Origin of the sequence: Mucilaginibacter oryzae, assembly GCF_003148845.1 — a bacterium.
Lineage (GTDB): Bacteria > Bacteroidota > Bacteroidia > Sphingobacteriales > Sphingobacteriaceae > Mucilaginibacter > Mucilaginibacter oryzae.
In genome coordinates this window covers 237,775-295,445 of sequence record NZ_QGHA01000005.1, presented here as the reverse complement: position 1 = coordinate 295,445, position 57,671 = coordinate 237,775, and the positions used below count along the sequence as shown (strand labels likewise).

Annotated in this window: 50 protein-coding genes (2 of these 50 only partly in view); 31 read left to right on the top strand and 19 right to left on the bottom strand. The window is 44.8% G+C overall.

Annotation, left to right across the window (positions count from 1 at the left end; all coding sequences use genetic code 11):
* The 6 genes from gwsS to LX99_RS15290 form a co-directional block, all read right to left on the bottom strand.
* Positions 1–880: the 5' portion of a grasp-with-spasm system SPASM domain peptide maturase gene (gene gwsS, locus LX99_RS15315; RefSeq protein ID WP_170122719.1), read on the bottom strand. It extends 131 nt beyond the left edge of the window; only the first 880 of its 1,011 coding nucleotides appear in the window; the start codon lies at positions 878–880; its stop codon lies beyond the left edge, outside the window.
* A 128-nt stretch (positions 881–1,008) separates the two neighbouring features.
* Positions 1,009–1,998 carry a grasp-with-spasm system ATP-grasp peptide maturase gene (gene gwsG, locus LX99_RS15310; protein WP_109608673.1) on the bottom strand — a complete coding sequence of 330 codons (990 nt, stop codon included), beginning with the start codon at positions 1,996–1,998 and terminating at the stop codon, positions 1,009–1,011.
* A 59-nt stretch (positions 1,999–2,057) separates the two neighbouring features.
* Positions 2,058–2,237: a bacteriocin gene (locus LX99_RS15305; protein WP_109608672.1), complete on the bottom strand. Its 180-nt coding sequence runs from the start codon at positions 2,235–2,237 to the stop codon at positions 2,058–2,060.
* A 56-nt stretch (positions 2,238–2,293) separates the two neighbouring features.
* Positions 2,294–2,713, bottom strand: a complete 420-nt coding sequence (locus LX99_RS15300) for a hypothetical protein (RefSeq protein WP_146203143.1) — start codon at positions 2,711–2,713, stop codon at positions 2,294–2,296.
* Between the two features lie 11 nt (positions 2,714–2,724).
* Entirely contained in the window at positions 2,725–3,657 is a 933-nt protein-coding gene (locus LX99_RS15295) for a DUF6624 domain-containing protein (protein ID WP_109608670.1), read from the bottom strand.
* Positions 3,658–4,359: 702 nt separating this feature from the next.
* On the bottom strand, positions 4,360–4,641 hold the full coding sequence (locus tag LX99_RS15290; RefSeq protein WP_245927936.1) for a winged helix-turn-helix transcriptional regulator: 282 nt from the start codon (positions 4,639–4,641) through the stop codon (positions 4,360–4,362).
* 187 nt (positions 4,642–4,828) lie between these two features.
* Here LX99_RS15290 and LX99_RS15285 point away from each other — a divergent pair, with 187 nt between their 5' ends.
* Both LX99_RS15285 and LX99_RS15280 read left to right on the top strand, forming a co-directional pair.
* On the top strand, positions 4,829–5,509 hold the full coding sequence (locus LX99_RS15285; protein ID WP_109608669.1) for a Gfo/Idh/MocA family oxidoreductase: 681 nt from the start codon (positions 4,829–4,831) through the stop codon (positions 5,507–5,509).
* 33 nt (positions 5,510–5,542) lie between these two features.
* On the top strand, positions 5,543–8,050 hold the full coding sequence (locus LX99_RS15280; RefSeq protein ID WP_146203142.1) for a tetratricopeptide repeat protein: 2,508 nt from the start codon (positions 5,543–5,545) through the stop codon (positions 8,048–8,050).
* 214 nt (positions 8,051–8,264) lie between these two features.
* Here the strand turns inward: LX99_RS15280 and LX99_RS15275 are convergent, their stop codons facing one another.
* A complete protein-coding gene (locus tag LX99_RS15275) occupies positions 8,265–11,129 on the bottom strand; it encodes an AAA domain-containing protein (protein WP_109608667.1) in 2,865 nt (954 codons plus the stop codon).
* A gap of 201 nt (positions 11,130–11,330) precedes the next feature.
* Positions 11,331–12,572 (bottom strand): tyrosine-type recombinase/integrase, encoded by a 1,242-nt coding sequence (locus LX99_RS15270; protein ID WP_109608666.1) that lies wholly within the window; start codon positions 12,570–12,572, stop codon positions 11,331–11,333.
* Between the two features lie 272 nt (positions 12,573–12,844).
* Here LX99_RS15270 and LX99_RS26100 point away from each other — a divergent pair, with 272 nt between their 5' ends.
* From LX99_RS26100 to mobC, 13 genes are all read left to right on the top strand, one after another.
* The gene (locus LX99_RS26100; protein WP_245927935.1) at positions 12,845–13,180 is read left to right on the top strand and encodes an AAA family ATPase; all 336 of its coding nucleotides are present in this window, start codon (positions 12,845–12,847) and stop codon (positions 13,178–13,180) included.
* A gap of 17 nt (positions 13,181–13,197) precedes the next feature.
* Positions 13,198–14,007: an ATP-binding protein gene (locus tag LX99_RS15265; RefSeq protein WP_245927934.1), complete on the top strand. Its 810-nt coding sequence runs from the start codon at positions 13,198–13,200 to the stop codon at positions 14,005–14,007.
* 823 nt (positions 14,008–14,830) lie between these two features.
* Entirely contained in the window at positions 14,831–16,120 is a 1,290-nt protein-coding gene (locus tag LX99_RS15260; RefSeq protein WP_109608665.1) for a site-specific integrase, read from the top strand.
* Positions 16,117–17,157: a PDDEXK nuclease domain-containing protein gene (locus LX99_RS15255; RefSeq protein ID WP_109608664.1), complete on the top strand. Its 1,041-nt coding sequence runs from the start codon at positions 16,117–16,119 to the stop codon at positions 17,155–17,157. The genes LX99_RS15260 and LX99_RS15255 overlap by 4 nt, the downstream gene beginning before the upstream one ends.
* A 503-nt stretch (positions 17,158–17,660) precedes the next feature.
* Positions 17,661–20,948: an ABC transporter permease gene (locus LX99_RS15250; RefSeq protein ID WP_170122717.1), complete on the top strand. Its 3,288-nt coding sequence runs from the start codon at positions 17,661–17,663 to the stop codon at positions 20,946–20,948.
* A gap of 13 nt (positions 20,949–20,961) precedes the next feature.
* Positions 20,962–21,180 (top strand): helix-turn-helix domain-containing protein, encoded by a 219-nt coding sequence (locus LX99_RS15245; RefSeq protein WP_109608662.1) that lies wholly within the window; start codon positions 20,962–20,964, stop codon positions 21,178–21,180.
* A gap of 155 nt (positions 21,181–21,335) precedes the next feature.
* On the top strand, positions 21,336–21,653 hold the full coding sequence (locus LX99_RS15240; protein ID WP_245927933.1) for a helix-turn-helix domain-containing protein: 318 nt from the start codon (positions 21,336–21,338) through the stop codon (positions 21,651–21,653).
* Positions 21,654–21,704: 51 nt separating this feature from the next.
* Complete coding sequence (locus LX99_RS15235; RefSeq protein ID WP_109608661.1) at positions 21,705–22,037, top strand: hypothetical protein; 333 nt, start codon at positions 21,705–21,707, stop codon at positions 22,035–22,037.
* Positions 22,038–22,101: 64 nt separating this feature from the next.
* On the top strand, positions 22,102–22,650 hold the full coding sequence (locus LX99_RS15230; protein ID WP_109608660.1) for an AAA family ATPase: 549 nt from the start codon (positions 22,102–22,104) through the stop codon (positions 22,648–22,650).
* 173 nt (positions 22,651–22,823) lie between these two features.
* On the top strand, positions 22,824–23,102 hold the full coding sequence (locus LX99_RS15225; RefSeq protein ID WP_109608659.1) for a hypothetical protein: 279 nt from the start codon (positions 22,824–22,826) through the stop codon (positions 23,100–23,102).
* Positions 23,103–23,248: 146 nt separating this feature from the next.
* Positions 23,249–23,659, top strand: coding sequence for a plasmid mobilization protein (locus LX99_RS15220; RefSeq protein ID WP_109608658.1), 411 nt, complete (start codon positions 23,249–23,251; stop codon positions 23,657–23,659).
* Positions 23,626–24,846, top strand: a complete 1,221-nt coding sequence (locus LX99_RS15215; RefSeq protein ID WP_109608657.1) for a relaxase/mobilization nuclease domain-containing protein — start codon at positions 23,626–23,628, stop codon at positions 24,844–24,846. Before LX99_RS15220 ends, LX99_RS15215 begins: the two co-directional genes overlap by 34 nt.
* Positions 24,847–24,850: 4 nt before the next feature.
* The gene (mobC, locus tag LX99_RS15210; RefSeq protein ID WP_109608656.1) at positions 24,851–26,758 is read left to right on the top strand and encodes a conjugal transfer protein MobC; all 1,908 of its coding nucleotides are present in this window, start codon (positions 24,851–24,853) and stop codon (positions 26,756–26,758) included.
* Between the two features lie 599 nt (positions 26,759–27,357).
* Here mobC and LX99_RS15205 read toward each other — a convergent pair.
* From LX99_RS15205 to LX99_RS15175, 7 genes are all read right to left on the bottom strand, one after another.
* Positions 27,358–29,037, bottom strand: coding sequence for a carboxypeptidase-like regulatory domain-containing protein (locus LX99_RS15205; protein WP_109608655.1), 1,680 nt, complete (start codon positions 29,035–29,037; stop codon positions 27,358–27,360).
* Positions 29,038–29,404: 367 nt separating this feature from the next.
* A complete protein-coding gene (locus LX99_RS15200; protein WP_109608654.1) occupies positions 29,405–30,910 on the bottom strand; it encodes a M1 family aminopeptidase in 1,506 nt (501 codons plus the stop codon).
* Between the two features lie 181 nt (positions 30,911–31,091).
* Positions 31,092–31,952 carry an SDR family oxidoreductase gene (locus tag LX99_RS15195; RefSeq protein WP_109608653.1) on the bottom strand — a complete coding sequence of 287 codons (861 nt, stop codon included), beginning with the start codon at positions 31,950–31,952 and terminating at the stop codon, positions 31,092–31,094.
* A 31-nt stretch (positions 31,953–31,983) separates the two neighbouring features.
* On the bottom strand, positions 31,984–32,562 hold the full coding sequence (locus LX99_RS15190) for a pentapeptide repeat-containing protein (protein ID WP_109608652.1): 579 nt from the start codon (positions 32,560–32,562) through the stop codon (positions 31,984–31,986).
* Positions 32,563–32,572: 10 nt separating this feature from the next.
* Entirely contained in the window at positions 32,573–33,220 is a 648-nt protein-coding gene (locus LX99_RS15185) for an NAD(P)-dependent oxidoreductase (protein ID WP_109608651.1), read from the bottom strand.
* A gap of 23 nt (positions 33,221–33,243) precedes the next feature.
* Positions 33,244–34,170: a pirin family protein gene (locus LX99_RS15180; protein ID WP_170122716.1), complete on the bottom strand. Its 927-nt coding sequence runs from the start codon at positions 34,168–34,170 to the stop codon at positions 33,244–33,246.
* Positions 34,171–34,251: 81 nt separating this feature from the next.
* Positions 34,252–34,614, bottom strand: a complete 363-nt coding sequence (locus tag LX99_RS15175) for a DoxX family protein (protein WP_109608649.1) — start codon at positions 34,612–34,614, stop codon at positions 34,252–34,254.
* Between the two features lie 78 nt (positions 34,615–34,692).
* On the opposite strand from LX99_RS15175, the gene LX99_RS15170 reads away from it, so the two are divergent.
* Positions 34,693–35,061 (top strand): winged helix-turn-helix transcriptional regulator, encoded by a 369-nt coding sequence (locus tag LX99_RS15170; protein WP_245927932.1) that lies wholly within the window; start codon positions 34,693–34,695, stop codon positions 35,059–35,061.
* A gap of 146 nt (positions 35,062–35,207) precedes the next feature.
* Here the strand turns inward: LX99_RS15170 and LX99_RS15165 are convergent, their stop codons facing one another.
* Positions 35,208–36,404 (bottom strand): GTP-binding protein, encoded by a 1,197-nt coding sequence (locus LX99_RS15165; protein ID WP_109608648.1) that lies wholly within the window; start codon positions 36,402–36,404, stop codon positions 35,208–35,210.
* Between the two features lie 323 nt (positions 36,405–36,727).
* On the opposite strand from LX99_RS15165, the gene LX99_RS15160 reads away from it, so the two are divergent.
* The 11 genes from LX99_RS15160 to LX99_RS15110 all read left to right on the top strand — a co-directional run bounded on the left by LX99_RS15160 (position 36,728) and on the right by LX99_RS15110 (position 49,740).
* Entirely contained in the window at positions 36,728–37,195 is a 468-nt protein-coding gene (locus LX99_RS15160; protein ID WP_109608647.1) for a glycine-rich domain-containing protein, read from the top strand.
* Positions 37,196–37,198: 3 nt separating this feature from the next.
* The gene (locus LX99_RS15155; protein WP_109608646.1) at positions 37,199–38,098 is read left to right on the top strand and encodes a hypothetical protein; all 900 of its coding nucleotides are present in this window, start codon (positions 37,199–37,201) and stop codon (positions 38,096–38,098) included.
* Positions 38,099–38,535: 437 nt separating this feature from the next.
* Entirely contained in the window at positions 38,536–40,845 is a 2,310-nt protein-coding gene (locus tag LX99_RS15150) for a TonB-dependent receptor (RefSeq protein WP_109608645.1), read from the top strand.
* 47 nt (positions 40,846–40,892) lie between these two features.
* On the top strand, positions 40,893–42,050 hold the full coding sequence (locus LX99_RS15145; protein WP_146203140.1) for a hypothetical protein: 1,158 nt from the start codon (positions 40,893–40,895) through the stop codon (positions 42,048–42,050).
* Between the two features lie 19 nt (positions 42,051–42,069).
* On the top strand, positions 42,070–42,747 hold the full coding sequence (locus LX99_RS15140) for an ABC transporter ATP-binding protein (RefSeq protein ID WP_211319032.1): 678 nt from the start codon (positions 42,070–42,072) through the stop codon (positions 42,745–42,747).
* Positions 42,744–42,995 (top strand): hypothetical protein, encoded by a 252-nt coding sequence (locus tag LX99_RS25725; protein ID WP_109608642.1) that lies wholly within the window; start codon positions 42,744–42,746, stop codon positions 42,993–42,995. The genes LX99_RS15140 and LX99_RS25725 overlap by 4 nt, the downstream gene beginning before the upstream one ends.
* Positions 42,946–43,203 carry a DUF6176 family protein gene (locus LX99_RS15130; RefSeq protein ID WP_146203139.1) on the top strand — a complete coding sequence of 86 codons (258 nt, stop codon included), beginning with the start codon at positions 42,946–42,948 and terminating at the stop codon, positions 43,201–43,203. The genes LX99_RS25725 and LX99_RS15130 overlap by 50 nt, the downstream gene beginning before the upstream one ends.
* A complete protein-coding gene (locus tag LX99_RS15125; protein ID WP_109608640.1) occupies positions 43,200–45,575 on the top strand; it encodes a TonB-dependent receptor domain-containing protein in 2,376 nt (791 codons plus the stop codon). The genes LX99_RS15130 and LX99_RS15125 overlap by 4 nt, the downstream gene beginning before the upstream one ends.
* Before the next feature lies 1 nt (position 45,576).
* Positions 45,577–46,986, top strand: a complete 1,410-nt coding sequence (locus LX99_RS15120; protein ID WP_109608639.1) for an ABC transporter permease — start codon at positions 45,577–45,579, stop codon at positions 46,984–46,986.
* A gap of 2 nt (positions 46,987–46,988) precedes the next feature.
* Positions 46,989–48,401 carry a DUF3526 domain-containing protein gene (locus tag LX99_RS15115; RefSeq protein WP_109608638.1) on the top strand — a complete coding sequence of 471 codons (1,413 nt, stop codon included), beginning with the start codon at positions 46,989–46,991 and terminating at the stop codon, positions 48,399–48,401.
* 4 nt (positions 48,402–48,405) lie between these two features.
* Positions 48,406–49,740: an MATE family efflux transporter gene (locus LX99_RS15110; protein ID WP_109608637.1), complete on the top strand. Its 1,335-nt coding sequence runs from the start codon at positions 48,406–48,408 to the stop codon at positions 49,738–49,740.
* On the opposite strand, the gene LX99_RS15105 is transcribed toward LX99_RS15110, so the two are convergent.
* From LX99_RS15105 to LX99_RS15095, 3 genes are read right to left on the bottom strand one after another with little or no spacing between them, the layout of a single operon-like run.
* Positions 49,737–50,306 (bottom strand): class I SAM-dependent methyltransferase, encoded by a 570-nt coding sequence (locus LX99_RS15105; RefSeq protein WP_109608636.1) that lies wholly within the window; start codon positions 50,304–50,306, stop codon positions 49,737–49,739. The two genes, LX99_RS15110 and LX99_RS15105, sit on opposite strands and share 4 nt — an antisense overlap.
* On the bottom strand, positions 50,303–51,031 hold the full coding sequence (locus LX99_RS15100) for a class I SAM-dependent methyltransferase (protein WP_109608635.1): 729 nt from the start codon (positions 51,029–51,031) through the stop codon (positions 50,303–50,305). The genes LX99_RS15105 and LX99_RS15100 overlap by 4 nt, the downstream gene beginning before the upstream one ends.
* A gap of 57 nt (positions 51,032–51,088) precedes the next feature.
* Positions 51,089–51,514, bottom strand: coding sequence for a Fur family transcriptional regulator (locus tag LX99_RS15095; RefSeq protein WP_109608634.1), 426 nt, complete (start codon positions 51,512–51,514; stop codon positions 51,089–51,091).
* A gap of 216 nt (positions 51,515–51,730) precedes the next feature.
* On the opposite strand from LX99_RS15095, the gene LX99_RS15090 reads away from it, so the two are divergent.
* The 4 genes from LX99_RS15090 to LX99_RS15075 all read left to right on the top strand — a co-directional run.
* On the top strand, positions 51,731–52,117 hold the full coding sequence (locus LX99_RS15090; protein WP_170122715.1) for a hypothetical protein: 387 nt from the start codon (positions 51,731–51,733) through the stop codon (positions 52,115–52,117).
* Positions 52,118–52,244: 127 nt separating this feature from the next.
* Positions 52,245–54,593, top strand: a complete 2,349-nt coding sequence (locus tag LX99_RS15085) for a TonB-dependent receptor (RefSeq protein ID WP_109608633.1) — start codon at positions 52,245–52,247, stop codon at positions 54,591–54,593.
* 10 nt (positions 54,594–54,603) lie between these two features.
* Entirely contained in the window at positions 54,604–55,572 is a 969-nt protein-coding gene (locus tag LX99_RS15080; RefSeq protein ID WP_109608632.1) for a DJ-1/PfpI family protein, read from the top strand.
* Between the two features lie 103 nt (positions 55,573–55,675).
* Positions 55,676–57,671, top strand: the 5' portion of a protein-coding gene (locus LX99_RS15075) for a TonB-dependent siderophore receptor (RefSeq protein WP_109608631.1). Its footprint extends 182 nt past the window's final position; only the first 1,996 of its 2,178 coding nucleotides appear in the window; it begins with the start codon at positions 55,676–55,678; its stop codon lies off the right edge, out of view.

Genomic DNA, 57,671 nt, shown 5'->3' with positions numbered 1-57,671 from the left:
TATTAAGTGTCCAGCATTCTCTGAACGCTTCTGAATGGACGACCTGCTTTAGGTCACTGTCATTAATCAGACCGTAACTTTTTGTCAGCGACGGGCAGTTTCTGATATTCCCGAATTGGTCTACCGCTACCTTCCTGTTCAGGCAGGAATTGAACTGCAGACTTTCAGTAAACATGGGGATGTTTACTGAAAAGTACGCAGGCGAAATAATACCGCAATGCGATTGATCACTGATTACCTCTGCCGTAAAACGGACATACTGCGCGAATGGACGGTAATCTTCAGAATCGAAAAAATCCAAATTTCCATGAAAATCAAAGACTGTAATGCTTTGAATCTTCTGAAATTGCCGGTAAAGATTGACGTAATAACCGGGGGGCTGTGAAGGATCATATGGAATAAGCACTTCAACTAACATATCGAGATCATTTAAAGCCCCGAGCAACTCGAGAGCCATACGATGATCGTATCCGGGGAAAAAACGGAATTGTAAATGAGTACATCCAAGATCATTGAGATCTCTTAAAATACCGGTATAATCTGCAATATCGAACCGTGCCGACCCGATGTCAATAATCGCATTAGTTATGGTGGCCGGCATATCCCATTCCAGGTTCAAATCCGGAAAGCATGCCAGTTCATTAGGTCTGTCAGTCAATAAAATATATTCTTTTTCGAGTAAGAAATGAATATATTCATCCAAAACATGATGGAACTCGCTGGGCGTGTCGCCAAATACCTGGGCTAATTCCTGTTTGTTATATTTACTTATCAGATCAAACAGGTCGTTAGGTATAAAGTCGAAGGTTTCTCTATACAGATCATAAATGATCGATCTGCTATAGCCTTTCACAGGGATGCAGTTAGCGACCATAACCATATAATCATCCGGTTTATACCTCATTTGTCTTGCCTTTTAAAATTTTAGAAATAGGTTTATAAAATGGCTTGGCAAGGAGTTCTCCTCGATAATTCATTAGAGGGACTTTTTTAACCAGTACTGGCTTGTCACTTACCCTTACATCTATGACCTTCGTTGAGAGTAACATCATATTCTGCTCCATGATTAATAAGATGATTAGCAAGTTTTTTTTCCAAATGATAATTGCATGGTTTAGATACCATTCCAAATTGACCGATAGGATTGATCTCCAAGAAAATGTAGTGATGATTGTTATCTAAAATCAGGTCAGCTGACCCCGAGTTTAAGTTTAACTTGGTGAATACTACTTTTAAACGATCCTCAACTTCCCCCGGCAGTTGGTAAGGAATAGCCCGATTAGGAAGTTCATGATCGTATTTTCGATAATCTGTTTCCGTTTTTTTGTTGCCCTGAGATAAAATTGCCATCGAATAAAAGCGGCCATCAAAATAAAACGCTCTTATTTCATAACGTTTTGAAATCCTTTTTTGCAATAAGCTCGGAAAGAAGGAATCAGCGAACCCATTGATATCCTGATCACTAACCTGCTCCGTATAGGCCATTTTAATTGTACCCGTATTTCGGATAAGGAATTGCGACCCCATGATTTTAGTAATGACTTCCCTTTCATTTTTCAGGTAGTCTAATGCGTATCCCTTATTTCCGGTTACAAATGTTCGCGGAATATTCAACCCGGCATCCTGTGCCAGTTCCAGGACATATAGTTTATTCACAAAGGCATATAGAAAGTTGTTAAGGCAGTGTTTTTTGGTATCGAGATACTTAAATAAGTAATTGTTAAGCACTTTAGACTCTGTATCTATTATTCCTTCGTAATTCTCTGCTACGGACTTTCTGAAATTAAAGCTTCCCCGTCTGTACCAAAGTACGCTAACCTTGCTAAGGGGAATTTCATTTCCCTGTACATCGAGAATGACCTCCTTATTCAGATCGAGCATCTTAATATTCAGAACATCTTCACCGTTTATCCTGAAATGTGGAACATTATACCGTTTCAGCCATTGCATCACTTCGTATGTTGACTGATCGTTTTTTTCGGAAACAACAAGTATCATATCAAAAGCGCTTTATAACTTGGGAAAGAAAGAAGGTACTGCTATGCAGTACCTTCTTTTTAAGTGTAGATTGGGCCAGACGGAGCATCCTCTGATACCGAGTCGTCCCAATGTGAAGGGACTTCGTCGTAGCCATATGTCCAGATGGACTGTGTTGTTGGCTGCTGAAGACCTCCCATAACATTTTTTAATTCTTCTTTTTCTAAAGTCTTAAACTTTTTAGAGTTTAACGCTTCCATGAATAATTAAATTAAATTGAAGTTATGCCTACTCTTACAGGTTTTCGGCTTCCCCTTTACAAGCTCTTGTTTAACAGTTGGAATCCCGATTTTATCTCTTTCGTTTTAGTCAGGTATTTGGTTTCGGCTTTATCCCGGTAGTTGATTACCAGTTTGATTTGATTAGGTGCGATGAATGTGGCGGTAAAAGGATATTTATCAGCAAAAGTTATCGAACCGTCTACATAATCAATTTTGTCGTTACGGATCTTAAAATAACCGATATAATTATGCAGTTCCCGGATCACATTTACCTTTCCGCCCGGAAAGAAGATCATCCTGAATGTCCGGGCGGAATCGGTCTCATTATTCTTTTCGCTCCATTCCCCGTATATTGAATTAACCTTATTCATTACACCACCTGTGCTGTTATGATTATTTCTGTGAAAGGGCATACTGAAAGCTCCCAATATGCAAAGCATCAAAATCGTTTTCATAATTAAATGAATTAATAATTAGTTATACCCCACTGTTTAGCATACGTTTCTATTGGCGGCAGGCCGACAGCGGCACGCCGCTCATTCACGTGCTCTTTATCCTTAATCGGCACAAATGAAAATTTATTGGTCTTTTCATCTTTGTTTAATTGGGTACCATAGGTTTGATAATGATATTTCGCAGATTCGATCTTGTCCTGTAGATAAGCAAGGTTTCCTTTGGATGCTGCGTTTTTTTCAACCGCCTCTTTGAGCATAGGAAAATACCTTTCCATTGTGTTAAGGTCGGCATGTATTATCACTGCGAAGAGTGTTAAATTGGCTGTGTTACCCACCTTGTCTGGCCCAAGCCACCCGTATTTATCCAGGATTGCAGTTACTTGCTGCCGGTTTACCTTATCCTGCGCTTTCATGCTATCTAACAAGGACTGCATTTGCGGCGATTTAAAACCGAATTTATTTTGAATGCTGTCGGCTTTACGGCGGTAATATTGGTCCGATGCGAAAATAGCTTCCAATTCCTTTTTTACAGGTTGATTATACTGAGCTTCCAATGCAGTTTTATTATTTCGAACTATGGTCATTAAATCTTTCCATCGGGAATCCTTATGAATAGAAACAAGATCAGAATCGATAGCAAGATGTTGTTCATCCGCGTATTTACCGGCACTGGCCACTTTGAACAAATGAAAGAACGCGCTGTCCGGCTTACCAGATCTCGCCCAGGCACAGGCAGCATTATAACGGTCGTTCAGTATAGCTCGCCCGTTGAATGTACTAAAGGCTTCATTGTAGGTTGATGCCGACAGTTGATACTTTTTTTCCTGGAATAAAGTATCGGCTTGTTTAACCAATTGGAAATATGCTGGTGGCGGGCTGGTTTGAGCAAATATATCGCCGGAAAATAATAAAGCCAGGCCGATGAGATATAAACTATATTTCATACCATAAACTTTAAAATATTAACTATCTAAAAATATATATGCATTTATTAACGAATAATTAATAATCAAAATTATTTCGCTGCAAACTTGTCGTCAAGAGCTTTAACATTTTTTAACAATTCAGTTTAAATTCAAAGGATATTGGTTTAACAACATTTAGAAATTTTGGACTTTAAAAACGCTTAATGGCTAATTAAAAGTTATCAGGTTTGTACCCAATCCGCAAATTGGCGGAGCAAAGATTACTGACGAACGGCCGGCATTGGGTATCATACTTTGCAAAGAGGACAACAGTCAGTGGTTGAGTTTACCTCACCGCTCGACAACAACAAATATTTAGCAAGGAATATGTGCAGCCCTTTATATGTTACTGATTTGATTTAATTCAAAAGTTTTATTCTGATCCTGGCATTAATAACCCCGCCATCTAACCGAGCCTAAATACCTTAAAATCGGCGTACGCACTGGTCCTGAATAGATCAACTCCCACTTGCTTTACCCCTGGTCGGTCAGGTTTCCTGCATTGCAAAAAAATATCCGTATCCTTCCATCTTTAGAACGAACAGGCTAAATGTCCGGTAATCACACGCTGTAGTTCTATTATCAAAATTTTGCGATTCGGTATAAAACACCTTTGGCCAGTTGATTTATACCTACGATCCAATTTTGTGCTGTTTTCAGGATGCGCTTTTTTTGCCCATGTTAATCGGTAAATATGATTGATTGCTTATGTTTCAAACCCCAATGACGTATATGATCGCAGATGGGGAGCAGGTCCATTGCGATCTCCGTAAGGGCATATTCCACCCGGGGCGGAATCTCCGCGAATACCGTTCTTGTGATCAAGCCGTCATCTTCCAACTCCCGCAACGAAAGGGTGAGCATCCGTTCGGTAATGTTGGGAATAACCTTTTTTAACATCCCGAAACGGTTTTGCCCCTTAGAGATGAGGTATAGTATGGGTAGCTTCCACCGTCCGCTCATTAAGCGTACCGCATGGGTGAGGTCACATTCCGCGAGAAACTTCCGGCTAGCCTGATTGGTAGAGCTTTCTTTGACTTTGGTCATTACTTACAAATTTGTATGTATCATACAACAGGTTGTATACCTCCAAATGTACTCGTTTTGCTTTACCATTGCATTATGAAATCAGCAAAAATCAGGGGTCGGGATTATTGGACTAAACCCCGAAAGCCAATGGGCATCCCGTTCACATATACCCGCATTAGCCATACTGAGCGATGAGTACGAAATCACCGGTGTTGCTAACAGCAATTACAAAAGTGCCCAAAAAGCGGCAGCATTTTTTAAAATTCCGAAGGCTTATGAAAGCGCTTCCACTTTAATCCATTCGGAAGATAATGACCTGATCGTTATTACTGTCAGAGTGCCTTACCATTATGAATTGGTTAAAGTCGCTTTGGAGGCCGGGAAGCATGTTTATTGCGAACATCCCTTGGGCAACGGCATCGAAGAAACCCGTGATCTTGCTGCCATCGCTGCCTCAAAGGATGTTGTAGCAGTGGTGGGTACCCAGATGGTTGTTTCGCCCGATGTGTTGTACCTGGAAAAATTGATCAGGGAAGGCTATGTGGGAAAAGTCCTGTCGACCACCCTGATCGGTTCAGGCGGCCCCAGCTTTACCGGTGAAACGGTAGCTGCTAATTATTATCTTTCCGACAAAACCAATGGTGCAACCATGCTCACCATTCCACTTGCACATACTTTGTCTGGAGTAATGAAGGTACTGGGCGAATATGATATATTATCTTCGCTAATGCTGAACAATTTCCCTGACGTTAAGATCAGGGACACCGGTGAAACGAAACCAAAACAACCGAAGATCAGATAATGATTATGGGGAGGTTAACATCGGGAGCCGCCGTTGCTGTCCATTACCGGGGATTATAAACATTGTCTTGATGTTGCCCCGCAATGTAAACGCATGTTCCTGATGTCATCTCGGCTATGCGGTCCTAAAAACTATAAACGGCTGAATGCAGCAGCTGCTTGGATTGGTGCAAAGCTTGACAAAGACATCTATGTTTTTGACGCAAGATGGATGGCGACTTATATTATTGATGCGATACTCGAACCACAAGATATAACAACGTTGGAGCTACTGGAACCCCATCTGGTATTTTTTGAGCAAATACGTATTGAATTTGGCTATAGCCATGATCTGCCAACGCTACCTAAAGACAATTGGGCACGCCCGAAACCGGTTGTGGATGTATTGACCTTATTAGATAAGCATCAATATGTGCAAATTCATGGAATGAGCGGCATGGGCAAAACCTACCTTGCAGTTCAGGTATTCAACGAGTTAAAGAAAGCAGATACTGAACGGATGGTGATATGGATTCCCGGTAATACGGTCGCAAATGCGGAAAGTCTCAGCTACTTAAAGATTGAACGATATGCAGTTCCACAAAATATTTTAGGCATAATCAAACGCTTTAAGTGCGTGGTGATTATAGATAGTTTGGAAAGCAATGTCGAGGATGTTATTAAACGTATCGAGCAAGTCGGGGCAACCAACTATCGGCTAATTGTTACCTCGCAGACCGAAGCAGAGTTGATTTCTGTTTATGATATTCCACCATCGGATGATGACTTAAGCGGTAAAATATTAAACGCCGGGCTGCAAAAAGCATGTCCGCCACACGTTTATCAGCAAATCATTGCTTCAATTGGTGGACACCCTTTTCTGCTGGATCAGATTAATATACTTGTTAAAAAAGAGCAGGTCAGCTGGTCAAAAGTTCTGCGAGAAACAGATACTTTGACTGCAAGCACATTTGATAACCAAGCCTTTTATGATCGGTTATTCGTTCATCATCTGAAAACCGCATCCCAGGAACTGGGAATTCTCAAATGGATTGATGCTAAAGAAATTGATGAATCTCTGCTAATGGCATTGATCGGTAAAGTTGGTATTAAAAAGCTACGGGCAAGGAACTTCTTCAATGCCTACCGCAATGGCGCTTTTGTTTTGCACGATATTGTACTGAATAGTCTGCGAGCAACTACCATACAATTTGATGAAAATATAATTGAAAGAAAACTTGCCGATAGGCTTAAAAACCTATATCATGATTTCGATCCTGCATACTATCGAATAATACACGCGCATAAAGCACTTATATTTAGGTTACTGGAGAAGCTAAAAAAACATGACATTTATAAATATTCCTATCTGATCTCTGTTCCGCTGGCCGATTATGATGAAAGGATCGTACCAGCTACGTCTGAGGAAGAACTTAGCATGGCTTTTCGCAATTTCAGGGATGATGATTACTTTTTGATCATGTCATGGATCGAGCAAACAGAAAAAGAATTCCGGATTATCAAAGCCCAGGACAGAGATGCGACGGAACCTTTTTTGACGCCACGTATTAAAATTATAGAAGACTTACTTGCTGTTACAAACCGGTTAACAGCAGAAGTACATCGTGATATACGAAATCATTTAGGGAAATTTTTAAGAGACATTGACGACCGGGCAAGAGCAATTCAAGTATTCGAAAGTATTATTGCTGAAAAATCAGACTTTTGGGCGGCAAAGTTTCATTTGGCAAAATTATACCGGAAGGATAATCAAGATTTAGCGCGTCAGTATTTGTCTGAAATAGTGCACGCATATACCGCCGAAAGTCAGATATCTCCGACAATTGTTCTGGCATCATTTAAGGAATTTCGATCACATAACGAATTGGACCAGCTATTACCCAAATTTATAGATTCCTTCGAGCAATTACTTGAGCAAACTATGGTAAGCCGGTTTGATCAGCCCTACGAAGTTCTTGGAGCACTTGCATCACGCATACAATTCAAAATGCCGGAAAAAATGATTGCATTGGCCGCAATGCTTCCCATACCTGCTGAAGATGCTATCGAAAATTACACGCTTTTTGATGTAGGCATGATCTATCTTAACACAGGAAAAGCACATCAGCAACTTGGTTTCTCTGATAAGGCAGAAGAATTTTATCGCCAAGCCACTGCTTACTATGCGAAGCTAACAGGTGCCAATGCTTTTCAATTGCGTGCAATTGCAGAAGCGTATTTATTATTGAAAGATCCTAATACAGCATTGACAAATTTAAATGCGATTCCTGAAAGAAATCAAGATGAGTGGTATCATTTTACATTGGCTAAAACCCTTAAAATGTTGCAACGTTATGAAGAAGCTAAAGCAGCTATCGAGGTAACGGTCAGCAGAAACAAACAGGATAAACATATTTCTACGTTTCACCGTGAACGAGGGTCTATCCGCTACCACTTAAACGATCCCGATTATCGCCAAGATTACGATCATGCGATTGCACACTGCGATGATCAACAATTCATTGACATAATGACAGATGAATTGAAACTGTACAGCTACTAATTATTCCCCTTACATTAAAAGTATACAAAGGATAACTGAACATTATCATTGTTAATAGATGTCAGATAACCTCTAAGGGTTCTGTTATTCCATTACCAACCAATATCTATTTGAAAACTATCAGAGCAAGCAGATTTTTAAATTATTTGCACAGTAAAAATAATATAAAAATCATCGGTGGTATTATGATAGATCCTGCTATCTACCTTTAGAGTCATTGATGTGATGTGCTAATGTGTCTGAAAAGTTGCATGGATGGACTCTGGCCTGAGCGCCGGAATATCTCCGGGGCACCAAACAGGATAAATGTCTCTTTCGCACGAGAAACCGCAACGTTCAGCATGTTCGGCCCGGCATCAAAGAAGTAACTTTTTGCCTGGTCGTTTGCGCCGTAGGTCGCCGAAAAAAGTACGACCGGCCGTTCCGCACCCTGTAAAGCATGAACGGTGCCGATGGTCAGGCCACTCATGTTGATCCCGGCTTTGCGAAGTGTGTTACGCAGCGTGAACTTCTGCCCGGTAAAAGGTGTCACGATGGCCAAAATATCTTTTAGCGGTATGTGGTAATGCTTGATCAAAGCTTCCTGATGAGCCGCTATCCATTGGGCAATGGCCTGGGCTTCTTCTTGATTTGCCCGGCTGGTACCGCTGGTCCTGGAATCGCCTTTAACGGAAACAAATTGCAATGGCGGCAGCAGTCCGCCTTTTGCCGGTCCTTTCATAGGTTCCAGCAAGCCATCGTAAGCCAGATTATTACAGTAGCTGATAATCTCGTCAAAACAGCGGCGGTGCTCGGTGAGCAGCATGCCGCGTGCCTGCTTCGGATACAGGTGATAATAAGAGGTCTTTTGTGCCAGCCGCATGATACTGCCCGAACTGCACAAAAAGCCTTTACCATACAAGTCTTCAATAGCGGCCTGATCGTTCAAATTGTTAATTACTCCATAGCGGTGTAAATTAGCCTGATCTACTTTTTTAGGCACATTCCATACCGGCTCTATCTGCAAAATATCTCCAACTACCAAAGCCTTTTTGGCCAGCGCAAAGCTTGCCGCGCCGATCTCTGGTGATACCTGACCGGCCTCATCGACAATAAGCAGGTCTATAAAATCCAATAGCGGCGGCGTTTCCCAGGTGTTTTGCCCCGGCGCGACCTGGATAAATTTGGAATAACTAAAGAATCTTGGCGCCATGTAAAAAGTCGATACCAAACATGGGGTGAGCATGGCAAAACGCTGCCAGCGTTCTTTTGCAGCACCCTCGCCATTGCGGCTCAGCCGGTCTTCCTGCAAAGCCGAACGGGTGGCGATCAACCAGCGCCCTTCCCAATAATGCACCGCGGTATAGAACAGATCATATTTGAGACCCATTTCCAATTGCTCATAAAAAGCCGGTTCATCAGGTTCATGCTTAACATTGGCTTTACGCTGCCAGTCCTGCCAGTTCTTTTGCACTTTTTTAAGCTGCTCGATCAACCCAATCTTCTGGTCGAAGAACTGCTGTATGGATCTGACCTGGTAAAAGTCTACCTTACTGTAATCAGTGGGGCAATCACGAAATAACTGTTTAGCGCGCGTGGCACGTTTTTCTTTTACGAAATTCAGAAAGGAAAATAGTTTCAGCCATATCGATTCCGCGTCCAGATAATTGCTGAAACTGATCTCTAATTCTTTGATCGCTTGCTCCAACTCGCTCAAACTATGGCTGCTCAATTCGGGTAGTTGGGCAGTCAGTTGCTGGTAACTTTGCCAGCTATTGATGCCGGCTGTAAGTAACTGGTGACCTGCTTTTAGTTGCTGTTGTAAATTATGAATGATTGTTTTAACCGTACTGCCGGGGTGTCCGCTTCTGGCGATGAAATAAGCCTCGGCTTGAATTAAATAGCTTTCATTTTCCTTTTCAGTATGTGCACCACTTAACCGGCCCTGTACTCGCTTGATCACCGGAATATGCGGTTGCACTTCGCGATTCGCTCCTGGCAGGTACAGGCCAAAGCCGCCCAAATCAGGTAACCAGCGTTCATAAAGCACTCCTTTCTTTTGTTTGACGTTCGAAAAACTGTCGATGATATTTGTTACGGCCTGGTTATTGGCAGAGCAAGCCAGGATTACCGGGGGATCGCCGCCTGCAATGGCTTTTTTTACAACTTCTGTCGCTACCACGCTTTGCAGCAGTGTCGTTTTGCCTGTACCCGGCGGCCCATTGATCGCTAAAATGTCTCCATGCCCAAGCGTGGCGTAATGATACAAACTGGTACGCTGCGACTTCGATAAGGGAAATTCGTAAGCCATCTGGCCAAGATGCGCTGCTGCCCCTTTTTCAAATACCGATCCTGAAAGCAAGGGTTTTAGGGGTATTTCCTGGCGTTCCGCAAGCGCATTAAGCGTAGACGGGATCTTTTTCTGCTGAATGATAGCATCATATAAACCGATGATGCCATCGGCCGGCCCAGTTAAGGTGTCATTGATCACCAGGGTATATTCCATCGTCACCGCAAAGTTTTCCGGCGAATAGGTATCCGGTTCCTGGCTGGTGATCGCTTTGAACATGGAAAGGATATAATCCAGGTAATTTTTCCAGCCCGGCTGCCCGTTGAACGGACGGCCGAAGGCTTCGTCTACACGGTCAACATCCGAGAATACAAAGTTGACCTCCTGGTTGACCTGCGGTTCTAAATAAGCTCTGGGTATATATGGAAAAGTATCTTCATCAGGTTTAAGTTGACCTTGTCTGGTCAGTAACGCCCGTATCCAGAAAGGAAAAAATATACCTGTTTCTCCCGTCAACTTAGCGTATTCAGGTAGGGGACTTACGCGAAAAGGAGCGATGAACACCGGCGCTTCTTCAACCTTTTCCCAAGCGGGGTCTTTAAGATCAAGCCTGCCTTTATCTTCGTTCATTCGTTTTTCAAAGGCATCCAATAAGACTAAGGTTTGTTTCAGATCGACCACACCCATTGCTATATCGATTTTAGCATTTCGCTGGTTCAGGGTCTTATCCACCTCAATCACAACTCGCGCCGCATCTGCCAGCGTATTTCGCCAATAGCGAAGCATATTCAGTTGTGGATTTTTTGACATGGTAGCGGCTAATTTACGAAATGCTCATCAGGCATAGAAAGGCAAAGTCAATCATTGATCAATTTCTTCGACGGATATTGCTGGTTAAGGCCTGGACTAGTCTATCATCTTATATACAGAACAAGCAGAAAATACAAGAGCAACTACCGAGTAATCCTCGATAGTTGTAATAAATACAATAGTGTTTTTGAGAATAAACTATCATTTTAATAACCGTAGAACCTTTCTCTGAACTTTATCAACAATAGTCCAGTCCTTGTCTAAATATATATCAATCAATTTATGTGCTTGATCAACGTGATTTAACGCCAGACTAACATCGTCTTTTGATAATTTACAGTTATTTCGTGCAGTATTAGCAAAGGTATGGCGGGCGTAATAAAAAGTAACATTCTTGATTCCCGTAATCAGGCGCAATTGCTTCATCCCATCATTTATGGCAGCATCGAGCCCCACATAAGTTTTATATCTGTAAGATAACCGTCCGAGATACTTTTTAAGTAATGGGCGAGACTTCTTGGTTATTTTAATGCTGATAAATGCATCGTCTTTCCTTTTGCCCTTTGTTTTCGACCGATTATAATTTATTCTGCCATTATCAATATTTTCCACAGTGCAATTGTATAAGTCAACGGCGTTTATCCCACATAAATAGAAAGAGAGCATAAAAAGCTCCTTTGCTAATTCAGCCCTGCTACCTGGTTTGGTTTCACAATCCCTTATACATTTTATTTCGTCAATAGAGAGGTTTCGCTTTTTAGTGAGAGGCGCCGAGCCAACTTTATATTTTTTAAAAGGCTTGTGTTCTATCTGATATAGGCCGATATCTTCATTGTTATAAAAGGCACATGCTGCATTGAACAAAGTTCTAAGATCGCGCATGTGATTATGCAAGCCGCTATCAGATAATCCTTTCTTTTTAATAATACAGCTTTTACCAACCTTGTTAATCCTTTTCATTGTTCGTCCCGAACGCAAGTAATCCTCGTATTTTAATAGCATATTCGAGTTTATATCAATTATCGGAACAAAGTCACTCTTGAAATAATCAACTAAACTGTTTCTTACAGTACGATGGTTATTAGCGGTTCCGATTCTATTACCATTTCTTAACTTAAGAATGTGATCATCACAGAATTTAATAAAATTGATATTGGTGCTATTGGCTTTTAAAAGATTCTTAAGTTCCTCACATGATAAGGTAAACAGGCCATTTCCAAGTTTGCTTATAGTTTGACGATATGTATCTAATGTTTTGTTTAGTGCGCCATTAACAATATCATCTGTGATATTGAGTCCTTCGTCGATTTGGCGCTTAGATACGTAATGCTGAGTGTTAATGAATGTTCTCTTACGCTTATGCGACAGTCGGATTTTTACGTTATACGTTCCATCCTTTTTTTCATAATGATTGTAGATTACTGCTGATACAGTTGTGGGCATATGTTATTTAAGTTTTTAGCCCACAAAGTTTATAAAGATTGGCCTTACTTAGCTAAGTACTAGATAAAACTTAATAATCTGGTTAAATAACGGACGAACTGTCATGCAAAACTTAATCTCTGAAAATTTAAAATCTGAAATAAACCATTTACATATCTATCAGATTTTTCGAAAGTACAATTTTATGCAAATTGTAAATTTATGTTATGTGTTTTGTCAATTATAGTCATGCAAATTGTAAATAGTTGATGATTTTTCGTATTTTTATATCCATGAGCAAATTTATTCAGCGACAAATAGCACCTATAATTGACGCACAAAAGAGCAAATTTCCGGTATTGGCGCTTACTGGGCCGCGGCAATCAGGGAAGACAACTTTATTAAAGGAACTTTTCAGCGACTATCGTTACGTAAGTTTAGAAAATCCCAATACTCGTTCTTTTGCCTTGGAAGACCCCATCGGCTTTTTGAATCAATACGATCAGAAGGTTATCTTAGATGAAGTACAACGCGTTCCAGAGTTGTTTTCGTACATACAGGGTCGGGTGGATGAATCTAAATTAATGGGCAATATATTTTATCAGGCTCTCAGAATTTTCATTTGTTAAATAGCATTACCCAAACATTGGCGGGCAGGGTTGCCTTGTTTAAGTTATTGCCTTTAGACTTTACCGAATTAAAGCGGTCTGACCTGTTAGCGAACTCTTATACACAAGCCGGTGTCAAAGGATTTTATCCCGCAATATTTGACAGAAATATTGATCCGGCTATCTTTTATGCCAATTACATTCAGACCTATATAGAAAAAGATGCAACAGAATTAATGAATATCAGAGACCTGAAATTGTTTCGTACTTTTTTAAGTCTATGTGCAGGCAGGGCTGGTCAATTACTTAATTTTAGCGCTTTAGCTAATGAATGCGATATATCCCATAATACAGCCAAGGCCTGGTTGTCGATACTCGAAAGCAGCTACATCGTATTCCTTTTACAACCGTATCACCAAAATTTTAACAAGCGGCTAATAAAAAGCCCGAAGTTATATTTTTATGATACGGGGCTGTTAACTCATTTGCTTGGTATAAGGGCAGCCGGAGAATTAGAAGAGAACAGACTGAAAGGTAACATTTTCGAAAATATGATACTGGCGGAGTACCAAAAGCAAAATCAACATCAATATCTTCACCAGGACCATTATTTCTGGCAGGACAGTAATGCACATGAGGTTGATTTGCTTATGAAAAAGGGACAGGGCTTTTCCATTTTCGAGATCAAGGCGACTCAAACAATAAGTACAAGCTTATTTAAAGAAATGGACAAGTTTGAAGAAATTGCCACTCCCGCACCGGTGAATAAGACACTTATTTATGGTGGTGCTGAAAATGAAAGAAGAACCAAATATAATGTCGTTAGCTGGAAGAATGTTTCTGATTAGCGATATTATAACGGTACCAAAAATCAGGTACTGGCAGTCAGTAATGAAAAAATGTTCGTGTGCTAAAAGTGTCTCCTATCAAATCTATGTTTTACCATTGAACACTTTTCCTAGTTGTGGACTACCTGGTTTTAACTAGGTTATTATAATTTATATCACGCCAAAACTCGTTATAAACTCCAAAAGGAATTCGAATTCGTATTATTTAACAATTAAATTAAGTAATGTCTAACAGCGTCGGTAGTTTAAATTTAATAATAAGCAGCAATAGATGCAGCCATTTGTATATGCTTAAAATAAAGATTTGTGTTTAATTATTTTCCAGCATTAACAATCTATCTCCCAATAGGACAGATAGTTGGCTAATTAAAAAAAGGAGTTGTTAAAAAAGGTCTTCTACTCTATAAAAATATAGATATTTAATTAATTGATTATCAATAAGTTAAGTCAAAATATTACTAAAGACTCATAATCTTTTGGTCCCTGGTTCGAGCCCAGGTGGGCGCACGAAATGTGATTTTTTAGAATCACAAAACCCTCTAAATCGCTGATTTAGAGGGTTTTTTATTTTATTCCAGTCTATATCAATCCTTACGAATACACGCTTTGGGACACCAATCCGGCGACCTGAAATTAGTCTTTACATTTAGGTCGCTCAAACGAGCTAATGGATTGTAGTACAGTATTTTAAGTGAGTTTAAAAAGATCCGAAAGGACTCAAAAGTACTGGAATTCTTATTTCCTGTGGCGACCTGCGAGCGACCTGAAAAATGACGATTTCAGGCGGTAATTAATCATTTATTCATTTAAAAACTGTTTAAAGATGAAAACATCGCAGTCATTTGGTGTGCATTTCACCATCAAAAAAGAAAAAGCTAAGGACGGAGTGACCAATGTTTACGCCGCCGTCGTGATCAACAAAGAAAAGGTGCTCTTCGCCCTAAAGCATTATGTAAAGGTCGACAACTGGGACAAGGGACGTGGCGGTTTGAAGGTCAAAGTTCCCGAAGCCAAAGAGACCAACGCCTACCTGGAGCAGGTCAAATTTACGATCACTACGTATTACCAGCAGTTACAGATCGCCGGTAAAGAAGTCACTGCTCAATTACTGAAAGCCATGTTTCTCGGTGAGCAAACCGAGGAGACTCACTCCCTGAGTAGTTTGATGGATTACCACAACGAAGTGGCATCTGCCGCGTTGACCTGGAGCACCCTTAAACACTATGCGGTAACCCGGCGCTACCTGGAAAAATTTCTCAGGGAAAAACGTAATACGACGGACATCCGCATCAATGATATCGATTATAAGTTTATCATTGATTTTGAGACATTCCTCCGTAACCACCAGCCAAAAGACCATCAAAAGCCGCTTAACAATAACGGCGTGATGAAACACCTGATCAGGTTGCGTAAGATGACGACACTCGCACTTAAGCTTACCTGGATCAATAAAGACCCTTTCAAAAATTATAAGTTCCGGTATAAAAAAGTAGAAACAGCCTTCCTCACAAACGCTGAACTCACCGCGATAAATGACCATGAGTTCGGTGCTGAAAGCCTGAATATGATCAAAGACTTCTTCTTCTTTGCCTGTTACACCGGCCTTTCTTTTGTAGACCTGATGAACCTCTCGCCAAACAATGTAGTTACCGGGGAGGACAGCGGTAAATGGCTCAAACTCTTCCGTCAGAAAAGCAACGAGCCAACAAATATCCCGTTGCTTGAACCTGCGCTCAAAATTATGGCCAAGTATACAGATAATCCTCGTGCCCTGGCTGGAGGAACGGTATTCCCTAACATCAGTAATCAAAAAGTGAACAGCTATCTGAAAGAGATCGCCAAAATGGTCGGGGTGAAAAAGAAACTGACCTTCGGAGTAGCAAGGCATACATTCGCCACTACAATCACACTTTCCAATAATGTACCGATCGAGACGGTCAGCAAGATGATGGGTCACACCAAAATTGCGACCACACAAATATATGCGCGTGTATTATTGAAAAAGATCAGCGAGGATATGAATGTGCTGCGGGAGAAACTGGAACCCCAAGTACCTAAAGCCAAAGCCGGACCCAAGGACATTACGAAACCTTCAAAACGTGTAACACGATGAGGCTTGATCAATCAGATCAGCTTTTTCAGTCGGTCCAGGAACTGATCGAAAAAGCCCGGCAAAGTATTGTCAGGAAGGTTAACTCAACCATGGTCACCACTTATTTTCAAATAGGCAGGATGATCGTCGAAGATGAACAAGGTGGTTCCTCTTATGCGGAATACGGTACTGGTACGATGATCAGATTGAGTCAGCACCTGACGACCGTATTTGGACGGGGTTATTCGGTAGACAACCTCCAGTCCATGCGCATGTTTTATGTGGTCTACAGGAATTACGAGACGGTGTCTCGTAATTCTGATGGACGTGATCTAAATTCCGAGACACTGTCTCGGAATTCGCCAACCGGACTGAATTTAAGTTGGTCGCATTATGTTACTTTATTAAAGATCAAAGACGACCAGGAACGAAAGTTTTATGAACTGGAAGCAACGAGCGCCAACTGGTTAGTGAGAGAACTGCAAAGACAGATCAATTCTTCCTATTATGAACGCTTATCGCTAAGCCGTGACAAAGATGGCGTCCGTAAGTTAGCCGAACAGGGCCAATTGATAGAAAGGCCGACCGACATTTTGAAAGGTCCGGTCGTTCTGGAATTCCTGAGCCTGAAAGAAGATCACCGCTATACGGAGAACGACCTCGAAACAGCCATTATTAATAAGCTTGAACAATTCATGATGGAATTGGGTAAAGGCTTTTTATTTGAAGGCCGTCAACGCCGGATCAGTCTGGAAGGCGATCATTACTGGGTCGATCTTACCTTTTATAACCGTTTGCTGAAATGCTTTGTATTGATCGACCTGAAGATCGGTAAACTGACGCATCAGGATATCGGCCAAATGCAGATGTATGTCAATTACTATGATCGTAAGATCAAACACGAAGATGAACGGCCTACTATTGGTATTATACTTTGCAAAGAAGATAACAGATCGGTCGTCGAATTCACGTTACCGCTTGATAACGAGCAGATCTTTAGTAACGAGTACAAACTCTATCTGCCCAGCAAGGAGGAATTAAAACAACAATTATTATGAAAGAACAATAAATGTCCGATCAGATCGGTGCGCAAATTCGGGAGGCGCGTTCAGCGCAAAATATGACCCGGCAGCAATTAGCTGATAAATGACAGTATCTAAGATTTTGGCGGTTCACCAAGCATTGGCCAGTCTAAAAAATAAAATGGGAAGGTAGCCCATACGGGCTTGTCACATTTAAGACAATCCTGCGTCTTTTACTAAAACATCTGAGTTCATGATGCTGAATTATACTGTTTGAACTGTTTCTTATTCCTGCTTTGCAAAAAGTATATTTCCGCCGACAATTCTTGCGGAAAGGCCATTTGCGAAAAACTGAACTCAGTTCTTAATATCTTGAAACAGCAATTGAAATGTTAATGCATGTGGATAACCATCTTTTGAATATAGCATTCTTTGACTTGGTTTCACTGGCAACTTTGTTTTCCGGGTTGACGTTGTCCCTGCTTTTAGGGTTCACAAAAAAGAAAGGCCATATAGCAAATATATTTTTAAGTCTCGCTTTGACCGTAGCTGTATTGAAAACAGGTGGGCTGGTTTCGTTTTTCTCTCCGGCCCTGGGACCCTTATTATATTTCTATGTAAGACAACGCCTCACCCCGGACAGGCGTTTTCGCTGGAAGGATGTGCTGCATTTTGGGCTTTTACCTGCGGCTAACTGGACGCCGGTATGGTTGATCCCGGGGTCGGTGATGTTTTATTTATACTTGTCCTATCAGCTGATACAGGCTTACTACGGTCAGCTACAGCCTGTGCTGATGGACCGGCAGCGCTTTGCCTTCAGAGGGGTGAGAAAAGGCTTGGCATTGCTCGGCTTTGTCTGCGTGTTCTGGCTGTTTAACGACATTTACGCTTTTGCCATTGTTTTTGTACTGATGGGAATGGTTGTGCAAGTGCTACTGCAACCGGATGTTGTTATTCCATTGTCAGTACCCATGTTAGACAAGTCTGATGCCAGGGAAAAAGGCCGGCGCTTAAGAGAGGTGGTGGCAGCGAACCGGCTTTTCGACGATTCTGAACTGACATTAACATCACTTGCTGTTAAATTAGGGATACATCCTCATGATCTGTCCAAGACCATCAACCTGGGACTTGAAAAGAATTTCAGCGATTTTATTAACGAATTCCGGGTACGGGACGTTGTCCGTAAAATGCGCGATCCTGCCAATGACCGGCTTACGTTATTGGGAATCGCTTATGCGTCAGGCTTCAACTCTGAAAGAACTTTCCACCGTGCTTTCAAGGAGCTGACCGGCAAAACCCCTTTGGAATACAAAAATAGCCTGAGAAAAGAACTGCCAATTGATAAGTTGGCAACCCAACCACGAATACAGCCGGTAATATTGTTTTCAGAAAGCCCGTTAAAGTGGGCCAAGGAACAAATAAATCGCAATTACATGTTCAGAAATTATTTTAAAACCGCGTTCAGATACCTGCTGCAGAACAAGGTCTACTCGTTCATCAATATCGCAGGTTTAAGTTTTGGGCTGGCCTGTGCCATGCTGATCCTGCTGTATGTGCAGGATGAAGTGAGCTATGACCGTTTTCATGCAAACGTCAGCCTTATCTTCCGCGTCGACAAGCAGACCACAAAAGGCGATGGTAGTGTTTCCAACGGCAGCTATACGGGCTATTTCCCCGGGCCGCGCTTTGCCGCCAACATTCCGGAAATACAAAACTTTGTGCGCTTTCAACCGGCGCAGGCAGATCTTAGGAAAGGGGCCGACATCCGGTCCGAGGCGGTATGCCTGGCCGATACGAATTTCTTTTCGGTTTTTAATTTCCCGTTCGTCAGCGGCAATGCCCGAACCGCTTTAACGGAACCCAATTCGGTAGTGCTCAGCGAAGAAACGGCAAAGAAGTATTTTGGGAGTCTGAATGCAGTGGGAAAAACTATTTCCATCAGGCAGGACAGCAGTTTTAAGCCCTATGTGGTCACTGCGGTCGCGCGGAACTGTCCGCAAAACTCTTCTATCAAATTCCGTGTCTTGCTGCCACTCCGTGTTTCGGCCACTAATGAAGGTAATAATGGCAACTGGTTCAATTCTTTTCTCAGCACCTTCGTGGTGCTTTCGCCTGGTGCAGACATCAAAGCCGTTCAAAAAAAGATGAACCGGGTATTTGAATCCGACGCCGGTAAAGCAATCAGCGAGATCAAAAGCAAATATGGCGTAAAAAATATCGGCATTTCTTATCTTCTGGAACCGCTTACTGCTATCCATTTAGGCAGATTGGTGCCGGATGAGAATGAGATACTGAGCGACAAAAGCAATCCTGAATTTTCTTATATCCTCTCGGCCATCGCCATTTTCGTATTGCTGATCGCCTGCATCAATTTCGTCAACCTGACGGTGGCACGCTCCGTCAAACGGGCTAAAGAGATCGGGATACGCAAGGTCATTGGCGGCACCAGCACACAATTGCGTATCCAGTTCTTAAGTGAGTCGCTGATCCTTTGCCTGATGGCTTTTGCACTGGCGTTGGCTATCGTGGTGGCGGTATTGCCGGTATTTAACCAGTTGGCCAATAAGGCGCTTTCATTAGCCTACCTGCTTAAATTCAGACTGATCATAGCTTATATCATGCTTTTTCTGATCACGGGTTTACTGGCCGGGTTTTACCCTTCTATGGTGTTGTCCGGCTATCACCCGGCAGAGGCCCTATACAGCCGTTTTAACCTGGCCGGTAAAAATTATTTGCAGAAAATATTAGTGGTGTTCCAGTTCGCGCTGGCGTCTTTTTTAATTATTGGCGCTATGACCATTTATTTACAGTTCAGCTACCTCACTACGCAAAACCTGGGCTATGATGATACGAACCTGATTACCGTAAATAAATATCCGTTGAGCCGTAGTGAAGCTGCTTTGTTTAAAGAGGAACTCTTGAAAATTCCAACGGTCACCGGTGTCGCGGCAAAGAACGGCGGCGAGAATAACAACACCGTAGAAGTAAATGGCGACCAGCAGATAAACATATCCGTAGAGAACATTGATGCTTCCTATCTGACACTATTACACATACCGGTGACAGCAGGCCGGGATTTTTCTGTGGCTTATTCCGGGGATGCGGCACGGTCGGCGTTGGTGAATGAAGCGTTCGTACAGGAAGCCCGCTGGAAGCAGCCCATCGGCGAGCAGATCAAAACGTTTGACGGAAAAACCTACATGGTTGCGGGTGTAGTAAAAAATTACCATTACCGGCCGGTAACCGAAAAGGTAAGCCCCCAGCTTTTTACGATGGATATGGCAACCCGCTATGGCCTGCTGTACATTAAGATCAGGCCCGGAACCGAAACGGCAAGCCTGCAAGGCATCGCCCAAACATTTAAGCGCCTGTTCCCCCTGAGCCCGTTCATTTACGCTTTTAAACAGGAAGAGAACGAACAAAGTTATGCGACCGAAGCCCGGTGGAAACAAATCATCCTGTTCAGCGCCGTACTGACCATTTTTATCTCCTGTATCGGCTTGTTCGGCTTATCGGTTCTGGCCGTTGAAAAACGCGTCAAAGAGATTGGCGTGCGTAAGGTGCTCGGCGCCTCGGTCAGCCGGATCGTAACCATGCTATCGGCGGGTTTCTTAAAGCTGATCTTTATTTCACTGGCCGTATCAGTTCCCTTTGCGTGGATCGCTACCAACCGGTGGCTGCAGCATTACCCTTACCGGATAGCGCTTAGCTGGTGGTTATTTCTTTCCGGCAGCTTGCTGGTGATCGGCATTGCCTTCGTCACTATCAGTTTTCAATCCATCAAAGCAGCGATCGCTAACCCGGTCAGGAGTTTGAGAAGCGAATGATCGAACAATTATTATGAAAGAACAACAAATGTCCGATCAGATCGGTGCGCAAATTCGGGAGGCGCGTTCAGCGCAAAATATGACCCGACAGCAATTAGCTGATAAATGCGGGATCTCACCAGCCCGAGTAGCCAAAGCCGAAAATTATAGTCGTAATGTTTCTATCGGCACGCTTCAGGTGATCATAGAGAAAGGCCTGGGCCTGAAATTTGAGATCAGTTTCGAATTTTAATAATAAGGGGTCGCAAATTGTGACCCCTTATTATTTTTCGATCCGATAAAATACATTACAGTTCTTTTTGATCAAAAGATAACACCACCCTTTCCAAAGTTGTCATTTTCTAATTTTTCTGCTTTCGAATTTTGAAGTCCTTAAAATTCAAAGTTATGGACAAAGCAATTGAACAGAGATCAAGAATGGGGATGGTTCCGACGCGGAACCAGCTATTAACCCTGGGTGACCTGGAGAATTTCAAAAACGACATACTTCAGGAAGTTAAACATATCGTTAAAGAATGCGCCAGCGGATTTCCCGGAAAAAAATGGCTCAAGTCCGCTGAAGTTAAAAAGCTGCTGGGCATATCTCACGGCTTTTTGCAATCACTAAGAGATAGCGGGGTTCTACCTTTCACCAAGATCGGAGGTGCTATCTACTACGATTACGACGACATCACTTCCATGATGTCCGCCAACAAAAGCGCCTGATGTTTAACCGGCCGGGCCTTCCGACTCGCGTCCGGCCAATATTTTATTCTTATGTTCTTCCCAACACCCAAACGCAAAGCCAGGCGGGCGCCTGCGGAGCGCCGGAAACCCGAACAGATTTCGCAAAAAGGATTCGGTACGGAGATGCCGCCTCAAAAGATATTAGTAGAAATCTATTTTGACCAAAAAGGGCTTGCCGCGCAAGCGAGCGTATTTTACAGTTTCTACGAAAAAGCCAACTGGAGTAGTTCCAAAGGCACGCCCTACCGTAACTGGAAACTGTTAGCCGGGGAATGGATCTTCAATTATAAGCAGGAACAGAAACTCAGAAAACGGCAGCGGGAAAATGCGCTGCTATCATCCTTGTCAACCATAAAAGTGTAAAAATCATGGCAAAGATCATCACCATTGCCCACAGAAAGGTGGCGTAGGCAAAAGTACCTTAGCGATCAACCTGGCATTATGCTTCCGGGACCAGTTATCGGTAGCCCTTGTCGATACTGACCTCCAGGGCAGCCTTTATCACATCCGTGAAGATTTTCCGGATATGGTAATCATCGGGGCGGACAAACTTGAAGATATCCAAAAGCTGTCTTATGACCTGATCATCGTAGATACGCCGCCTTATCTTTCCAACCGTTTACCGGAATTGTTCCGCTATTCAGATTTTATCCTGGTTCCGACCAAAGCCGGCTTTTTCGATGTGATGGCCATTCGCTCAACCCTGGCATTGATCAGGGAGGCTCAGAAGCTATCGCCACATGTGAAAGCGGGTATTGTATTTAATATGGTCAAACCGCGATCCGGCATTACCCGAGAAGTCGCTGAATTGCTGCAAAGCATGGGCATGCCGTTGCTGAATACCAGGGTGCATGACCGGGTAAGCATTGCGCGCTCGTCGATGACCGCAGGCATTCTTAATAGTAGCGACAGCCGGGCAAAAGAAGAGATCATGGCATTAACGGAAGAGGTCGTCGAACGCATCAGCGCTGAATAGCATGATAGCTTTTTATTTCAGTAGTAAACTAGCATCATCGCATTATACCATGATAGCTACGTAGCAAAATAACATCATAGCAACTACCCGATAGCATTGTAGCATGATAGCAAAATAGCACAGCCTGATAGCAAAAGTAGCGTGATAGCAGGTCCTGTTAATTTGATAGTAAAATGGAAAATTATAAAAACAAACTCGGCAACCTCGCCGACAGATTAAAAAAAGAACAGCCAAAGACACCCATCCAGGAAGTGCTGCCGGTAAAAACGGAAACGGTTCCCCGAGAGCCCGAAGTTCAGTTCAACAACCGGATACCTAAAAGCCTTTTAAAGCGGCTTAAAACGTTTGGACTGGAGTGTGATGAATCCCTTAAAGATATCAATATCCAGGCGCTTGAGCTTTATCTCAACCATAAGGCAAAGCTGACTGAAACAACAAAAAATGCCGATTAAAACATGGATAGCAGGATCAGACCGCCCGCTTCGCAGCAGTCAGCAAGATGTACAATTGTGTCACAATTGAATCTTGCCCCGCCCTCCAAAGTCGGTCGCGGTCCAGGCAAAAATCCTCCGAAATCGGATTTTTAAAGCAGATAACAATGGCTAAACAGGAAGATAAACGGATACGGTGGAAGAATCTCCGGTTTACACCGGAGGAATATCAACTGCTGGAAAAACGCTTCAGTAAGACCAACTTCCGCAAGTTGAGCGAATACATGCGCAGCGTGCTTTTGGAAAAGCCGGTGACGGTCAATTACCGTGACCAAGCGATGGATGATGTGCTGGAAGAAATGGTTCTGCTCAGGCAGGAACTGAATGCGATCGGCAACAATTTAAACCAGGCTATGCGCTGTATCAACAGCGCTCACGGTAATGCAGACACCCGCTTATGGATGAATCTGATGAGCGTGATCAATAGTAAACTCGAACCGTCCATTGCCCAGATCAAAGAACGGATGAATCAATACGCAGATGTATGGTCGCAAAAATTAAGAGCGGCAAGAGCCTGATCGGCGCGCTCAACTACAATGAAAACAAAGTAAAGCAAGGTAAGGCCATGCTGATAGCCGCAGTGAAATATCCCAAAGACAAAGAGTTGTTATCTTTTAATGATAAGCTTTTCAGGCTGACCGATCTGGCGGCCATGAACCAGCGGGCTAAAACGAATACGGTTCATATTTCCCTGAATTTTCCAAATGGTGAAAAATTAGCCGACGAAAAGTTAAACGAGATCGTAAAAGATTATCTGACCGGCATCGGTTTTGCGACACAGCCTTATCTGGTCTATCGTCACGAGGATGCCGGACATCCGCATTGCCATATCGTGACCACCAATATCAAACGTGACGGTGAGCGCATCAATCTGCATTACCTCGGCCAGAACGAATCGGAAAAAACACGTAAGGTGATCGAAATTAAATATGGCCTGATCAAAGCTGAAGAACAATCGCCACAAAAACCAGATCTGAAAGCAGATATGACCGTAGCAGCATATGGCAAGGCTGAAACCAAGCGCGCCATCTCCAATATCCTGAGTTTTGCATTGAGGGCTTACAAATTCACCAGTGTTCCGGAACTCAACGCCGTTTTACAACAATATCATATCCAGGCTGACCGGGGTGCTAAAGATTCCCGCATGTATAACCGTGAAGGATTGATTTACTGGGTACTGGATCAGCAGGGCAACAAAGTTGGGGTACCGATCAAGGCCTGCACCATCTATGGCAAACCGACATTGAAAAGCCTGGAAGAAAAGTTCAGGCTCAACACACAATTACGGAAGCCCTTTAAAGACGGACTTATAAAAATATTGGACCAGGTATTGACAAAGCCGCAAACCAAAACCAGCTTTCAGAGAGAACTATTAAAGAATGACATACAGGTAATCCTTCGCCAGAATGATTTTGGGCGCGTTTACGGCGTGACTTTCATCGATCAGAAAAACAAGATAGTATTTAACGGCAGTGATCTGGGCAAAGCCTATAGCGCTAACCAGCTTAGCGCCAGTTTGTTGCCCGATTTGCGCGGCAAAGTCAGCAGGCAGCAGCAAAGCGATGATGAAACTGCAGGCACCATACTGCGCCAAACAGCCGCCGGCGGCAATGAATTGATGGATGTCTTATTTGCGGCAGAGCGCGAAGATTTGGCCGCCCTAAATAAATTCAAACGCAAGAAACGTAAAGGCTTTAAACTCTAACAGGATGCAAACGGGAGAAAACGAACAGGCTTTGCGTAAGATCATTGATTTTACGCGGCTGCTTAGTGTGGCTATACTGATCATTCATTACTATTTATGCTTTTACCCGGCATTCCGGGAAATGAATTTGACGCATAAGGTCGTTGATCATATGGTGTTACCACTTGCTAAAATGGCGATCTTCAAAACCGTACTGGTCGCCAAGTTGAGTGTCTTGCTTTTACTGGTGGTTTCGCTGATCGGCAGCAAAGGTAAACGGGATGAAAAGATCAGGCCGAAAACCATTATCACCTATTGCTTTACAGGCTTATTGCTGTATTTCATCAGCAGTTTGTTTTTAGCACTGCCGTTGACCGTTAAAATGGTAGCTGCACTTTATATTGTGATAACGGCCTTTGGTTACCTTTTATTTATGACAGGTGGCAGCCTGCTGTTCCGAATGCTGAAGCTTAAACTGGGCAGCGATATTTTCAATAAAGAAAATGAAACCTTTCCTCAGGAAGAACGGCTGCTTGAAAATGAATACTCGATCAACCTGCCCGCCAAATACCAATTGAAAGGCAAAGAGCGGAATAGCTGGATCAATATCATCAACCCTTTTCGCGGTATGTTGGTTGGCGGCAGTCCAGGTGCCGGCAAATCCTATTTTGTGATTCGTCACATCATTACACAGCATATTGCTAAGGGCTTCAGCATGCTCATCTATGACTTTAAATACTACGATCTTTCCAGGATAGCCTATAATACGTTGCAGAAACACGGCGGACGGTCATTTTATGTGATCAATTTTGAAAATATCATGCACCGCAGTAATCCGCTGGAGCCGGAAACCATGCTGGATATCACCGATGCGATGGAATCAGCCCGCACGATCATGCTGGGGTTAAACCGGGAATGGATAAAAAAACAGGGAGATTTCTTCGTGGAGTCGCCTATAAATTTTGTTACAGCATTGATCTGGTTCCTGAAGAAATACAAGGGCGGCAAATATTGCACCCTGCCGCATGTGATCGAACTGTCATTAGTAGATTATAAGGATTGGTTCGCCGTGCTTACGACGGAACCGGAAATTGAGGTGTTGATCAACCCGTTCATTTCCGCCTGGAAGAATGAGGCCTATGAACAATTGGAGGGTCAGATCGCCAGTGCCAAGATCAGCCTGGCCCGTTTGTCTTCGCCGCAGCTTTATTATGTATTAAGCGGTAACGATTTTTCGCTGGACATCAACAATCCGAATGAACCCAAGGTGGTTTGCCTGGCAAATAATCCGCAAAAGTCGCAGGTATACGGGGCGGTACTATCCCTCTATGTAAACCGGGTCAATAAATTGGTGAACCGCAAGCAGCAGCATAAATGCAGTTTGATATTTGACGAGTTCCCCACCATTTACTTTAATGGCATTGATAACCTGATCGCTACGGCACGTTCGAATAAAGTGGCTGTAACCCTGGCGGTGCAGGATTACAGCCAATTGAAGAAAGATTATGGCCGCGAACAGGCAGAAGTAATTATGAATATTGTCGGCAACATTATCTTCGGTCAGGTTACCGGCGATACCGCAAAGCAATTATCCGAACGTTTCGGCAAGATCAATCAGCAAAAGGAAAGCGTTTCGATTAACAGTTCTGATACTTCTGTTAGTCGCTCTACACAACTTGATTATGCTGTCCCTGCTTCCAAAATTGCCGGGTTATCATCAGGCGAATTTGTCGGTATGGTGGCTGACGACCCGACCAATAAGATTGACCTCAAAACGTTTCATTGTCAAATACAGAACGATCATGAAGCTATCCGGGAGGAGGAATTGGCCTATCAGGATATACCCAGTGCAAGAGTAATTAATCTAAATCAGGTGATGATGAATTATCAACGTATTAAAGAGGATATCCGAATGATCAAGGAAGCCTTTTAGGATGATAATCCATTACAAAAAATGCTTCACGACTTTGACGAAGGATTTATTATGATAAAATTCCAGGTAATTCGCGTGCACTTGATAGTGTGGGCATTTCTGAGGGTATTACGCCGATAGCTGCCAGTGTAAACGGGGTTATCCTTACTAATAATTTTTTAACTGATAAGCCAACTATATATTTAATAAGACTTTTCAAGTGATGAAGGTTTACAATCATTCGGAGATCAACGGAAATTATTGCGGTTCTTTAAGCAGAATAATAGAATCATCTTGAACAAGCACTGATCAGGCAAGCAATGCAAAAAAGCGAGGGATGACCGTTTAAATCCGAACTTTTCAAAAAGAGGGGTGCATTGTTTTAAGTGAATTATTTATGTCGAAGGTTAAGTATGAAGCCAATAGGATCAGTCATCTCATAAGTGTACAACAGGGTGTTCCAAAAATGAAAAATTGTCCGACGACAATAGCTTTTTAAATAAAATATTGCTTTAGAAATTTGGATGAAGTATTCATTGTAAAGACTCATAGCTAATTCCACTATCAAAAACAGTAAGTTTAATACTTAGAAGACATTCTCTCTATTTTCCTACCTAGGTTTAACGTTTAATAAGTATGCCTATCGCTGGCTTAAAGTTGGTTGGCTGGAGGTAATTGTTACTCTTTAATGAAAAATTACTTTTTCCGGCTTCTGCGAAAAGATAAACATGGTGTGTCAGTTCGAACGCGCCTTTCAGACCATAGACAAAATAGTTTGCATGGTCTTTAAGATTTTGTCTTTTTTCATTGACACTTAAAAGATCATATCCTGCAAATGGTGATAAGGTTAGTGAATGCCCTTCGGAAATAACTTCGATATCGTACGATAAATGGAATGCATACAACGATAGAACGGTTCGATCTGTCCCGGTATTTCCGGAGCCTTCGAAATCAAAAAACAGGCCTTTATAAACTCTGAAATAGGTTCCTATTTGAAAGCCGTAGGCTACAAATTGTGATTTTCCTGATATGGATTCACTTAATTTCAGCGGGAATTTCATAAAGGAAAGGGTGTACCTGAAGTTATCCTGAGTGAAGTAGTTCAGCCAGTTGCTGCCTTTTTTGTTATTGACTACGTTTTTAATGCGAACGGTTTCTAGCTGGGGAATCTTGACCAGTTCAGGATATCGTTCGGTCTGTTGCAAAGCATAATCAATTTCCAGGAGTTTCGAAGGATCCCCGGGCTTGCTGATCAACTGCGTCACATCCTCCTCTTGCACTATATCACGATAGAAAAAAGGACTTATGCCAATAGTATCAACTTTAGTTGTGTAATAAGCTGCTATAGTTGTCGGACTTTCCTGCTTATAAATCGTATTGCCTTTCATAAAAGACTCTTGGAGGTACCATTTGCCGTTGATTTGCCCGTAACGCACATGATACAGAAGCTTTGACTTGGGCAGCGTTCCGTACCTTGTAAGATTGTAATAACTGATATCCGCACCTGCAATTGCATAAGTGGCCGTATCGATGAAAAGTGTTCCGCCAGTAGCCTTTTGTGTACTGGTTGAATCATTCCGCGAAAAATTGATTACAAAGGAAGGCCTGTGATGGTATATGGTCTTACCCATCATTTGAAATCGATAATCCTTTATCTTTCTTTTATTAATAAAGGGTTCATTGTTATGAACGATGTTTGCATGAACAGGTGACAGGTAGCCGCCAATCCATTTAATAAAAACCAGAGACTTATCGGAAATGGTATCAATCCGGTTCTGGATGACCCTAACCATGTACGACTTTTTATTATGTACGGACGGTGTGTAGAGCTGAATGATCGCATCACTATTAAAATAGTCTGAAGCGTTTCTCAAATACTGCAGCCGGATAAAACCTGTCAATTGCGAAGGCTTGTCGGGATAATTTTGGGGTATTGCGTCAATAGCCCGCGTCAGAATGTTCAGTCCGGAGCCCCATACTTTAACCTCCGCTAACTCCGTATATTTCGCCTGGAGCTCAGCGTGGTAAGTATTGGTGCTGGTGGAATACGGGATCATCAATTTTTGATACCCGATATGCGTCATTGTAACGCCAAACCGTTTTAAAACATCAGATTGTGCCGTCAGGCTAAAACAGCCCAGCGAATCGGTGACTGTACCGTTACTGCCCGAATATACGGTAACACCTGCCAGATATCGCTTCGAATCAGCATCCGTTACTTTTCCGTAAACGGTCACTTGTTGCGCATAAGTTAGCAAGGACGAAAAGAACAGAAAAATGGATAAGGCGAAACGAATCATGGATGTCTTAATTTTATATAAATAAGATGTTACTTACAATTAACAAAATCTTCAAGGCCACTAACTGTACATGAAACTGCTACTGTAAAGCAAAATGCTAATTCTTCTTTTTACTTGAAAGATAATAAAGAATACAGTTTTTTCTGTCATTCTTAAAGTCAACCATAACTTTCTTTTCCCGATGTTAAGTATTTTGCCGCCTATTGTTGATAATAACATAGTAATTCTGTTCTAAAGTGAAATTAATTTATTGATCTGAAAGCTTTAAAGCATCAGTTCAAACGGCTTGGATAAGACTTGATGATCAGCATCACCTTGATCAACTCGAACTTTCTCTGGTCGTAATCGTGATCCGAAGAACTAGTTCTTAGAGTACCTGACTTAATGGGATTCGCTGAGTTAAAGTAATAAAAGGTATACCGTCCTTAAAATTGATTTGATAAGCATCAATCAGCCTGGCAGAATGAAAATCAAGCAATTGCCCGTTTTGCATATATCGGCTTACTTCCTCTTCAACTTTAGATTTCGGCAGGAATGATGATGATGCTTCGGTAAAATCGTTAATGGTTATATCTGTTGAAAGCGTATTTCGTTTAGCGAGCAATCTTAACAAGAAATCCCTGAGCGTATATTTTCCAGCAGAATTTATCCTGATTTGATTATCCAGGTAAAAGGCATAGATGAATCCTTTTTGATAAGGCAAACGTTCATAATTGCCATTTTTCCAAAAATATTTGGTGATGGAGTCGGCTTTTGCCTCTCGTACCGGATTTTGGTAGAAGGCCGAAAGTGTTTTATTAACATAATCTGCAAATTGTTCAGCGCTAAGCATTCCCGTCTTTGCCAAAATGTAGGTGTCAACGTAATCATTGAAACCTTCTTCAAACCAGGCATATTCCATTCCCGTACCCTGAATTGTCAATTTATTACCTATCCACCGGTGTGATATTTCATGAGCTATGGTTTCCATCTTTACTGTGTCATACCTTCCATTATACCTCATAGAAAATCCGTTATATAAGCCTACACCGGTGTGGCTGTCTTTACCACTGTTCAGGAATGGCAACACACTTAAAAAGTAATAACCCCGCTCTTTGTCGTTCCAGAAGTCGGCTATTGCCGGCAAAAACTGCTGAAAAAACGGTTTCAGGCACTTTTGCATATCATTGGTCGTATCCCGGCCGGATGTTACGGCATAGTATATTTTTTCACCAATAGGATAAGTGGTCGTTTGAAGTTTATTTTCGATGGCTATATAAACTTTATCCCAGTCGGCAATTTTTAATTTAACGTTGTTGACTGGCTCGCTCGCCGGTGCGGCAGATGAGAAATAACGGGTTTTCGAAGGCAGCCTGGTCCATCGGTATACAATATTTTTAAAAACAGAGGAATCAGCTTTCAGAAATATATTAAAACTTAACGAGTAAAAGCATCCCTTCGCAATCTGTGGTCTGAACTGTTCATTGGCATTATTATGCTTAGCCGGTGAAGTCAGGGAGCCATCAATTGTATAATGCAAATGTTTTTTCCCGGAGTCTTTATGCGATATGATAATCTCTCGTTTATTGGTATCTATCCTGATAAGGTCATCCTCTGTGCTTCCGGTGATCTTTAATGAATGGAAAATATTAACCTGATTTCCCATTTCCGGCATACCGTAAAAGAAATGCGTTGGCGTGTTTTTCAACCCGTAGTAATCTAAATTCACTTCCAAAACAGATGATTTTCCATCCCATGAAAATTGGTAATAAAGCGATCGGTCTGTTTGTGTCTCCTGTGCGGCTAACGGTGATGTTAAGCTGAAAAGAAAAAGAAAAACTATGCCTGGTTTAAAGATAAGATGAAAGGTTTTTTCCCAATTTAATTGCATCATTGCTCCCGCGTAATAAAATGAAGACCCTGACCCGCGTTTTCGGGTCAGGATCAAGACTTGTTTGTTTTAAAAGGCAAATATACAAAATGACCAGGCTGGGTTTGGAAAGACAGTTGCTCCCTTAGAAATTCAATAGGGTTCTATTTCTATTACATTAAACATCAATTTAAAATACTGCCTGTCAATTAAAACCAAAAACTTCTGCGATTCCTCGTTCAAGATTGGCCGGTTTTCTGCCCAGTAATTGCTCAAGATCGTGGGTGATAGTTTCAAAAAAGCCGTTTTTAACATCAATATTAAAGCCGGTGATCACGAAAGAGATAAAATCATCTACGCCTGCATCTTTTAATTGCCTTTTGAAATCGTCGGGGTCAGCTGCGGTATAGCCTACCTTTTTACCTGTTAACCCGGATAGCGTTGCGGCTACATCTGCATAGGAATAAAGTTCGCTTCCGGCAATTTCGTAGGTCTTGTTTTCATGCCCCTGCTGTAAGAACACATTTGCCGCGGCTTCGCCCATTTCACGTCGCAACGCAAAAGGCACTTTACCGTCACCGGCGGGCAAATAAAAGCCCATATCAAGCACCTTTTCGCCGCCGTAAAAAGGCAAGATATCCATGTATAAGCTATTGCGGAGAAATGTATAGGCCAAACCGCTTTGTTTGATATAATCTTCAGTCTGGAAATGGGCATCCAGCCCCTCTACAGCCGAATTTTCGATGTCTTTATGCGAAATACCGGTATATACGACGTGTTTTACACCCTGTTTTACAGCGGTATCAACAACGCGTTTATTTTGTTCCAGGCGATGAGGCACAATGGTAGGAATAAGTAATACTTTACTAATCCCTTTTAAGGCCTGGTCAAGGGATGCCTGATCGTCAAAATCCCCTAAACGCACCTCGATACCCCGCTCGGCAAAGTGTTTTGACTTTTTCGCGTCCCTTGCTAAAATCGCAAACTCGCCGGGTGAAAGATGTTTTAGTAATTGTTCAGCAACGGCCCCGCCAAGGTGGCCCGTTGCTCCTGTTATTAAGATCATGGTGTTGATATATAATTTAAATTAATTCATGTTAAGCGATATCCAGTCCGTGTTTGCAGAGCAAACCTTCCAGATTAAGCGCTGAAAATTTTGCCTTTTTCATTTTATTGGCATCTGGGTCAATCATATAATGATCGGCTTTCCTGACATCGGCTTTTTGCAGGTCGGTATGATGAAACCGGGTGCCTGATAAGTCGGAGTGATCAAAAACCGCGCTGCTCAGGTCGGCTTCCGTAAAATCGGCTTCGTTCAAAAAGCATTTGATAAAACGGGTATTTCTCAGTTTTGTGCCATAAAAGGTGCTGTAATCAAGCCTGCAGTCTTCAAAGTGAAACGAAAACATAAAGCTGTTGCACCTGGTAAAATCCAGCCCCAAAAGCTTGCAACCTTTAAACACTGCATTTCTGAAGCCGGTACCTTCAATAAGGGCCATTGAAAAGTTGCAATTTTCAAAACGGCAATCCTCGAAACTGTTTCCTCGAAGGTCACTCTTTCCAAAGTCGCATACCGAAAAGAAGCATTTGTAAAATTCCCTGTTCCGTAAAACCTTTTCAGTATAATCAACCGAAATAAATTCCTTATCCCGGTGTGTTACGATCTCATCAGACATGCTTAGTTTCTTAATACGCCGCGGTAAAGCGTTCCTGGTGATGTTTAGGGTTTTCGATCTCATCGGCAATAACTACCGCCAGATCTTCGCCCGAAAGCACGTTCCTGCCATGCTCATCTATCACCGGCTCATCTTTTCCTAAACGGTATTGACCGGTTCTACCCGTGGTAATACCCTGATGCATATCCATTGCCGGGCTAAAAAACACCCAATCCAGTTCCTTTTCTTCTTTTAAGAGGTGATAATAATCCCTTGCGGCTTTGGCTCCCGGAACAAAGGGGTTATCTGCCGGGAATGTATCTACCAGTTGCTGGCCATCCGGAAGGTACAGGCTCCCGGCACCCCCGATAGAAATAAATCGTTTAACACCCGATTGCTTTACTGCTTCCTGGATGGCTTTGGAACCCGATATAAAATCTTCATAAATATTGGGGTTGGTCCACCCGGCGCTAAAAGCATTCACCACCACATCATAACCTTTTAGGATACCGGCCAGCGCTGCAATATCTGTAATGTCTACTGCTGCGTAGGCTAAATTGCTTTTAGCTGATGTTTTTTCTTTACGTGAAATCCCTAATACCTGGATATTTCTGTTCACTAACTCGTTAGTAATGTGGTTGCCTACAAATCCTGTGGCACCGATAACTGCTACTTTCATGCTTTAAACTATTGGAAATATGATTATCTTCTTACGCCGTTTGTTTTCGCCGGATCGCCAAATTTGCCGGCTTCAAAATCCAGGTAAGCCTGGCGAAGTTCCTCTTCGTTATTTAAGACGAACGGACCAGCTGCCGCATAATGTTCATTGTTTACCGCACCGCCCAAAACCAGAAACTCGGCCGCAGCCTCCGCTTTTAAATGGAGCAGCCCGCCGTCCCGTTCAAAAAGGACCGCTTGTCCGTTATGAGCTGTTTCTTGTTCATTAATACGTAACTGCCCTTTCAGCATATAGATAAATGCATTTTGACCTTTATCTACCGGCAAATCAATAGGTGCGCCCTGGTCTGCGGTAACATGCCAGTAAATCACCGGCATCAGCAGTTCTGTCTTCGATCTCACACCGAATACTTCGCCCAAGATAACCCTGATCATCAGGTTTGCGGCCTGATAAACCGGAATATCCTCCTTGTTGATTTTACCGGCATAGGGCGCTGCTTTTTTCAGATGTGATGGTATATTCAACCAGCTTTGTATCCCGTGAAATGTGCCGCCGTGTTCAAACAAATCATCGCCGGTTTCTTCCATATGTAATGCCCCTTTGCCGGAGGTAAACTGGATGAAGTCGCCCTCGTGATACTGAAAATCATTTCCCATACTATCGCGATGGTGCGCATTACCTTTAAATAGATACGTAGTAGGGATAATGCCGGCATGCGGATGCGCATCTACACGGAAAGGTGCGCCTTGGGGCAACTCCATTGGTCCGAACTCATCGAAGACAAAAAAGGGCGATACATAGTTTTGGTAGTTGCCTTGCAGCACACTCTTTAACGCCATCCTGCCCATACTGGCATTAGACGGTTCTATGATCTTAAAAACAGAACGCCCGTTGCTTTTTGCTGACGCTCCTGCGGCTAAATCATTTGTGATTATTCCAGTGGTAATCATGGCTGAATTTTTAATAAAAGTTCTCCTGTTCATAGGACAGATGCATTTCCTGATGGTGAGCCAGAGCAATCCTGACCCGTTTTATTCAGATTTTACTTTGTGGTAATACACATAGGATATGATCAAAAGCACCAGCGGTATTAACGGAATAACAGCCAGGCCAGGTCCGTCTACTATACCATGCGCGATGATAGCACTGGTAAATGTAATGCCGAAACCCACGTAAGCCCATTCCTTGATCCTGGCCGGAACAGTAGGGATCAGGATGAGAAATAAGCCGACGATCTTGGCGATCCCCAATTCGATCCGGAAATAGCCGGGAAAACCCAAATGCTTGTACCCTTCAATAAATTTAGGGCTGGTGAAATACATAAATGCGGTTGAAGCGCCTGTTAGCATGGCTAAGACGGTCGTTATCCAGTAAATAATTTTATTCCTTTTCATTTTCTTTTTTATGGAGCAAATCTATAGTACATTTGCTATACTTTATATACCGATATACTTTAGTATAGCACATTAATCATGATGAAGGAAATACAGCTCGATTTTAACGACATCAAAGAATGCCCGCATTCTTTCGTTATGGCAGTTAATGATACCATGAACGTGCTTACCGGTAAGTGGAAGCTTCCGATCATGGCGACATTGATCTTCGGGAAAAAGCGTTTTAAAGAAATTGAGCGTGAGATACCCAGGATCACGCCGAGGATGCTCTCCAAAGAATTAAGGGAACTTGAACTGAACGGTATCGTAAAACGCACCGTTCATGATTCTATTCCGGTGAGTATCGAATATGAATTTACAACATCAGGCCGGGCCATTAAACATGTATTGGATGCCATGGTAGAATGGGGTTTGGAACATCGTCAGGCAGTATTAAATCGCCATTAACCTTAAAGTGAATAAACTTTTATAGCCATTGATTCTCGAGAACTGATATATACCCGCATAAGTAATTACACGTTAATAATCCGTTTGATAAGCTAAATCAGGTCTGTTCCACTGGTCGCGGTTATTCATTTGTGTGTGTCTAATCCCTATTGCAAAATACCGAACGGATCCTCAAACTGTTCTCCTTCCAGGTATTGGGCTACTTCTATATCGTTGATCAGGCAAACCGATAACTCTTCCATTAGCTTTCCCTTGTCTAGATCCTGGCCGATGAACACGAGTTCGTTCATCCGGTCGTCCCAATCTTTTACCCACTTTCCCTCGATGTAATCTTTGTATTCCAGGTAATCGCTGTAGCGGATGCGCTCGGCGTAACTCATGCTTGCCCACCAAACACCGGCCGTTTCTAACCGGCTTGAGCCTCCGGCCTGAGAAAAATTGATAGCATCATCCGGGCGTGACGCTATCCAGAACATCCCTTTTGAACGGATGATATTTGCCGGGAAATCCTGATGTAACCATTGCCAGAAACGTAGCGGATGAAAGGGCTTTCTGCTTCTGAATACCAGGGAACCTATGCCATATTCTTCCGTTTCCGGCGTGTGCTCATTTTGCAGTTCTTTGATCCAGCCGGCTGACTGCGACGCTTTATCAAAATCAAACAATCCCGTGTCCAGTATTTCCTGCGGTGCCACTTTGCCGAAACAGGAATCAATCACCTTAGCTTCCGGGTTTAACCGTTTGATCAAGGCTTTAAGTAAGCCCAGATCTTCCTGGCTTACCAGGTCTGTTTTATTTAATATAATGACATTCGCAAATTCGATCTGTTCGGTCAGCAGGTTTACAATCGTCCGCTGATCGGCGGTATCAGCTACCAGCTCACGGTCGATCAGCCGCTCGGCACTACCAAAATCCTTATAAAAGTTAAAGCAATCCACCACGGTTACCATCGTATCCAGCCTGGAAAACCGGCTAAGATCAATACCGGCATTGTCATCGATATAGGTAAATGTCTGTGCAACGGGAATGGGTTCAGAAATGCCGGTGCTTTCAATCAGCAGGTAATCAAACCTATTTTCTTTCGCCAGCTTTTCCACTTCGATCATCAGGTCCTCCCTTAGCGTACAGCAAATGCAGCCATTGCTCATTTCCACCAGCTTTTCTTCCGTGCGCGACAATGTTTTTTCTGCGGAAACTAAGCGGGCATCGATATTGACCTCACTCATATCATTCACAATAACCGCAACCTTGAGATTGGCTTTGTTGTGCAAAATGTGGTTCAATAAGGTAGTTTTCCCGGCTCCCAGAAAGCCGCTGAGTACAGTTACTGGCAATTTATTCATGACTTGACTTCCATTTAGAATGACAAAACTAAATAAATAAAATAAAAAAGCAACAATGTTGCTTTTTTAAAATACCTTGTCTATAATTGCAACAACATTGCAAAGTTGAGGGTATGCCGAAAACCTCGTCCAGAGTAGGCGAAAACATTTTAATTTTAAAACAATGACACAAGTATCGAAAGACGCGCTGATCGTTCAGATCGTGGCTGAAAGCCTGGTTTCTTCTTCTCATTGCAGCAACTGCGGCCACTGTACCAGCTCGCTGTAAGAAAATCCCGGCGGGAAAGCTGCTAATGGCTTTTCCCGCTTTTTCCTTTTTACTTATGGAACCAAACCAATTACAAAATATGCTGGATTACCGGAATGAGAATATCATCTCCCGGTTCACCGACCAGTTTAATATTGATGAAACGAGTGCGGAACTCATCTTTGCCGACACACTGCGCTTTATGTATCTCTGTCAATTACCGGGTATCTTCATTCCCGATCATCTGCTGATCATTGACGAGATGTGGCATAATTTCATTCTGTTCACCAAAGAATATCATCAGTATTGCCAGACGCATTTCGGACGCTATTTTCACCATTTACCGGCATCTAAAGCTGAAAAAGAAAAACAACGCTTAGCCAATGAGGCTGATCCCGAAGCAGCGAGGCTGGAGTTCTCCAAAAAATTAAGTTATGTGGTGAGTTGCGCCTACGATCACCTTGGCGCGGAAGTAACGCACCGATGGTTCAGGGAGTACCCGGTGACTTACAGTAAAACAAAAATAAACGAACTCCGCAGATAGCCTATGAGCATTTTTCCTAAACGTACACGCCGGGGTCAAACTGTTACGATCCATTGGACCTTCAATACCGCTCATCTCTTTGATCAACCGGTTTATCCGCTGGTACGTATAGGCGTGATTGATCCGCTTGGGCGTAGCACCATATTGATGGAAGATTATGTGCTGGCTTTACCATCAGTCTGCGATGAAGATAACAGGGAACCCGGTCAACCGCTGCATTTAAATAAAAACCTGCCTTTAATGGTCATGGCGGATTACCTGAGCGGCAAACAATCGAAGGAACGCCTGGTCGATATCCTACAAAATATTCAATCGGGCAGACATTACTACTGGCATTACCAGGTACCCGTGGATGCGCCCTTAGGCAAATACACCTTACTTTCAGAGGTGATCAGCGAAGGACAAGTCCGCTTGTCAAAAACGGCTGCCGATGATCACTTTTTTGTGGAAGAATTAGAACTGTTTGAGGAAGACGGTGTCCCCATGGCCTATAACCCTTCGCCGGAACCGCTGCCTGTAAAGGTGATTAACTATGTGCCCGGAGCGAGACTTCGCCCGGATAATATCCAGGCATTTGAATTGGCTGCCGGAGAAAAACGGCGATTAAATTTTAATAGTCCGTACAGCTATATGACTTACAACGAAGAGCGGGAAATGCTGCCGTTACGACCAGGAAAGCATGTCCGGACGTTTAAAAACGCTGCATGGCTGCGCTTGGATAAGCCTGGCAAAATGTATTTATTTCATCGTTCGGATGAATTAGCCTACGAGTTGACACCTGCGCAGCAACGTATCTGGCTGGCGGCTGACGGGGTGCGCCTCGCCGGGGAATTATTAGCCTCAGACCCGGATGCCTATCATGAATTACTGGCTAAAAATATAATCGGCGAAACGATAAATTAGTTATATTGCAACATTATTGCATTTATGAAGCGCTCGCGTAAAAATCATCCCGTCTTAAAGGGCATTGCCGTCTTATTGGCGATGATGATTTTACTGGTGCAGTTTACCGAAGCATTTCACCACCATCCGCACGCGGGAACAGACACCCGACACCAACGATTTTCGGAAAGTACTCAATTTCAAATACATCCGGATTGTGCCATCTGCCATTACTTTGCACACCACTACGCACCGGCTCAGCCTGTGTACTTTTGCTATAGTTTCAGCAATACCCCAGTCCGTCTGCTTGAACTGACCAGCGGGGTATCCCCCCTAATTTCAGGCCTTCAGGCTATTCTTCCCAATAAAGGGCCGCCAGCGTATAACGATTCAGCTATATCCTGTACTAATTAAAGCAGCACTGCTGCCTGATATCTATTCATTTTAACTTCATTGCTTTGACTGGTTTCTTCACCAGGTTGGCTTTGCTATTGGCAAGCCTGATCTGGACCAATTTCTTATTCGCCCAGGTCTCCCTGTACGGCCGTGCCACCGGACCGCATGGTGAAGGCCTTCCTGGTACCATTATTCGCGTTGGTGCTGTTAGTGCTGTTGCGGATAGCGCAGGTAATTACCGCCTAAATGGCTTGCAAGACGGACAGGCAACGCTGCAGGCCTCATTGACCGGTTATCATGCGTTGGTGCTACTCGTTGATCTCCATCAAAAGAACAATCACCGGGATCTCCGGCTCATCCCGCAAGAGGTCGCCCTTTCAGAAGTAACAGTCAAAGGCAAGACGGCGGTGTCCGAAGCGCGTGAACAGCCCCAACACCTGACCGTGATCGATCTGAAACCTTATTACGACCGGCCGGAGGGCGCTTTGACGCTCCTCAACCAGGCGGCAGGCGTTAAAGTACGCCAGCAGGGCGGCTTGGGCAGCCAGGCCGATTATTACCTGAACGGTCTTTCGGGCAAACAGGTGCGCTTTTTTATCGATGACCTGCCGCTGGATTTTCTGGGGCCGGGCCTGAATATCAACCTGTTGCCTGCTAATGTGATTGACCGCATCGATGTATACAAAGGCGTTGTGCCTGTACGGCTGGGGGCTGATGCATTGGGTGGTGCCATTAATGTTATTACCCGGCACAACGCCGGTAATTACCTGGACGCCTCTTACGCGCTGAGTTCTTTTAATACCCAGCGAGCGACATTAAGCCTGCACCGGAACATCAACGCGCATTTCTTTACGGATGTTACTGCATTTTATAATACAACGCGCAACAATTATCCGGTGGATGTGAATGTCATCAACAGCACAGGAAACCCGGTACCCGTTACCGTAAATCGGTTCCATGACGGATTTCATAACCTGTTCGCATCAACCAAAGCGGGTATAAAAGATTTAAGCTGGGCCGATGAATTAAGTTTAAATACTTCCTGGTCAGGTGTATCCCAGCAAGTGCAGAATAACCCGGTAATGACCCAGCCGTACGGTCAGGTAACCTATTCTAACAACGCACGAAGCTATTTGCTGAATTATCGAAAACGCCGGGATAAATGGTCGGTCAACTTAGCGGGTGGGCGCACTATTGTAAACGGTCATTATGTGGATACCTCACTCAATACCTATAACTGGTACGGCAGGGTCGTAGCAAGGCGCAGCAGCGGAGGGGAAAGTTTTGGCCCGCTCACCGATCTGCACAACCGGCAGATCAGCGACCTGCTGCGCGGAAATGCGACCTATGTTTTAGATCAGCAGACCGGCTTCGAGTTCTCCGGGCAGTTGCTCCATTTCCGGCAAACAGAAAACAATCCCGCAACCGCAGCTTTTCCGGTGAACCTCGATCAGAAGATCTTCGGGTTCGCATTCAACCGCAGCTTTCTGGATCAGCGCTTAAGTACGATCACCTCGGTAAAGTATTTTGATTTCGGCAGCCGGGGCTACCAGTTCAGTTCGGGGGGAGATATCAGCGCGGCCTCCGCGGCTAAACAGCAATGGGGATGGAACGAGGCATTGCGTTATGTATTTACGTCCGTTTGGTCGGCAAAGGCTTCGTATGAGTATGCTGCACGGCTGCCGGACCAGACAGAACTATTCGGCACCTACATCCAGCGCACCCGCCCAAACCCCTCGTTGGTACCGGAGACCAGTCACAATGTCAATACAGGGATCACCGCTGCTTTTCCGCTCACCGGGTTCAGCTTAAACGGATTTTACCGGCTGGCTGATCACCTGATCTATGCACCGCCCTCTACTTTCTTTTTGTTATATCAGAACCTTCTGAAAGCGCAATTTACCGGGGCCGAAGCCGAATACTGGCTGAAGCCGTGGCGGGGATGGCGACTGGATCTTAACGCTACCTACCAGAATATCATCAACAGATCACCGGCAGGAAATTCGGGCGATGCCGATAACCGCCATGATGGACTGCGCTTACCTAATATTCCCTTTCTGTTTGCCAACGGACAGCTGCTTTGGAACCATGAACATGCATTTCAGCCCGCCGACCGTTTTTCCGCATGGCTCCAGGGCAGTTATGTACATTGGTATTACCTCTACTGGGCGAATGATGGAGATGCCTCCACAAAAGCGATTATTCCAACACAGTTTACAGCAACGGCCGGTATCAGCTATGCCTTCGCACGCGACCGATATGCTTTAAGTATGGAGGTAAAAAATTTAACTGACGGTAAGGTATACGATAATTACAGCGTCCAGTTACCCGGACGATCATTTCATTTAAAGCTCCATTTTTTACTCAAATAAATTTAAACACGATGAAATTATTCAACTATCTCTCTCTGAAAAAAACGGTGCGCGGACTTGCGTACTTTTCTGCATTATTTATAACGGCCTGTTCTTCCCACAAAGATGACCCGTCCCCAACCACAAGTGTAAGGGTGCAATACGCCATATCCAACGTCGGCGGCGCTTACCCCAGCCAAACCACTTATGTGCAAGGTTTGGCGGATCTCAATGTCGCCACGCTTGATAACAGTAAAGCCACCGAATTGAGCAGTTTTGCATCACAGTGGGCTTACGGCGGCGCGGTATATCTCAGCGCTTTCGGCGCGCCGGCCACGCTGACCAAGTACACTTTCGATGCCACAGGTAAAGCCGTGGTGGCCGGCAAACTGATCGTACCGGGTGCCAATACCTTTTCTTCGGTAGAATTTGTCAGCAGTACCGAAGCTTATGCCTCTGTAGGCGGAGGACTGGCCAGGGTTGTCAAATTTGATCCTTCCACACTGCAAACAACCGGGGAGATCAACCTGAGCAGTGTGCTGAAATCAGCAGCAGCATCCACTTATTACCTGGGGATGAAAGCGCGTGACGGCAAATTATTCTTAGGCGTGCAATACTTTGATAAGAATTTCAACCCCTTGGATGACATCGCACACGTGATCGTGATCGACCTGGCGACCGCTAAGGTAGATAAGCTGATCAACGATAGCCGCACCAGCAATATCTTCCTGGCCGGTTCATCGGTAAGCGGCTTCGCCATCGATGCTGCGGGAGATCTTTACATTCAAGGGCAGGGTTCCGGCAATGCTCCAAGCGGTATCCTGCGGATCAAAAAAGGCAGCACAGACTTTGATTCTTCTTATTTCCTCAACCTGAAAGCGGCCACAGGCAAAGATTGCTCGGGGCTGTACATCCTGAATGGTTTGGCTTTTACCACTCAGATCCAGGACCCTACAGATCCTTACGAGTTCAACGGGCCCAATTTCAGGTACTACAAAATCGATCTGGCTAATCAAAAGTCATTAGGTGACCTGGGCAGCAGTCTGCCGAACATCTTCGGTTCCAGCACCTCGATCATGCGTGCTTTTGACAACCAGAGCATCACATTTGTCGTTTCCGGAAAATCAGAAAACTCCATTTATACCTACAATGTAGCTTCCGGAGCAATTGCAAAGAAGACAAGCCTGACCAGTGGTACCTGCACCGGCTTGGATAAATTGAATTAAGATGTTGACTGTTAGAAAATTGTATAAATCCTACGGCGACCACCAGGCCTTAAAGGGTATTGACCTGGATATCGCATCAGGCGAAATTTATGGGTTATTGGGTGCCAACGGTGCCGGGAAATCAACGACGATCAACATCCTGCTGGGCTTTACCCGTCCTGATGGCGGGCGGGCGACCCTGGATGGCATTGATCTTTTAGGAGATCCGCGCAAAGCGTCAGCCCTGGTCGCGTATCTGCCGGAGGTGGTCCAACTTTACCCGCTGCTGACCGGACTGGAAAACCTGGCTTTTTTTAGTGAGTTAGCGGGTTTTGATTACAGTAAATCTAAGTATCGGGATTTATTGAGCAGTTGCGGGCTACAGGAAGAAGCACATAACCAGCGGATCGGCTCGTATTCCAAGGGGATGCGCCAGAAAGTGGGCATCGCGATTGCCATGGCCAAAAACGCCAGGCTATTGGTGATGGATGAACCGACCAGCGGGCTTGATCCCCGCGCCGTCGAAGACTTTAGTACCCAGGTCAGGGCTTTCGCTGATCAGGGAGGCGCTGTATTAATGGCTACGCACGATCTTTTTAACGCCGTGGGCATCGGCTCCCGGTTGGGCATCATGCGTCGGGGGGAACTTGTACATACGCTGGGTACGAGTGGCATATCTGCTGCAGACCTGCAGAAACTTTACCTGGAAACGATATGAAATTAGCCGTCATCACCTTTTTTACCGGTTGTTTGCTGGGTGCTGCGGGGTTATGGTTTTACCAGCAACCCGGAGATCTTCAAATGAAATATCCGGTGAGCGCCAGGTTGTACCGGATGTCCATAAGTCCTGAAAAATTAAACTTATCAGGACTGGATCAATTGGCATTCCACGGAAAAACAGGCGATTACCGCCACCATGGAACGCGAGAAGATGTACGTAGAGGCTATTTTTCGGGACACGGTTAAAGAACCTGATGTGATCTATTGGCTGGCCGTTAGCGGCGAGGGAGGTCAGCGCTATGATTCGTCGCCATTGCCTGCGGATAAAACACATGCCGCTTATATGAAACAAATCCTCGTGAGAGGTTCGGGAGGTTTGTTAAAAACAGAGTTTTTGATGCTGCCGCCTTTTCAGGAGCGGGGCATCATGTTGCATCAACAGTTGGAGAAATGAATATAAAGTATGGTATAATAGTACTGTTGGCGTTGTTGATATACAAGGCAAATGCCCAGCAAGTGGTACTGAAAGGACTAATAAATAGTTCTGCCGGCAGCGCAATACCCAGTGCTACTGTGCGGCTCTATCGCGTAGCTGATACTACCTTATATCAGCAGTCCTCAAGTGATGCAAAGGGTGCTTTTACCGTTAAAGTATCAGGCTCCTTTGTTTATCACCTTAAAATTACAGCCATTGGCTACCAGCCATACGCTCAAGATGTAAGAAGCGGATCGGATGTTCTCAAAATCACGCTACAGCCGCAAGTAACCAATCTGAACGAAGTTGTTGTCAGTTCACCACCCAGCACAATCAGTGTGCAACAAGGTAAATTAACCTATAATGTGGAGCAAAGCGCTACGGCTACCGGCAGTAATGTACTCGAACTCCTGCGACGCACACCGGGGGTTAACGTGGATCAGGATGGTAATATCAACCTGAAAGGGTCACCCGCCGTGAACGTGATGCTGGATGGGCGAATGACCTATCTTTCCGGTCAGCAATTGAGCCGCTTACTGGAAGGGATGAATGCCGGTACGGTCAGCAAGATCGAAGTAATGACCACACCATCTGCCCAGTTTGATGCGGCCGGTAATGCAGGGATCATCAATATCCTTAGCCGCCGCACCAATAAAGCGGGTTATGCCCTCAATATCAGCAGCGGAATGACCGTTAGCCGCTATGTGCTGCATGCTGAAAGCTTGAACGGGAACATCCGCACCGGCAAGGTCAACTTCTTCGGTAGCCTCGGCTATAACTACAGGCGGCGCTTTATGCAAGAAACCAGTACCCAGTTATCCGGTGGTTCTACGCTGTTAAGGGACGGGATCAACCCCAACCAAAGCCGTTTTTACAGCTATAAGGGGGGCGTTGATATCAACTTATCATCCCGGCAGCAACTGGGGTTTAGCTATACCGGTACTACTGACGACTGGAGTAAAGATGCCGCGGGGACATTAACGATATTCAATAACGCAAACCAGGTCACGTCCAGGGTACTGAGCCATGACTATGCGAAGGAACCCTTTTACAATAATATTTTTAACCTTAACTACCTGCTTAAACTTGATACTTTAGGAAAAGTGCTGAGCGCGGATGCGGATTATATTGGCTACCGGAATTTTTCAGACGGTTACCTGAATAGTAACAGTTACGATCCGCAGGGCAACCTGATCGGTGGCTTTCAGCAATTGAATTTTCACCAGCCCAGCATCATCCATATCCGCTCCTTTAAAGCCGATCTGACCTTGCCGTTTAAAACCTGGAAATACAAAGCCGGGCTGAAATACGCGGCGGTAGAAACGGATAATAAATTCCGGTATGACTCGCTGGCCAACGGGGTCAGTACCTATGCGCCATCGCTCAGCGATCATTTTCAATACCACGAACGCATAGCGGCCGCCTACGGTTCAGTTTCCCGCAAATGGGCAGGAACTGATTTGGAGGCTGGCCTGCGGGCCGAACATACCAACCTGGATGCTAACGCCATTGCTGCCGGACAGCGCAATACGGCGAACTATCTGAGCTGGTTTCCCACACTGGGCATTACGCAGAAGTTAGCTCAAGACCAGCAATTGGACCTGTCGGTCAGCCGCCGCATTACCCGACCCAACTATACGGATCTGAACCCGGTTCGTTACTACATTGATAAATATGCGCTCTACCAGGGCAATCCACAATTGGTCGCCGAAACGTCCTGGCTCTCGCAGCTTTCCTATACTTTGAAAGACCGGTACATCGCCAGTATAAGCTACAACCACTCCGACCACTTCATCGGGCGCACAGCCACCGTTGACCCCATAAGTCAGCTCCTTACTTTGAGCACCGGCAATTTTCCCCATCGCGACCGCCTGGAGCTGCAAATCATTATTCCGGTCACGCTGGCTGCTTTCTGGGAAGTGCAAACCACAACCACCTTTAGCCATACGGCCTATCCGGTAGCACAACTGGCCGGACCATTGACCGTGACCAAAGACGCAGTGGATCTGTTTGTCAACCAAACTTTCCGCCTGCCCGCTAAAATTACCTTCGAATTACAGACCCGTTATACTTCGCCCGACCTGAACGGCACCTATATGTCCCGCTACTATTTTACCATGGATGGCGGGTTCAAAAAGAGCTTCCTGAACAAAAAACTGGATGCCCGCCTCGCATTTGCCGACCTGTTCCATACCGGCTGGTACTGGGGATATTCTTTGAGCGACACCTTACCCTACAGTTATAAAAATACGCCGGATAGCCGCAGGCTGAGTTTTAGTCTGGTCTATCATTTGGGTGGTAAACTGACACCCGGAAAAACACACCGAACCGAAGAACAGGATCGATTATAACATGAAGAAAATCAAAATCATTGCAGGTAAAGAATTTCGCAGCGGTTTGCGTTCACCCGCCTGGTACCTGGCCGGCGGCCTTTTCCTATTGCTGACGCTGCTGGTCCTGATCAGCGGTTATCGTAATTACCGGCAGCGCAGCCAGGAAAGAACGGCGGCTGTAAGCGAACAACGCAGCCGCTGGCTGCACCAGGACCCGAAGCACCCGCATATCGCTGCGCATTTTGGAAACTTTGCCTTTATGCCGCAGACACCGTTAAGCTTTTTTGATCACGGGCTGGATGATTTCACGGGCACGGTGGCTTACCTGGAACCCCACCGGCAAAACGAATTCGCTTTTAAGCCTGCTGAATCCGCCGGTGCAGTAAGCCGCTTTGGCGTGCTGACCGCATCTATGATCCTACAGGTGATCTTTCCGCTCATCATCATTTTTATAAGTTTTGACGCTTTCAGCCGCGAGTTTGAACAGCAAACCATTCAGTTGCTGTACAGTCAGGGCATTTCATTCCGGCAGTTATACCTGGGTAAATTAGTTGGGTTCAGCCTGCTGTTAGCGGTATTACTCGCGCCCGTAATGATCACGTTAGCGGCGCTAGCGGGTACCGATCGTGAACAATGGTTACGGATGATACTGCTGGGCGGGTTATACGGCCTGTACTTTATTGTTATACTGGCGCTTAGCCTGCTTTGTTCGGCTTATTTACGCAACAGCCGGTTCAGCTTATTATTGCTGACCGCCCTTTGGGTAATGATCACCATCGTGCTCCCTAAATGGGCGGCAAGCACAGGTGACGGTTTTTTCCGCTTGCCTACTAAAAACACATTCGATGCAGCCATCCATCATGATCTGCTCAATGGGATCAACGGGCATGATCCTTCCGGTGCGCGCGCACAAAAGCTCAAAAGCGAATTGCTGCGAAAGTATAAAGTAGATACGGTAGCTAAACTGCCTTTCAATTTTGATGGCTATATCATGGAAGCCGGGGAAGAATACAGCAGCCGGGTGTATGACCGCCACTTTGCGCAGCTTCAGCAAACGCTCATCCGCCAAAACCAGCTTACGCAATGGTGCGGCCTGATCGATCCTTTTATTGCCGTGAACGGCTTATCCATGGCCCTGGCAGGTACCGATTATTACAGTCATTTAGCTTTTCAGCGCCAGTCCGAGCAGTATCGCCGTCGCTTTGTTCAGCAGATGAACCACGAGATGGAAGTGCATTCCAAAATGGGGGATTGGGATTACCGGTCAGACCGGCGGGTTTTCGCCGCCGTGCCGCCTTTTCGTTACCGTCCGCAGGGCTTAATGGCCTCCATTAGCAATCAGTTACCAGGAATGATCTCCTTAATGATCTGGCTGATCCTGATCGGGTGGTTGGTTCAGCGTTATCCGGCTTATTTAAATCAATCTTAAAAATGATCAGAACCATTTTCCATTCAGAATATTTGCAATTCAGAAGAAGCCCGGCCATATGGACAGGACTGCTTTGTTACCTGTTCCTGGGCCTGTACAGCATTTATTATGGGCGGCAGGTGATCGCTGTCCAGCAGACAAAAATCGCGGAAGCCGCCGATTCGATCAGCCGGGCTCAAATAGCGTATATCAAAAATTTCATGGCTGATACTACCACTTCGTCGGGCCGGTACAACTATGAAAAGGCATCCGTTCCTTCACTGGTCAGGTTTAATTATCCTTTCCTGGCCATGAACCGGCCGGGCGCACTTGCCCCCCTGTGCATTGGACAGCGCGATCTTTTCCCGCTGTATTACCCATTGACCGCTCAAAGCTATTATGTGCAAACACTCAAAGGCGATATCTATAATCCGTTTAAACTAAAAGCAGGCAATTTTGACCTGGCTTTTGTGATCGTTTACCTGATGCCTTTGCTGCTCTGCGCATGCTGTTTTGATATATTGTCAGCCGAGTTGCGTTCCGGTACGGACCGTTTGCTCACCATTGCTTCGGGTAATCTGCGGCTATTGCTGTTGTACCGTTTGCTGTTCCGCTCGGGCCTGGTCATGGCGGCTACCTTGTTATTATGCCTGGCCGGTTTTTTTAGTGCGGGCCAGATGAATTTTCGGTGTGGGTTGGGCTGGATCATGGTCACATTGATCTACGCGCTGGTGTGGTCGGGGATCAACTTTTGGGTCAACAGTTTTAAAAAAGACGGGACCTTTAATGCGATTGCGGTTTTGACCGCCTGGGTGAGCATCATGATCATTATTCCGTCGGCAGCCGATCTGGCACTGGGACAGGTTTCCCGTATCGGAGAAGTCAAATTAGCGGCACTGATGCGCAGCCGCAATATGCCGGAAACGGATAGCGCCATGAATGCCGCCCTTCAAAAATTCTACCTCGTTAATCCCCGTTATCGCCCTAAAGACACGATATCTGGCCGCTTTTATTACTTCCAGGGCTATTCAGCTTTTTTATTCAACGGCGACCGCGCGGCGGACAGCCTGACGGATGCCAGATATGAGCTGTTAGCACAGCATCAGCAACAACTGGCACGATTTAACGCAGTCAATCCGGCGTATAATACCTCGGAAATGTTAAGCATGCTGGCAGGTACCACTTTAGCAGATGAATGGGCATTTAAATCCGCTGCACGGTCTTTTCACCGGCAGGTGTTCTGGTTTGCTAACCGGCCGCTTTTTGAAAGCAGGTTAATGAAGCCGCTGGACTATCTGGGGCAACCGAAATTCCAACCGCCGTCAGCAGCCTTTATTTTAAAAAATTGGTTTGTTGACCTGCTCGCGCTAACCATTGGGGTAGTGGTTTTTGGGTTGGCAGGATGGATCAAACTGAGACACAGGCCGTCTTTATAATTCCATGATGAATAAACGCGAAGAAATATTGCAGGGTAACTTATGGAAATTAATGATCAGGCTATCCTTGCCTGGGATCTTGGGTATGCTGGTGATCTCGGTCAATGGTTTAGTTGACGCATTTTTTGTGTCTCATTTAGTCGGGACAGATGCTTTTGCAGGTGTATCCTATGCGATGCCATTGCTCACCATCAATGCGGCAGTCATCGCGCTGTTATCAGCCGGTGCCGGATCGGTTTACAGCCGGGCGATCGGCAGCAATGACCAATCCCTGTTAGCGATGTTATTCCGGCATCTGCTGGTTGCTATTCTGGCTGTCACAGTTTTGTTGATGATCTTTGGCTTTGCCGCTTCCTCATGGTTGTTAACCTGGCTGGATATTCCCGCACGTCAGTTACCTTTCGCACGGGATTTCTACCATGTCACGCTGGCTGGCGCCTGCTTCCCGGTTTTCGGCCTGTGTACTTCGGCGCTCATCCGGTCTGAAGGACATACCGGTAAGGCCATGCGGATCACCGCACTGGCCATGCTGCTTAACGCGCTCATCAACCCTTTGCTGATCCGTTATTTAGGGCTGGGTGTGAAAGGTTCGGCTTTGGCGAGTATACTGGCTATGATCTTTTACAGCGTGCTAACCCTGGTTCATTTGTCAGGAAAAAACAGTCCCTTACAATTGAAATGGGGAAAGATCGAGCCTCAATTTCTGCATACGCTGTTTCGAACCGGACTGCCGACTTTTTATATGCAGGCTAACGGCTTCTTCCGTCAGTTGATCTTATTTAAGCTTGCGGCATATAGCGCACGGTCGCCCAGTGATGTGGCAATATTTTCAGGCATTTACCGCTTATTCTCCTTCACAGCCATACCTATGTTTGGTATGTTACAAGCTTTAGGCCCGGTAGTGGGAATTAACTATGGTGCCGGGAAACTTGAACGGAGCCAGCGTGCGGTAACTATTTTTCGCAGCTGCGCCATCATCCTGCTGTTTCCCGTCGCGCTAACTTGTTTTATTTTTCCACAGACCGTCCTGTCCTTCTTGTTAGCCAACCCTGCAATGTCTGTGGCCGGATCGGGTTACTTCCGCGTGGTGATCCTGGTCTTATTGCTCATGCCTTTTGCCTCGGGAAGTATCGTTTTTCTGCAATCTACCGGGCAATCAGCCCTGGCTTCCAAATTCACCCTGCGGCGGGAATTGCTGATCTTTCTGCCGGTGGTTTTATTATCGGTATACCTTTGGCATTATCAGGGGATCTATATCGCCTTGCTGGCCGAAAATATCATCTATATCAATATCGTTTACTGGTGTACACGTGGCCGCATGCAAGCGATGGCCGGTTAGCACTTCCGTGCAACGATATGATGGACATGCCAATGCTTTGCCGCACCACCCAGCGTTCTCCCGTCTTTTTCTGTTTCGGTTTGCCAGAGCAGCTCAAAACCCGCAAACAAGTGTTTCAATTGTTCTACAGTATGGATCGTCATATCTGCGCGGGTAGCCCAGCTATCCCTGATGCCGAAGAAATGACCGCAGAACAGACCGTTTGGGGTTAAAGCTTCGCATATCGTTAACCAGCAGGAACTGAAATGCGCGGAGTTACAAAAAGGAAGGGCGAAGCTCGCATTCACCAGTTGCACCGGCGGAAGCACTAATGATTCGAAACGCTGGCATTGAGTAATCACTGCATCGGCCTCTATCGATTCAAGCACACTTTGGTCAGCGTCTATCGCCAGTACTTTCCACCCTTGCGATGCCAGATGCAGGGCATCTGTACCCGCGCCACAGCCCAGGTCAATTGCAGCGGCAGGTGCTGTGAAATGTTTCAAACCCTCCAGCAGTGTTTGTGAGGGAGGCAGGACTTTACCCGATACTGCGGCATGATGGTTTCGGAATGAAGGACCGGTCATGATAACGGCAAAGTTTTATGCCAGATGGCCGTACATTCAGGCACAATAACCAATTGATGCTCGCGAACATAGTTGCCGAATTTATCGCTCCAAAAAAATGAAGTTAGCTCGACAGCCTCTTCAAGGTCAGTAAAACGGTAATCCGTTGGAAACCATTCGCTTTGTGTAAAACCTTTTTCGATTGTGAGGTACTCATATAGCTGCGCTAAAACTTTATTAGGTGCTGCAGGACGATGCGTGCCGGTGCCCAGCGTCCCAAACAATAAAATGGATCCCCCCGGTCTTAACAGCCTTTCCATCTCAGCAAGTACGTGATCAATGTCCGATTTCCATGCTGCACCTCCTGCAAAAGCGAGATAACCCAGGCTCCATCCTTCGACAACGATATCTGCGGAGCCTCCTGGCAGCGGAATACTGTGATTTCCTGCTACATCAAAAGTGACGTTTGGATAAACGCTGAATTTTTCCCTGGCATAATTAACCATATCCGAGGCCAGATCAAAGGCGTGAACTACTTTGGCCAGCGGTGCGATCAGACTAGTAAGACGGCCTGTACCGGCCGCAAACTCCACGACTATTTGATCTGAAGGATCTTGAATAGCTAAGAATTGTCGGAGTAAATTACCTTTATGATCCATACAGGTACGCAGACGGTCATACACCGCGCAATGCTCCTGATAAATGATATCGTGGGGAACATTAGAAGAAACCGGATTATTATTCATTGATTAACTTTTTCTCAAAGATAATCAACCTGATAAAACACGCAACAATGTTGCTTTTTAAATAGATCCTTTACAATGTTCACAGACACCGGAAATCAGCATATTGATATTTTCGGCTGTATATCCGGGCGGTAATTTCAGTGGAGGCAGCTCGAAATCCCTTAAGCAATACAATTGCTGGCAGTTGGTGCAGTTGAAATGCACATGTTCATCATGATGATGCCCCTCCCTGCAATCTTCGCTGCACATCGCATAATTTGCGGTGCCGTTGGCATCAATTACTTTGTGTAAAATACCTTTTTCTTCGAAAGTTTTTAAAATCCGGTAAAGGGTGACCCGGTCTACACCCTGGTTGATGTTTTTTTCCAGATACGGTTGAGAGGTAGCGCTTTCGCGCGAGTCGATCAGTTCCAGCACACTCAAACGGGGTGCCGTAACATGCAGGTGATTTTTTTGCAACAAGCCCGTGAAATCCTTTCCCATAAGACAAATATATAAAAGATTCGATGTACGGAATGACAAGGCATAGTTCCGGTCAAGCCAAAAAGCACAGCTATTGTTAATTAGCAATTTCAGCAGTAACGCTTCATTTTGATCTGTTTATTAAAAATTTCAAGGTAGGACGTTTGTAATTATTTATAACGTTTCTAAATAATAAAGTTAAAAGAACGCTGGATAATATGCCTTACATTTGCGCCAATGTTCAAACGGTTCACCGCCATATTGCTACTTGTAACACTGATCAGTTCCAACTTTTCGCTGTTCATGGTGTATGCCGGTTTTCAAATGAATCGAAACTACATTGCAGCAACGCTTTGTGTAAACAAAAACCGTCCCTGGATGCACTGTAATGGAAAGTGCTATTTCATGAAAAAGATCCATCAGGCCGAAGAAAATGAGAAAAAACAGGAAGCAAAAGACAACCTGAACCGTCTGGAAGTTTCCTTTTTTCAGGAACCTTACCGGTTTATTCCTGTGACACCCCAAATTTTACAAGCCGTTAGAAGCAACTTCCCGGAGTACAACTATCAGTACAAGAGCAGCTATCTGAACGCTATCTTCAGACCACCCAAGCAGATCGCTTAATTCAATTTTCTATTGAATGCATGATACGACAACTATAGCTTGTCTGTAAAGTGCTTTTATTTATTTGGCTTTCGGATAAAGCGGGCCTGTTACGCTATGCTTAACCGATTGCGATCAAAGCGATCCAATGAAATCTTTATATACTTTTTTTATTATACTGTTTACCATACCCACATTTGCCCAATCCGCAAAGGTTCAGGGTACAGTGACGACGACCGGCGGCGAAGCCATTGTTAAAGCAACCATTAAATTACTCAACACCAACGATGGGAGCTTAACTGATAACGAGGGGCGATATATTATTAACCACTTAAATGGCGGCAACTACACTGTCAGTGTATCGGCCGTTGGCTACGCCTCGCAATTAAAAGCCTTTGAACTGAAGAAAGGCCAGGTGCTGATCCTTGATTTTAAACTGGCTGAAAGTAGTAGCCAATTAAATGAAGTGACTGTATCTTCAGAAAAGCGGCAGGAGGCGATACAAAAAACCCCGGCAGCGATCACGGCCTTGGATGCGAAACAGATCAAGGATTACCGGCTTTGGGACATCACCAACCTGACCGCCATAGCCCCCAGTTTATTCGTGGTGGAACACGGCAACAGCACAAGCTCCAATTTCTTCAATATCCGCGGAGTGATGGGTTTTTCTAACGAGCAGGCTGTTGCTACCTATGTCGATGGTGTTTACCAGTTCGATTATTTTTCCGCGCCGCCCTTGTTCAATGATGTGCAGAGCATCGAGATCCTACGCGGACCGCAGGGTACGCTGTACGGACGTAATGCCTATGGCGGTGTGGTGAACATCACCACTAAACAGCCCGGAAATACCGCTTCAGGTTATGCGGAAATGACCTTTGGTAATTATGGTCAGCAGCGGTATACGGTCAGCCTTTCAGAACCTGTCGTTAAAGACAAGCTGTTTGCCAGCGGTTCTTTCACCTATAATCACCGCGGCTCGATCTATTATAATGAATTCACCAAAAGCGGTTTCGACCGCAGAGAGGATTATTCCGGGAACTTCAATTTACGGTACCTGCCGTCTAAAAAATGGTCGCTTGCCCTGAACATGAAGACAGAGAATGACAATGACCGTGGCAGTTTCCCCTGGGTAAGCTCAATTGAAGAAGTATTTTCTAAACCTTACCAGGTGAACACCAATAATACCAACGTAGAACGCCGCAATAACTTTAATACCTCGCTGGCGGCCAACTATTACGGTAAGGATTTTAACTTTACTTCGGTGTCTTCGTATATCAACTGGCACGAGTATTACGAAGGCCGGGGCGTTGATTACGACTTCAGCCCATTGGATGCCATCAGTACTGCGCCTGACCAGCGTCAGCATATCTTTACCCAAGAGATCCGTTTTTCATCACCGTCCGCAGGTATAAGCAAATGGAAATGGGTGGCCGGGACTTACGGGTTTACCCAAAATCTCCATATGGTCACGCCAACGTTTTATGGGCCGGATTACCTGCAATTTGACCCGGCTTCGGGTGCACCATTTACCACGATCGGCAATAGCCGCGGCAACAATAAAGGCTATGCATTCTTTGGCCAGGCGACTTATTCGCTGACTAAGCAATTAGACTTCACTGCGGGCACCCGTTACGATTATGAAAACCGTGGCCTGAGCCAGTATACCGATTACCAGAAAGATCCTGCTCCGGCAACCGTATTAACCCCGAATGCAGATTACAGGGCCAGCTTTCATGCAGTGACCCCCAAATTCGTATTAAGTTACAAGATACAGGACAATATGCTGCTTTACGGTTCTTATGCCAGGGGCTTCCGTGCAGGCGGACTAAATACCAATGCGACCGATCCGGCACAAGTGCCTTACCAGCCGGAACATTCAGATAATTATGAGATCGGCTGGAAAAACACCTTTCTGGATAACAAGCTTAAATTTAACCTGACCGCCTTCTACCTGGAACAGCACAACCAGCAGATCAGCACCGCCATGGACGGGATTAACGCCTTGATCCTCAATGTCGGCGAAATGCACAACAAAGGCGCGGAACTGGAGATCTCGGCACTTCCGCTAAAAGGCCTGCAGATCGACTGGAATGCCAGTTATTCGCACGCGCGCTATGCTTCGCTATTGCTTTATAGTGCAGATGCTAAAGCCGTAGTAAATTACAAGGGTGACCAGCCCATCAATACGCCCCCGCTGAGTTCGATGCTGGCCGCCCAATATACTTACGATTTCGCCGGCAGCAAACAAAAGTTAGCGGCTTTCGTCCGGGGCGAGTATCGCTATATCGACAAATATTACTTTGACTTTGTAAACGGGTTAAGTCAGCCCGCCTACAACTTATTTAATGCCAAAGCGGGTATCAGTACCAGGAACTTCGAATTGAATTTCTGGGCTCGGAACATCACGGATAAAAAATACGTGGCTTACGGCTCTTTTGGCACCTTCCTGTTAGGCAGCCCGAGAACTTACGGAACAACTTTGATCGCTAAATTCTAATCAGAACGAGATGAAAAAAATATTAATTGCCGCCTCAGTCATTTTGATCATGGCTGGCTGTAAAGGCAAGACGAACCATACTGGAATAGACACCACAAAAAGCCATGAAGAACAAATGGCAACGATGTTTCCGGAGCCAAAAGTGCAGATCAAAACAGTAGGAATTCTGCTTTATGATAATTACGCTGTTTTAGATGCGATGGGGCCTTACCATGTATTGAGCGAACTGATGGGTGCCAAAGTTTTTTTCGTGGGGCGCCATAAAGGTTTGATCACCACGGGCGATGGCCTGAAGGTGCAATGTGATACCTCGATCAGCGAAGTGAAACAACTGGATATCCTTGTGATACCCGGCGGGTTGAACGAGACCTATGCCGCAACGAAAGATACGGCTTTATTAAACTGGATCAAAGCCATTGATGTGCATTCCAAATACACCACAAGCGTTTGTACCGGTGCCTGGATACTGGCGGCGACAGGTTTACTGAAAGGACACCCAGCCACAACGCACTGGTATGGAAAGCAGCTCCTCAAAGACCGATTCGGGATCGAAGCCGAAGACGAACGTTATGTAAAAAGCGGAAAATACTGGACCAGTGCGGGCGTTTCCGCCGGTATCGATATGAGCCTGGGATTGATCAACGACATCATGGGTGAAAAGTATACTCAAACTGTCATGCTCGACCTGGAGTACGATCCGCAGCCGCCGGTCAAAGGCGGCAGTGAGCACAATACAGATAAATCGATCGTAGCAAGTACACGCGCTATGTACGATAGCGCATTAGAACCCTTGTTGCATCCGGAGCGCCGATCCGCTAAAGCCAGGATCGACAATGATAAGGACCCGGTTTGCGGCATGGCGCTGACCGGCTATGCGGATACGGTTCATTACAAAGGCAAGATCATCGGCTTTTGCTCAGCACGTTGCAAAGCGGGTTTTCAAAGAAACCCAACTGCTTATGAATTGCATACACGCTAATCACACAGCTTATTTACAAACAGTTCACGACTGAAGGTGAGTAAATGCTGCAAGATCTAAAACCCTTAGCTAGTTAGCTTCATCCACCTATTGCATTATTTAAATGAATAAACTTTTAATCATCATCATCCTGTTACTACCCGGCAGTGTTTACGCACAACAAGTCAAACCGGTAAAGGCAGACACGGCATCTGTTAAAAAAGATACCACGCATCACCTGGGAGAGGTGATTATAACCTCCAGGTATTATAAAAAATATAAAACCGACCGGGCTTCCAATTCTCTTAAAGTGAATACGCCGTTATTGAAGCTTTCCCAAAATATTCAGGAGATAGACCAGAGCATTATTAACGATCAGCAGGCAGTTTCACTCAATGAAAGCATCACGCGCAATGTGAGCGGCGCCCTGCGTAACAACAATGCCGACCTGTATACGCCCTACGTCTATATGCGCGGCGCGCAAATTACACCCTTACGTAATGGCATGGATATTTCCATGATCTATGCCGGGCCGAGCGCCGAGGATGCGGCTATCATCGGTCGCGTGGAGTTTATCAAAGGACCATCCAGCTTTATCAACGGGCTGTTTGATCCTGCCGGTTCATTCAACGTGCTGACCAAACAGCCGATGGGTACCCGCTCCAACCAGCTCAGTTTTACGGCCGGAAGCTTCAATCTATACCGGCTCAGCGCCGATCTGGATGGCAACCTAGACCAGGCGGGTAAGTGGCAATACCGGCTCAATGCCGTTGGGCAAAAAGATAAATCATTCCAAAAATATAACTTCAATGATAAGGTAGCGGTTGACCCGGTGCTGAAATACAATATCGATCAGCACTCCTCCATTTCGGCAGAATATATCTTCCAGTCACAGCGGTTTCAGCAGTATTTCGCAACCGTATTTGCGCCGGACGGATTTGCTTCGCTGCCACGTGATTTTACCATCAACGACCCTAATAAGCAGCCTTATAAATCGACTGAAAACAATGGCTTCCTGAGCTATTATAACGAGTTGAACAGCCACTGGCGGTTTACGGTAAAGGCGGCCTACGCGAAAGACCACCTGGAAGGCACTTATTTCTTTGTTTCCAGATACAATGCCCAACAGCCCAACCTGATTATGCGCAGGGCTACCTATGAGCGGCTGAATACCGATGTAATGGCTATCCAGCCTTATATCAGCGGGGAATTGAATACCGGAGCGATCAGCCATCATTTCCTGAGCGGCATCGATGTGAACCGCAAACACTTTCTTTCCTATTCAGGAGCTAACGATCCCACCGCCAACCAAACCCTGTATCCGTTAGATGCCTATAACCCGGTCTACGGGATCAGCTTTGATGCCAATGTCCGTACGGGTAAACTGTCTGATATTGCAACCGATCAGCAGTCCATCAGCTACCAGGCGGCTTACGCGCAGGATGAGCTTGGGATGCTGGACAATAAGCTGCGCCTGACGCTTGCGGCCAGACTGACCTTTTCCAATACGGGCGTGCAAAAGAACCCGGTAAAAACAGGGCTGGGCAGCACCAACAATACCGCTTTTACACCTAAGATCGGTTTAAGTTATTCCCTGATGCCCGACTTTTCTGCCTATGGTCTTTTTGATCAGACCTTCACCCCGCAAAGCGGCGTGAGCACCACCACCGGCGAAGCTTTTAAACCATTGACGGGAAAAAACCTGGAAGCCGGCTTAAAGAAAGATTGGGCAGGCGGCAAATGGAATACGACGGTTTCGGTTTATCGTATCGTTCGCGACAATGTAAAAGTGACCGATCCGGCCACTAATATTCAAAGCCAACTGGGGCAAACATTGTCTAAGGGTGTGGAATTTGATTTGAAGGGAGAAATTGTCAAAGGCCTGAATGCGGTGATCAACTACGCCTACACGGATAGTTATATTTCCAAAGATGCCAACCCGCTTCGTGTAGGCCTGGCAACCCCGTTCCGGGTGAAGCATATCCAGAACACCTGGCTAAACTATCAGTTGCCCGGTGCAAGTTTGAAAGGGTTTTCGGTTTCCGGCGGTTACCAGTTACAGGCGGGCCGTGCCGGACGGTATGAACTGCAGAAATTGCAGTTGGCCCCGGTGTTTCGCC

What these genes read in the sequence shown, in the direction of transcription:
- mobC (WP_109608656.1), top strand. Translation starts at nt 24,851, where the DNA reads ATGCAAACGGGAGAAAACGAACAGGCTTTGCGTAAGATCATTGATTTT.
- LX99_RS15085 (WP_109608633.1), top strand. Translation starts at nt 52,245, where the DNA reads ATGAAATCTTTATATACTTTTTTTATTATACTGTTTACCATACCCACA.
- LX99_RS15195 (WP_109608653.1), bottom strand. Translation starts at nt 31,952, where the DNA reads ATGATCTTAATAACAGGAGCAACGGGCCACCTTGGCGGGGCCGTTGCT.
- LX99_RS15215 (WP_109608657.1), top strand. Translation starts at nt 23,626, where the DNA reads ATGGTCGCAAAAATTAAGAGCGGCAAGAGCCTGATCGGCGCGCTCAAC.
- LX99_RS26100 (WP_245927935.1), top strand. Translation starts at nt 12,845, where the DNA reads ATGAGCAAATTTATTCAGCGACAAATAGCACCTATAATTGACGCACAA.
- LX99_RS15125 (WP_109608640.1), top strand. Translation starts at nt 43,200, where the DNA reads ATGAATATAAAGTATGGTATAATAGTACTGTTGGCGTTGTTGATATAC.
- LX99_RS15095 (WP_109608634.1), bottom strand. Translation starts at nt 51,514, where the DNA reads ATGGGAAAGGATTTCACGGGCTTGTTGCAAAAAAATCACCTGCATGTT.
- LX99_RS15300 (WP_146203143.1), bottom strand. Translation starts at nt 2,713, where the DNA reads ATGAAAACGATTTTGATGCTTTGCATATTGGGAGCTTTCAGTATGCCC.
- LX99_RS15260 (WP_109608665.1), top strand. Translation starts at nt 14,831, where the DNA reads ATGAAAACATCGCAGTCATTTGGTGTGCATTTCACCATCAAAAAAGAA.
- LX99_RS15220 (WP_109608658.1), top strand. Translation starts at nt 23,249, where the DNA reads ATGGCTAAACAGGAAGATAAACGGATACGGTGGAAGAATCTCCGGTTT.
- LX99_RS15200 (WP_109608654.1), bottom strand. Translation starts at nt 30,910, where the DNA reads ATGATGCAATTAAATTGGGAAAAAACCTTTCATCTTATCTTTAAACCA.
- LX99_RS15235 (WP_109608661.1), top strand. Translation starts at nt 21,705, where the DNA reads ATGTTCTTCCCAACACCCAAACGCAAAGCCAGGCGGGCGCCTGCGGAG.
- LX99_RS15115 (WP_109608638.1), top strand. Translation starts at nt 46,989, where the DNA reads ATGATCAGAACCATTTTCCATTCAGAATATTTGCAATTCAGAAGAAGC.
- LX99_RS15295 (WP_109608670.1), bottom strand. Translation starts at nt 3,657, where the DNA reads ATGAAATATAGTTTATATCTCATCGGCCTGGCTTTATTATTTTCCGGC.
- LX99_RS15110 (WP_109608637.1), top strand. Translation starts at nt 48,406, where the DNA reads ATGATGAATAAACGCGAAGAAATATTGCAGGGTAACTTATGGAAATTA.
- LX99_RS15275 (WP_109608667.1), bottom strand. Translation starts at nt 11,129, where the DNA reads ATGTCAAAAAATCCACAACTGAATATGCTTCGCTATTGGCGAAATACG.
- LX99_RS15105 (WP_109608636.1), bottom strand. Translation starts at nt 50,306, where the DNA reads ATGACCGGTCCTTCATTCCGAAACCATCATGCCGCAGTATCGGGTAAA.
- LX99_RS15180 (WP_170122716.1), bottom strand. Translation starts at nt 34,170, where the DNA reads ATGATTACCACTGGAATAATCACAAATGATTTAGCCGCAGGAGCGTCA.
- LX99_RS15090 (WP_170122715.1), top strand. Translation starts at nt 51,731, where the DNA reads ATGTTCAAACGGTTCACCGCCATATTGCTACTTGTAACACTGATCAGT.
- LX99_RS15155 (WP_109608646.1), top strand. Translation starts at nt 37,199, where the DNA reads ATGAGCATTTTTCCTAAACGTACACGCCGGGGTCAAACTGTTACGATC.
- LX99_RS15290 (WP_245927936.1), bottom strand. Translation starts at nt 4,641, where the DNA reads ATGAGCGGACGGTGGAAGCTACCCATACTATACCTCATCTCTAAGGGG.
- LX99_RS15205 (WP_109608655.1), bottom strand. Translation starts at nt 29,037, where the DNA reads ATGATTCGTTTCGCCTTATCCATTTTTCTGTTCTTTTCGTCCTTGCTA.
- LX99_RS15100 (WP_109608635.1), bottom strand. Translation starts at nt 51,031, where the DNA reads ATGAATAATAATCCGGTTTCTTCTAATGTTCCCCACGATATCATTTAT.
- LX99_RS15165 (WP_109608648.1), bottom strand. Translation starts at nt 36,404, where the DNA reads ATGAATAAATTGCCAGTAACTGTACTCAGCGGCTTTCTGGGAGCCGGG.
- LX99_RS15245 (WP_109608662.1), top strand. Translation starts at nt 20,962, where the DNA reads ATGAAAGAACAACAAATGTCCGATCAGATCGGTGCGCAAATTCGGGAG.
- gwsG (WP_109608673.1), bottom strand. Translation starts at nt 1,998, where the DNA reads ATGATACTTGTTGTTTCCGAAAAAAACGATCAGTCAACATACGAAGTG.
- LX99_RS15170 (WP_245927932.1), top strand. Translation starts at nt 34,693, where the DNA reads ATGATGAAGGAAATACAGCTCGATTTTAACGACATCAAAGAATGCCCG.
- LX99_RS15305 (WP_109608672.1), bottom strand. Translation starts at nt 2,237, where the DNA reads ATGGAAGCGTTAAACTCTAAAAAGTTTAAGACTTTAGAAAAAGAAGAA.
- LX99_RS25725 (WP_109608642.1), top strand. Translation starts at nt 42,744, where the DNA reads ATGAAATTAGCCGTCATCACCTTTTTTACCGGTTGTTTGCTGGGTGCT.
- LX99_RS15175 (WP_109608649.1), bottom strand. Translation starts at nt 34,614, where the DNA reads ATGAAAAGGAATAAAATTATTTACTGGATAACGACCGTCTTAGCCATG.
- LX99_RS15270 (WP_109608666.1), bottom strand. Translation starts at nt 12,572, where the DNA reads ATGCCCACAACTGTATCAGCAGTAATCTACAATCATTATGAAAAAAAG.
- LX99_RS15190 (WP_109608652.1), bottom strand. Translation starts at nt 32,562, where the DNA reads ATGTCTGATGAGATCGTAACACACCGGGATAAGGAATTTATTTCGGTT.
- LX99_RS15160 (WP_109608647.1), top strand. Translation starts at nt 36,728, where the DNA reads ATGGAACCAAACCAATTACAAAATATGCTGGATTACCGGAATGAGAAT.
- LX99_RS15185 (WP_109608651.1), bottom strand. Translation starts at nt 33,220, where the DNA reads ATGAAAGTAGCAGTTATCGGTGCCACAGGATTTGTAGGCAACCACATT.
- LX99_RS15120 (WP_109608639.1), top strand. Translation starts at nt 45,577, where the DNA reads ATGAAGAAAATCAAAATCATTGCAGGTAAAGAATTTCGCAGCGGTTTG.
- LX99_RS15255 (WP_109608664.1), top strand. Translation starts at nt 16,117, where the DNA reads ATGAGGCTTGATCAATCAGATCAGCTTTTTCAGTCGGTCCAGGAACTG.
- LX99_RS15240 (WP_245927933.1), top strand. Translation starts at nt 21,336, where the DNA reads ATGGACAAAGCAATTGAACAGAGATCAAGAATGGGGATGGTTCCGACG.
- LX99_RS15080 (WP_109608632.1), top strand. Translation starts at nt 54,604, where the DNA reads ATGAAAAAAATATTAATTGCCGCCTCAGTCATTTTGATCATGGCTGGC.
- LX99_RS15130 (WP_146203139.1), top strand. Translation starts at nt 42,946, where the DNA reads ATGGAACGCGAGAAGATGTACGTAGAGGCTATTTTTCGGGACACGGTT.
- LX99_RS15225 (WP_109608659.1), top strand. Translation starts at nt 22,824, where the DNA reads ATGGAAAATTATAAAAACAAACTCGGCAACCTCGCCGACAGATTAAAA.